Genomic DNA, 55098 nt, shown 5'->3' with positions numbered 1-55098 from the left:
GCTCGCCGGAGTCGGGGGTGAGCCACTCCCCCGCCGGTTCGCCCGCGGGCAGGCGGCGGTACCGCAGCAGGGTCCAGTTCGGGAGGTTGACGAGGTCCTCGTTCTCGACCGCCCGGCCGTCGACGATCGAGGTGCGCCGGTCGTAGCAGCCCGCGAGATAGGTGCCCGGGTAGTGCGTGGCGCCGGCGGCGCATTCGGGTGTGGAGCCCCGGGTGGCGAACCGGCCGTTCCCGAGGGTGCAGAGGGCTTCCACCAGCCGCTCGCGCTCCGGCTCGTAGGCGTCGTACCGCCAGGTCCAGCCCGGCTCCGCGGTCACGGCCCCGCTCCCCACACCGCCTCCACGAACTCCACGAGGCCGGCGACGACGAGGTGGGCGCCGTGTGCGCGCAGCGCGTCGCTGGTGTGCCGGTCCGGGGTGCGGTCGACACCGACGACGAGGCCGAAGCGTCCCCGGCTGCCCGCCAGGACACCGGCGAGGGCGTCCTCGACGACAGCGCAGTCGCGGGGGCGGACGCCGAGGGCGTGCGCCGCGTGGAGGAAGAGCGCGGGGTCCGGCTTGCCCGGGAGCCCGACCCGGTCCGCTTCCTCACCGTCCACGACCGTGCGCAGGAGGCCGTCGACCCCGCCGGCGGCGAGGAGCTCACGGGCGTGCCGGGAGGCGGACACCGCGGCGCACGGCACGCGGAGGCCTCGGAGAAGGGTCAGTGCCCGTACGGCGTCCTCGAAGGCGACGACCGGCCGGGTGCGCAGGGCACCACGGAACGCCTGCTCCTTGCGCGCCGCCACGGCCCGGACCGTGTCGCGGCCCGGGCGGTCGTCGGCCGTCCCGGGCGGCAGGCGGATGCCTCGGGCGGCCAGGAACGCCTCGGCACCGTCGTACCGGGACCTGCCGTCGACGTACCGCCGGTAGTCCGCGTCCGCGTCGAACGGCTCCTGCCGCTCCGTACCGGGTGCCCACTCCGCGAGGCAGGCGTCGAACGCGGTCTTCCACGCCGCCGCGTGGACGGCGGCGGAGTCGATCAGCACGCCGTCGGTGTCGAGGACGACGGCGTGCGGCGGTGCGGCGCCGGTGCGGATTCGACCGTTCATGCGGCTCCCGCGGCCTGGACGGCCGTGTGCTGCGGACTGCCGAGAGCGACCTTGATCGCACCGGTCTCGGCGGCGCGGGCGAAGACGTCGTACGCCTCTTCCATCTGCCCGAGTGCGAAGCGGTGGGTGACCAGTCCGGCGGTGGGGAGCCGGCCGGCGGCCGTCATGCGCAGCAGCATGGGGGTCGACGAGGTGTCGACGAGGCCGGTGGTGAGGGTGACGTCCTTGATCCACAGGTCTTCGAGGTGGAGGGCGGCGGGCTTGCCGTGGACGCCGATGTTGGCGACGTGACCTCCGGGGCGGACCATGCGGGTGCACATCTCGAAGGTCTCGGGTACTCCCACGGCCTCCATGACGACGTCGGCGCCGAGGCCGTCGGTGAGGTCGGCGACGAGCTGTTCCGGTCCTTCGGCGGCCGTGGCGGTGGCATCGGCGCCGAGCCGGCGCGCGGCGGCGAGGCGGGAGTCGGCGAGGTCGACGGCGATGATCCGGCCCGGGCTGTAGAGGCATGCGGTGATGATCGCGGCGAGGCCGATGGGGCCCGAGCCGACCACGACGACGGTGTCGCCCGGGCGGACGCGGCCGTTGAGGACGCCCACCTCGTAGGCGGTGGGGAAGATGTCCGCGAGGAGCACGGCGTCGAAGCTGTCGACCGTGTTCGGCAGCGGGTGGACGGAGAGATCGGCGAAGGGCACCCGGACGTACTCGGCCTGCGTCCCGTCGATCAGGTGGCCGAGGACCCATCCGCCTCCGCCCCGGCACTGACCGTAGCGCCGCTCGCGGCAGAAGGCGCAGCGTCCGCAGGAGGAGATGCAGGAGACGAGGACCCGGTCGCCGGGCCGCACCGTCCGCACGTCGCCGCCCGTCTCGACCACGGTGCCCACCGCCTCGTGGCCGAGGACGCGGCCGGGTTCGACCTCGGGCACGTCCCCCTTGACGATGTGCAGATCGGTGCCGCAGAGGGTGACGGCGTCGACGCGGACGATCGCGTCGGCGGCGTCCTCGACCTTGGGATCGGACACCTCCTCCCACGCCACCTCGCCCGTCCCCTGGAACACGAGAGCCTTCATGACGACCGCCTTCCCACCGGGTCCGCGGATCTCGTCCCACGGATCCCACCGTCAGGCTGGCCCGTGGGCGTGACCGTCCGCATGGGCCGACCGGTCCCCGGTCGGGCCCCCTCGGTCCCCTGGCACGCCGCACCGGACGGCGCCAGGGTGGAACTGGACCGGTGCGACCGGCTCCTCTCGCGAGGAAGGGCCTTCCCATGTCCGAGACAGCGGCGCAGACCACCCCGCCGGCACCGCGCCCCGCCCTGCTCAGCTTCCTGGGCGGCGTGGGGACGGTCACCGGCAGCAAGTTCCTCGTCGAGAGCGACCATGCCCGGATCCTTGTCGACTGCGGTCTCTTCCAGGGTTTCGCGAAGCTGCGCCGGCGCAACTGGGACCGGTTCGCCCGCGACGCGGCGGACGTCCGCGCCGTGGTCGTCACCCACGCCCACCTGGACCACTGCGGCTACCTGCCGCGCCTGGTCCGGCAGGGATTCCGCGGGCCGATCCTCGCCACCCCGCACACGGCGCGCCTCGCCGGGATCGTCCTGCGGGACAGTGCGCGCCTGCAGACGGAGGCGGCCCGGCACGCCGACGAGCACGGCTGGTCCAAGCACCGCCCGGCCAAGCCCCTCTACGACGACACCGACGTCGACAAGACGCTGTCGTTCTTCGACCCCGTCCCCGTCGGGGCGGAGGTGGAGATCATGTCCGGCACCCGGCTGGCGCTCCACCACGGCGGCCACATCCTCGGCTCGGCCTGGGCCCACCTCACGCTGGAGGACGGGCACACGCTGGCCGTCTCCGGCGACCTGGGGCGGCCCGGGCACCCGCTGCTTCTGCCGCCGGAGCCGTTCTCCGGGGCCGACACGCTGCTGATCGAGTCGACGTACGGCGACCGCCGCCACGACCAGGATTCGGCTCGTGCGGAGTTCGCGGCGGTGATCGCACGGACCGTCGCCCGGGGCGGGACGGTGGTGATCCCGGCCTTCGCGATCGACCGGACCGAGGTCGTCCTGCACGAACTGACCCGGCTGCGCGAGTCGGGCGTGCTGCCCCGTTCGGTGCCCGTCTACGTGGACAGTCCCATGGCCCTGGCCGCGCTCGACGTCTACCGCGACGCCGTGCGCGAGCGCTCCCCCGAGCTGCGGCCCGAGATCCTCGCCCAGGGCGACGCCGCGCTGAGCCCGGCCCCGTTCCTCGCCGCGCGGACCGTGCAGGAGTCCATCGACATCAACAGCACGCACGGCCCCGCCGTCATCGTCTCCTCCGCGGGCATGGCCACCGGCGGCCGCGTTCTGCACCACCTGCACCGCCTTCTGCCCGACCCGCGCAACGCCGTCGTCGTGGTCGGTTTCGCCGCGGCCGGCACCCGGGCCCGGGACCTGGTGGACGGGGCCCGCACGCTGAAGATGTTCGGCGAGTACGTGCCCGTACGCGCCGAGGTCGCCGACGTACCGCACTTCTCCGCCCACGCCGACGCGGCACAGATCGTCGACTGGCTCCGGGGCGCCCCCGCCCCGCACACCACCTACGTCGTGCACGGCGAACCCGCCGCCTCCGAGGCGCTGCGCGACCGCATCGACCACGAACTGGGCTGGACGGCCGTCGTGCCCCGCTCCGGCGAGACCGTCCTGATCCGCTGACGCGGGCCCTTCGGCCCCGCGGCGGGACCCGCGAGGCCCTCCCGCCCGCCCCGCGCCGCGCGGGAACCTGGGAGAGAAGGGCTGGAGGACACCATGACCACCACGCGGACCCGGGAGAGCGACATGACCGGACGGCCGTTCACCGTCGCCGACGTGATGACCACCAAGATCGTCGCCGTCCGGCCCGACACCTCCTTCAAGGAGATCGCCACCGCCATGGAGCGCTGGAAGGTGACCGCCCTCCCCGTCCTGGAGGGCGAGGGCCGGGTCGTCGGCGTCGTGTCCGAGGCGGACCTGCTGCTCAAGGAGGAGTTCCACGACCACCGGCTCGGCATGGTGGAACAGCTGCGGCGACGCGACGCCTCCGCCAAGGCCGGCTCCGACCGCGCGGCGGATCTGATGACCGCCCCCGCCGTCACCGTACGCCCCGAGGCGTCGCTGTCGCGGGCGGCCCGGATCATGGCCACCCGACGGGTGAAGCGGCTGCCGGTCGTCGACGCGGACGGGCTGATCCAGGGCGTCGTCAGCCGGTCCGACCTGCTGAAGGTCTTCCTCCGCCCCGACGAGGAGCTCGCCGCCGAGGTGCGCCGTGACGTCGTCGCGCACCTCTTCCCGCTCTCCCGGGACCGGATCGACGTCCGCGTCGAGGCCGGAGTCGTCACCCTGACCGGCGACGTGCGCGACAGCACGCTCATCCCGGTCGCGGAGCGCCTGGCCCGGTCCGTCGAGGGCGTGGTGGACGTGCGGTGCGGCCTCACCCTCGCCGCCGGGGCGTGACCCCGGCACCCGTCCCCCCGTGCGGGACACCGGCCGGCCGCGCATGCTCGAAGCATGTCCGAGGTGACGACCACCGACCTGTACGAGATCACCATGGCGCTCTCGTACCTGCGGGAGGACATGCGGGCACCGGCCACGTTCAGTCTGTTCGTGCGGGATCTTCCTCCGGGGCGGGGTTTCCTGGTCGCCGCCGGTCTGGAACCGGCCCTCGACCACCTCGCGCGGTTCCGGGTGGGCCGTGCGGACGCCGAGGAGTTCGCGAAGGCGCTGCGGCGGCCCGTCGCGGACCTCGAACCGCTGGTGGGGCTCTCCTTCGACGGGGAGGTGCGGGCCGTTCCGGAAGGCCGGATCGTCTTCGCCGGCGAGCCCCTCCTGGAGGTGACCGCGGCGCTTCCGCAGGCACAACTGGTGGAGACGTCCCTGCTGTCGCTGCTCTGCCACCAGACGGCCGTCGCGTCCAAGGCGGCCCGATGCGTGCTGGCGGCCGCCGGACGCCCGCTGGTCGACTTCTCCCTCCGCAGGACCCACGGGCCCGGAGCCGGCATGCAGGCGGCCCGGCTGTGCGCCCTGGTCGGATTCGCGGGCACCAGCAACGTCGCCGCCGCCTGCCGGTACGGCATCCCGGCGGCCGGAACGATGGCCCACTCGTACATCGAGTGCTTCTCCTCGGAGGAGCAGGCGTTCCGCGCCTTCACCCGCACCCATCCCGGACCGGTGACGTTCCTGGTCGACACCTACGACACCGGGCGCGGGGTGGCCACGGCGGCACGTGTGTTCGCGGACCTCGGACTCGCCGAGGGATGCGCGATCCGGCTCGACAGCGGAGACCTGGGGGCGCTGGCCCGCCGGGCCCGCGCCACGCTCGACGCCGCGGGCCTTGCGGACGTCCGGATCATCGCGAGCGGCGGCCTGGACGAGTACGGGGTGGACCGGCTGGTGCGGGAGGGTGCGCCGATCGACGCGTACGCCGTCGGGACGAAGGTCGGGACGGCCGCCGACGCGCCGTATCTGGACGCGGCCTACAAGCTGGTCGAGTACTCCGGCAGGCCCGTCATGAAGCTGTCGTCCGCCAAGGTCACCGCACCCGGCCCGAAGCAGGTCTTCCGGGGGCCGGGGCTGCACGATGTGATCGGCCTGGCGAACGAGGAACCGCCCGAGGGCACGGAGCCGCTGCTGCGGACCGTGATGCGCGGCGGACTGCGCACCACCGGGCCTCCGGAGACCCTCGCGGCGGCCCGGGCCCGCTTCGAGGCGGATCTCGCGGCGCTTCCGGAGCCGGCACGCCGCATCGACGGGCCGGTCGCTCCGGTTCCCCCGATGTCGACCCGTCTGTCGGCGCTGACGGCCGTCGTCCGGCACCGGGTCGCCGCCCCCGGGGCTGCCTCGTAGCGGAAGGGACGTACGGATGGCCTGGATCGTGACGCCGTTGGGTGCTCTCCTGGTCCTCGTCATCCTCCGGGACGTCTTCCACACGCTGTGGCATCCGACCCGCCACGGCGGTCTGAGCAGGCTCGTCATGCGGACCGTCTGGCGCGTGTCGGCCCATCGCGGCTCCCGCGGCCGGCCGGCCGGGCTCGCCGGCCCCCTCGGCATGGTCGTGGTCGTGGCCGTGTGGGCCCTGACCGTGGCCGTCGGCTGGGGGCTCGTCTACTGGCCCCACATGCCGGACGACTTCTCCTACGCCTCCGGTCTCACCCCCGCCCAGCACGCCGGCCCCTTGGACGCGCTGTACGTCTCCCTCGTCACCCTGGCCACGCTCGGCCTCGGTGACATCGCGCCCACCGCGGGATGGCTGCGCGTACTGGCCCCCATGGAGGCCCTGGTGGGGTTCGTCCTGCTGTCCGCGACCGTCGCGTGGATCCTCGGCATCTACCCCGCTCTCGCCCGCCGCAGGACCCTCGCCCTGCGGCTCTCGCACCTGCGCCGCAGCAGGGTCACCAACCGCTCGCTCGACTCCGGCGGCGGCGCGGCGATCCTCGACGGACTCGCCGCCGCCCTCGCCACCGTCACCGTCGACTTCCTGCAGTACGCCGAGTCGTACTACTTCCACGACGCCGACGAGAACACCGCCCTGCCCCGCCGGCTCGGTTACGCGCTGGGCCTCGCCGAGCGTGGGGCGGAGGCGGAGCATCCGGACGTGCGGCTCTCCGCATCGGTGCTGAACCAGGCGCTGGACGACCTCGCCGGCGTGCTCGACGAGCGTTTCCTGCGCACGGGCGGAGGACCGGAGGAGGTCTTCGCGGCCTACGCCCACGACCACGGCCGGCCGAGGGGACCGGACGGTCCTCCCCCCGCCCCGACCGGCGGACACGAGGGACCCTGAGAAGGGGGCGCACGAAAGGTGACCGAAGACGAGACACCGCGACGAAGCCGCGCCGGCGACACCCACCGCCGTCGGCGCGGGGCCCCGGACGACGGTGGCGGGGCAGGACGGCCGCGTCATGGTGAGCGGCACGGTCCCTCGCCCCCGGCCCGTACCGGTTCCGCCCAGACTCTGCGACGGCGTCGACGGGGTCACGGAAGCCGCCGACCGGCTTCCGTGCACCGACCGGACGGCGCGGGAAGGTGGACCACGATGGACGCAGGACCGATGTCCCCCCGGCCGGTCCGGGTGACGGCCGAACTCGACGACCCGCTCTCCCGCTGGCTGTGGCTGGTCAAGTGGATCCTGGTGATCCCGCACTGGATCGTGCTGCTCTTCCTGTGGATCGCCTTCCTGGTCGTGACGGTGATCGCCTTCTTCGCGATCCTGTTCACCGAGCGCTACCCGCGGAGCCTGTTCGACTTCAGCCTCGGCGTGCTCCGCTGGTCCTGGCGGGTCTCGTACTACTCCTACGGCGCGCTCGGCACCGACCGCTACCCGCCCTTCAGCCTGGGTCCCGAACCCGGCTATCCCGCCCGGCTCGACATCGCCTACCCGGAGCGGCTCTCGCGCTCGCAGGTGCTGGTCAAATGGTGGCTGCTCGCCATCCCGCACTACCTGATCCTGGCGTTCTTCACCGGCGGTTCGCGCGCCGGGTGGTGGAGCGGCGGCCTGATCACGCTGCTCGCGGTCATCGCGGTCATCGCCCTGGCCTTCACCGCACGGTATCCGCGTGATCTGTTCGACCTGGTCGTCGGGCTGAACCGGTGGGTGCTGCGCGTGGCCGCCTACGCGAGCCTCATGACGGACGCCTACCCGCCCTTCCGTCTCGACCAGGGCGGCGACGAACCGTCGATCCTGCACAAGTCCCTCTGACGGCGGCGCGCGGACGAGCACGGGGCCCCTCCTGCCGATCTGCCGCTGTCAGATGTCGTCCGCGCCGCTGCCGTTCCCCTTCCGGAGCCGGCCGGACCAGACGGGTTCGACCTGCTCCCACTCGCGCTCCACCGCGGCGAGGGCGCGGCCGTCGACCCTCCGCCGAAGGAGTACGAGGACGCCCGCTCCGGTCGCGGCGACCGCGCCGGCCGTCGCGGTGCCGCCGGCGGCGGACATCAGCAGCCGGTCGGACGTGCCTCCGGGCCGCCCGACAGGGGCTCCCGAGTCGTCCACCGAGACCGTCACGGTTCGTCCCTGAGGCGTCCCGGCCGGTACGTCGACGCTGCCGGAGCGGCGCACGCCGTCCGGATACTCCCAGACCGCGGGTGCGACGGCTCGGTCGGACGCACCGCTCCGCGCCAGAAGGGACTGGCCCTGGGCCGGGCCCGTCGTGGTCGCCGTCACCTGGTGCAGATGGGCGGCGCGGACGCGGTCCGACCGGGCCGCGAAGCTCCACAGGTATCCGGCGGCGATCGCGCCGCAGACCAGGGCGAGGATCAGCACGACGATCACGGCCGCGCGGCGGCCCGGGCCGCCGTCCGACGGCCGTGTCCCCGGATGGGGCGGTTCACGGTCGGTCATGGCACGCCTCCGGGCGTCGGTCCCCCTCGGGGCGGGAGGACGAAGGGTTCAGCCGGCTCCTCCGAGTGCGGCTCCGATGTGGTGGGCCCAGGCCCGGATGCGGGCCGGGTCACGGAAGTCGCCGCCCTTGCCGTGACGGACCAGGGTGCGGGCGACCAGATCAGGGTTGTCGGCGGTGAGGGCGCCCCCGAAGGTGACGTGCTCCCTCGCGCCGAGCTGCTTCATCCGGCGGGCGACCCCGCGGACGGGCGGGATGTCGTGCTGTTCGGCGGACCTGTCGACGGGGCCGCTGCTGAACAGCCAGACGGGCCGGTGGCGGAGCTGCTCGGCGTTGCGCCGGGCGCACCGGCGGGCCTTGCCGTTCCAGCGTCCGGCGTACAGCGCTCCGCCGAGGACGACGCCGTCGTAGGCGCTGACGTCGGTGACGGTGTCGGCGGGCCGGACGTCGGCGTCGAACCCGTCGTCCCGCAGGGCCCTGCCGATCTCGTCGGCGATGCCGCCGGTGGAGCCGTGCTTGCTGCCGTAGGCGACGAGGACGCGCTTGGGGGTCATGACCGGTCCTCCTCCTCGCTGAGGGCCCGCTTGACGCGGACGGTCCGTGCCGTGCGGGTGTCCTGGGCGGGCATCGGGACGCGGACGGTCAGGATCCCGTCCGCGTACGAGGCGTCGACGTCGTCCGCGGGAATGGTGTCCGGGAGGCGTACGGTCCTGCGGAACGCGCCGTAGCGGAACTCCGAGTGGTCCTTGTCCTCGGTGCCCTCCCGGTGCTCGGCGCTCACGGTGATGAGGTTGTCGTCGACGGTGATGGTGATGTCGTCCGGGTCCATCCCGGGGAGTTCGGCCCTCAGGGTGCAGACACCGTCGGCACCGCTGGAGACCTCGACCGGGATGGCGTGGGCGGCCGTGGCGGGGCGCCATCCGGGGAGCCCCGGGAACTCCCGGCCGAACCAGGTGTCGAGGTCGGGGAAGAAGGTGTGCCCGCGTTCCTGCTTGGGTCCGGTCATCGTTCTGCTCCTCTCCCATGGTGCGCGTGCCGTCCCGGGGGCGCCCGTCTGCGCGGTCCGGTCCGGCCCCGCGGTTCCATCGTTCCGCCCGTACACCCAGCGGCGCAGTGTCGAAGGGGGTTGTCCGGGAGGGCCGAACGGTCCCGTTGCCGTGGGGACCGACCGGCCCTCGAAGCGCCCTCATCCCGACGTCCTGGCGGCCGCCGTTGGGCGCGGCGTGCGCGGCTCCCGGTGCCGGAACGGGTCAGCACGACGGAGGCAGGTCGCACTCCGGGCCAGGGGAACGTCCGGCCCGGCCCCTGACGCGGCCCCCGCGTCCCTCCGGCGTGTCGGAGGGGACGGCGACCACGGGGCAGTCGGCGTGGTGCAGGAGGCCGTGGACCGTCGATCCGAGGCGCATGCCCGAGTAGCCGCCGCGGCCGGTCCGGCCCACGACGACCGCGAGGGATGCGCTCGCGGCCAGCGCGAGTTGCTCCACCGGATGTCCGCGGACGACGTCCTGGACGATGTCCACCTCGGGGTGGTGCACCGCCCAGCCGGCCACGGACTCCGCGAGAAGACGGCGGCGCTCGGACAGTCCGGCGGCGGTGTCCTCGTGCACGAGGAGCGGGCGGGGCCAGACCCAGACGGCTCGCAGTCGTGCCGCGCGCAGGCTCGCCTCCCGCACGGCGAACGCCACGGCGGCCTGGCTCTGTTCGCTGCCGTCCACGCCGACCACGAGCGTCGGCGGATGGACCTCGGTGTGTTCCGGTGCCCGGACCACGACGACGGGGCAGGGAGCGCGCGCGGTGAGCGGGACGACCACCGAGCGCTCACTGAGCAGTTCGGCGGCCCTGCCGAGCCGACGCGACCCGATCACCACCAGTGCGGCATCGGCCGCCCGTGCGAGCAGTACCGTGGCCGGCGCCCCGTCCACGAGGTCCTCGGTCGTCCGCAGATCGTCATGGAGCCTCCGGACGAGTTCCCGGACGTCGGAGAGGGCGGACTCCGCGCGGATCCGCAAGGCGGTGCGGTGTCCCAGGGCGTCGTACCTCAACCGGTCGTGGACAGGGGGTACGGCGACGACGAGGCGCAGCCGCAGCCGTCTGCGGTCGGCCTCGTCCGCGGCCCACACCAGGGCGGGTACGGAGAGCTCCGCGGGGTCCACTCCGTACAGGAGGTCGTTCACGGCGTGTCGCCGCCCCGTGTCGCGAAGTCGACGGGGACGATCTCCACCGGGCACTGGGCGTGGTGGATGAGAGCGTGGGCGACGCGTCCGAGCGAGGGTCCCACCCCGAGGGGCCGGTGTCCCCGGCCCATCACGATCAGGTCGGTGTGAGCACCGGCCTCGACGAGCATCCCGGGCGTCGAGGTGCCGGTCTCCACGTGGTGGGTCACGGTCAGGTCCGGGTACCACGCGCGGACGCGGTCGGCGAGGGCCTTCACCTCGTGCACCCGCCGGTGGGCGGCGGCGTCGAGGTCGTCGAGCATGGTCGCCACGTCGCCGACGTGCGTGAGGAGGTTCCACACGCTCAGGAGGCGCAGCGGGGCCTTGCGGACGTCCGCCTCGGCCGCGGCGAGGAGGAGCCAGCCCAGGTCCGCGGAGTCACGGACCGCCGCGGTCACGGAACCCGCCTCGGGACGCTCCGCCTCGCCGCGCACCACGATCACCGGCACGTCCGCGCGGGCGGCCACTCCGAGTCCCACGGACCCGAGGAGGAGCGCGGCGAAGCCTCCGAGGCCCCTGCTGCCGACCACGATCGTCTTGTCTTCGCCCGCGGCCTCCCGGAGTCCGTCGAGCGGTTCCCGCCGGCCGAGCAGCCGGGTGACGACGAGGTCCGGGAAGCGTTCCCGGACCGCCTCCTCGGTGTCGGACAGCAGGTCGCGCCCGGTTTCCCGGACGGCCTGGATCGTCGCGGCGTCGCTCCAGTAGGCGCGCCGGTCGGTGTCGGCGGCGTGGACGAGGTGCAGGGGACGCGACCGGCGGTCCGCCTCCGCGGCGGCCCACAAGGCGGCCGTCCGGGCCGAGGGGGATCCGTCGATCCCCGCGACGACGTCGGTCAGCTCGGGCCGGACGAGGGTCTCGCTGCTCATGGCTCCTCCTCGGGTGTGCGCCCGGGGCTCGTACCGCGCCCGGAAGGACGTCACTCCTCACGCTGGCACCGCGGGGCACCGACCGCGAGGGCCGTTCGGCCCCGATGGCGACCTGCCCGGCCCTCACCGCACGGGCGGGCGCCGGACGAGCCTGGTGTCATCGACGGCGACGGCCGAGGAGGCAGTGATGACAGCACAGGTCACCGTGGGACTGGACGGCTCGGACGAGAGCCTCGCCGCGGCCCGCTGGGCTGCGGGGGAAGCGGCCCTCCGCCAGGTTCCGCTCCGCCTCGTGCACGTGGAGGAGTGGCCGAACACCCCGGAGATCCCGGCCCCTTACTTCCGGACGCTGTACGAGCGGGCCGAGACCCTGCTGCGGGACGAGGCGGACCGGGCCCGGAAGGAGCACCCGGACATGGAGGTCACCACGGAGCGGACGCGCGGGCGAGCGGCGGACGAGCTGGTCGCCGCCGCGGGCGAGGCGGACCTCCTGGTGCTCGGCTCACGCGGGCTGGGCGGCGTCCTCGGTTTCGTCATGGGCTCGGTCTCCCTCGCTGTCGTGGGCACGGCCCGGCAGCCGGTCGTGCTCGTGCGCGCGGAGCGCCCGGACCCGGCGGCCTCCGCCCACGGGATCCTGGTGGGTGTCGACCTGCGTCACCCGTGCGAGCCGCTGCTGGCCTTCGCCTTCGCGGAGGCGGCCCGGCGGCACGCTCCGCTTCGGTTCCTCAGCACCTGGACGGTGCCCGCCTCCTACGGCTACGCGGCCGTCGTGGACCCGGGAATCAATGAGGAGATGGGGGCCGGCGTGCGCGTGGGTCTCGAAAAGCTGCTGTCGCCGTGGCGCGCGCGGTATCCGGGTGCCGACGTCACGGCCGAGGCGGTCACGGGTCCGGCCGCTCATCACATGGCCGAGGCGTCGCGGGAGGCGGAACTGGCCGTCGTGGGACGCCGCGCCCGTCGGCTGCCGGTCGGTCCGCACATCGGTCACGTGGCGCACGCGGTCGTCCACCACAGCCCTGCGCCGGTGGCGGTCGTCCCACTGGGCTGAGCCCGTGAGTGCCCACCGCCCCCGCTGGTTCACGCCCCCGGCACGGCAGGCTCTCCAGGCCCACCAGGGACGGGGATCCGCCGTCCCGTGACGCGTCGCGGTCCTCCTCGCTCGCGGGACGGGACGAGCTGCCGGCCGCCGCATCATGACGCGGCGGCCGAGGTCGCTCCGGTGGCTCAGGGCGCCGGTCGTGTAGGTCATTCACCCCCTTCCGCGGCTGTCGTGTACGTCATTCATCCCCTTCCGCGGCTGCGGGTGGCGGCTGTGGCACGACGGCGACCGGACACAGGGCGTGGTGCAGCGCCCTGTGGGCGACCCTGCCCAGTTGGAGGCCGACGATTCCGTCCCGCCGGCGGGCACCCAGGACGAGGAGGTCGGCGGCGGCGGAGCGCTCGGTCAGCACCCGGTGCGCGGCCCCCTCGACGCAGCTCCGGCGCACCCGGACCCCCGGGTGCGCCCGGGAATGGGCGGCGAGGGCCTTGTCCAGGGTCCCGGACGCCTCCTCCGCGAGGTACGCCCCGGCCTCCCCGCGCGGGAGCGGGTGGTCGAGCGTGTCGAGGAGGGGCCGGCGCCAGGTGCGCACCGCGTCCAGTTCCGCGTCGCGGAGCTCCGCCTCGCGGAAGGCGAACGCGACGGACGGGCCGTCGGCGTCCTGGTCGCCGACCCCGAGGAGGATCCGCTCATGGCGCGCTTCCAGGGCCTGCCGGTCCCCCCGGACGACGACGACGGGACACGACGCCCGGGCGGCCACGACGAGACCGACCGACCCCAGCAGGAGGTCGCCGAGTTCGCTGCGCCCCCGTGCGCCGACGACGACGCCCCACGCTCCCCGCCCTTCCCTGAGCAGGGCGCCGGGGGCGTCCTCGGCGGCGACGTGGGTGGTGAAGGAAAGCCCGACCGCCCGTCGCCGGGCGCGTTCCGCGGCCTGGCCGATGACGTTGTCGGCGAGGACCTGGCCCCATGGCCGGTCGGTGGCCCAGGGCGGCACGGCCCCCTCGTACCGCTCCCACAGCGAGGCGTACACGATCCGCAGGGGACGCCCCTGCCGTACGGCCTCGTCGACGGCCCAGTCCAGGGCCGTCAGACCGGGATCGGAACCGTCGATGCCGACTACCAGAGGGGATTCCATGCTGCCCACCGCCTTTCGGCCGCGTGAGGGTCTGTTGTCGCGCTCGCCCCCTGGAGAAGACAGCGACAGGACCGATCGGTCCGTCCGTGCCCCGCCCGCCCGGGGGCAGGGGCTGAAGGTCCGTCTCCTGCCGGCCCGAACGGTGCCGATGTCGCGGACGCCTCGGCGGCCGTCACCTCTGTGGAGCCGCAGCCCGGCCGGATCGGGAGAAATGCTGGACACGCGCGTCCGGACCGGGGAAGACGAGGGTGACTCGTCCCGTGTCCGACCAGCGGACGCCGAAGGGCGGAGTCCCGTCCTCGTGGTGCAGTGCCACGATCTCGCCGTCGCGTCCCTCGTCCCCGACGGTGGCACCGCCGACGATCAGCCGGTCGCCGACCCGTGCCCACAGGCCGGCACGCGACCCCTCGGTGCTGTGCCGTTCTCCGGTGCGGTTCATGGCTTCCTCCTCCCGGCACGGCGGCTTCGGGAAGGTGTCCCCGCGGCCGGGCCGCCTTCCTTCCACCTTGCGTGCGCACCGTTGACGGCCCATAGGGGCCATTGGTCCCGGAAGGGCCCCGTTCGGCACTCCTGGTGGCGGCGTCGGCTCAGCAGGGTGGGATCCGCGGGGCAGTCCGCCCGCCGAAGGAGGAGCGTGGAGGTGCCGGCGGCCGGCGGGGTCGTCCGTCTCCCTCACAGGGCTCAGGTACGAGGACGATCCACCAGGAGGTGGACGGTCATGACGCAGGACATCGTGGTCGGTGTCGACGGTACGGAGGAGGCGCACGCCGCGGCGCACTGGGCGGCGTCCGAGGCACGGCTTCGCGGTGATGGGGTCCTCCTGGTGTACGCGCGGGAGGTGTGGCCGGGGCCGGCCGCCCTGCTCAAGGCACAGGAGTCCGAGGCGGCTTGGGCGCGGGACATGCTCGCTCGGACCGCGGACGAGCTGCGCGGACGCGGTCCCGGCATCAGGGTGACCACCCGGGTGGAGTCGTCGGGCGCCGTGGCGGCGCTCGTCGCTGCGGCCGGGACGGCTGATCTGGTCGTCCTCGGTTCGCGCGCGCTGATCGGCGGCGCGGGCCATGTGGTCGGCTCGGTCGGTCTCGCCGTGGCCGGCAACGCCGGCTCCCCTGTCGTCCTCGTACGCGGTTCGGTCGGTGAAGCCGGCCCGGTCGGCCCGGTCACGGTGGGAGTCGACGTGCGGGAAGCGTCCGGCGACGCCGTGGTGGGGTTCGCCTTCGAGGAGGCCGCCCGGCGGCGTACCGGCGTGAACGCCGTCCACGTCCTGCGGCTCCCCTTCTACGCGACGCTCGGGCCGGCCATGGTGCCGGATGTCCGGCCGGCCGTGGCCCCTGAGTTCGAGCGCTCGCTGAAGGACCTCCTTGCCCCTTGGCATGCCAAGTACCCCGACGTGAAGGTCACGGCGAGCGTCGTGCTCGGATCGGCAGGACATGAGCTGGTGCGCATGACCGACGGAACCGGCCTCGTCGTCGTGGGACGGCGGACGCGCCGCTCGGCCCTGGGCGCGCACCTCGGCAGCGTCGCCCAGGCCGTCCTGCACCACAGCCGTGTGCCGGTCGCCGTCGTGCCCCACGACTGACCGCGGGGCCAGTGCGCCGGACCGGCGGGGGTTCAGCCGTCCGTCCGCGCGGCAGGGGTCCGGCGCCCGCGACGCGCGCGGTCGAGCAAAGTCGTCACTCCGACCGGCAGTTCGAGCGAGTCGGTGCCGACGGGACGGAGCCCCCTCTGCCGGCGCATGCCGGCGCCGTGGCTTCCCGCATCCTGGCGCCTCCCACACCCTGGCCTACGACTCCCCGCTCCGCAGAGCGCTCAGCCGCCTTCGGTACTCCTCCTCGTCGATCTCGCCGCGGGCCAGCCGCTCGCCGAGGATCCGCTCGGACTCCTTGGTACCACCCCGACGCACGGGGCGTTCAGTGGATCGGTCCAGCGTGCGGAAGATCAACACGACGGCGGTGATCAGAAGGCCCCAGAAGAGGATCATCCCTGCCGACATGGCGAACCAGCCCCATCCGTTCATGCCGTCGCCGTACCAGAACATCATGGCCACTCACACTCCCGACGGTCGGACCGGTCCCGGCACGACGAGTCCGCGACCGCTCCGGCCTCCTCTCCCTCACCGTGCCCCGGTCCGCGCCCCGCGCACAGGGCCGGTCGGTCCCCCGTGAGGGCCGAGCGGGCACGGAAGAGGACGACCGGTCTCCGGGCCGTGCCGGCCACCGGTCCTCCGACCGCGGGAACACCGCCGCGACCGGTACCAGGAGGCCGTGCCCCGCAGGCTCGCCCCCTGAAGACCCGATCCCTCGGGGGCCGGTCGGCCCCTCACGCGGTCCCGGACGGCCGTCGTGGTGGCTCGGTTCCGGGGTTTCTCATGGAAGGCATGAACAGCGACCAGCCTCTTCTGGTCGCCAGGGGAGTCCGCAAGATCTACCGGACGGGCTCGGTGGCGGTGACCGCCCTGGACGACCTGGATCTCGTCGTGCGCCACGGGGAGCTCGTGGGGGTCATGGGCCCTTCCGGCTCCGGCAAGACGACCTTGCTGAACTGTCTGTCCGGTCTCGACGACATCGACGGCGGCCGGATCGAGATCGAGGGCCACGACCTCTTCGCCATGTCGGACGCCGCGCGCACGGAGCACCGGGCCCGCGCCATGGGCTTCGTCTTCCAGTCGTTCAACCTCATTCCCGTCTTCTCCGCGGTGGAGAACGTGGAACTCCCCCTGCTGCTCGTCGGCACCCGGCCGCGCGAGGCGCGGCAGCGGGCGCTGGCCACGCTCGGACGGGTCGGTCTGGGCCACCGGGTCGAGCACCGGCCCAGCGAACTGTCCGGCGGTGAGCAGCAGCGGGTGACCATCGCACGGGCCCTGGTCGGCCGACCGGCCATCGTGTGGGCGGACGAGCCGACCGGCAACCTCGACAGCGCGATGGCCGGCCAGGTGATGGACCTGTTGTGCGAGCTGAACCGGGACGAGGGCCAGACGATCGTCCTCGTCACTCATGACAGCGCCATCGGGGCGCGCGTGCCGCGGCTCATCCGGATGCGTGACGGCAGGCTGGTCGACGACGTACGCCGGTCCGCGTACCGCGAAGTCACGCGGGGCTGATCATGTATCCGAACCTCCTCCTGCCCCTGGTCGTCGCATCGGCGCTCGCCCTCGCGGCCCTGGTGCTGATCGCCGTCCGGCAGCCGGTGTCGCGCCGGCTGGCCTTCCGGCAGGTCGCCCGGCGGCGTACCGAGGCCGCGCTGGTGATCGGCGGGTCGATGCTCGGCACGGCCATCGTCATCGGGGCCCTGGTCGTGGGTGACACCCTGAACTTCTCCGTCCGGCAGGAGGCGTACCGGACCCTGGGCCCGGTGGACGAGCGCGTCGTCGCACCGCCCGGCGCGGCCGGCCGCGCCGTGGACGAACGGCTGGCGGCCCTGGCCGGTGATCCCGACGTGGACGGCGTGCTGAACGCCCGGGTCGCGCAGGCGTCCGCGCTCGGCTCCGACGGCGGCCGTCCCGTCGCCGAACCGCGCGTCCTCGCCTGGCAGATGGACTTCGCCGACGCGTCGCGCTTCGGCGCCGCGGGAGGCGACTCCGGTCTCGGCGGACGGGCCCCCGGGCCCGGAGAGGTCGTGCTCAACGAGCCGCTGGCCCGGTCGCTCGGCGCACGAGCCGGAGATCCGATCACGCTGTACCTGTTCGGAACGTCCGGGACCTACCGGGTGGAGCGGGTGGTGCCGGAGCGGGGCCTCTCCGGTGTGGGCCTCGGGGGGCGGCTGAACCACAACGCGTTCCTGGCTCCGGGGACCCTGGACGCCGCGGCCCGGGCCGCGGGGGCGGAGCCCCGGTCGGTCACCTTCTTGTCGAACCGGGGAGGGGTGGAGGGCGGGGACGCGCTGACCCCGCGGGTCACGGCGGACATCCGGGACGCCTTGGGCCCGCTGGCCGGGCAGGCCACGATCGACACGCCGAAGCAGACGGTGCTGCGGGACGCCCGGCAGGCCGGGGACTCACTCGGCGCACTGTTCCTGATGATCGGCAGCTTCAGCATCATCGCGGGCGCCCTGCTCCTGGTGAACATCTTCGTGATGCTCGGCGAGGAACGGAAGAGCCAGATGGGCATGGTGCGGGCGATCGGCATGAAACGCTCGCGGCTCGTCGGGTCCTTCACCCTGGAAGGGGCGGCGTACGCCCTGATGTCGGCCCCGCCGGGCGTCGGCATCGGGATCGCCGTGGGCTGGGGCGTCGCCGTGGTGGCCGCGGAGATCTTCCAGGGCTGGTCGGTCGGCGGAAGCAGCATCCGCATCGCCTTCGACGTCACGCCCACGAGCGTTCTCAACGGACTCGCCATCGGGCTGCTCATCGCTTTCGCCGCGATCCTGGCGACGAGCGCGCGCATCAGCAGGTTCAACATCATCGCCGCTCTCCGCGACCTCCCCGCCGCCCCCGGCCGGCGCCCGCGCCGCGGGCGGCTGGTCCTCTCCAGCGTCCTGGCCGTCCTGTGCGCGGCCGCGGCCTTCCCGGCCCTGGCGCGCAGTCAGCCGGACGCGACCTACCTCATGCCGGCGCTCGCCCTCGTCTTCGCCGCCCCCGCGCTCCTGCTCGCCCTGCCGCGACACACCGTCACCACCCTGATCGCGGGGACGGTTCTGGCCTGGACCCTCCTGGCTCCCGTCGTACGCCCCCGGATCTTCGACACGCCCTCCATGTCGGTCTACGTCATCCAGGGCGCCCTCGCCGCCTTCTCCGCCGTGATCCTCGTCAGCGACAACCAGAAGACCCTGCTCCGTCCCGTGCGGCGGTTCCTGCGACGCCCTTCGGAGTCGGGACTGGCGGCACGTCTCGCGGTCGCCCATCCGCTGGCGAAACGGTTCCGGACGGGGGCGACGCTCGTGATGTACACGCTGATCGTGTTCGTCCTCGTCCTCCTCACGGAGATCTCCGGCATCCTGCGCGCGGGCGTCGACGGAGTCGTCTCCGACGCCACGGCCGGATACTCCCTGCGGCTCGACTACAACCCCCAGGTCGCCGGCGACCACCTGGTCGACGAGCTCCGGAACAGCCCTCCGGCGTACGGCATCTCCGCCGTCACCCCCTTGCTCAACGCCTCCGGCCGGGCCACCGACCCCGGGCACCGCGGCCCGCGGCCGCTGGACGTGGCAGCCGTCGGGGTGCCGGACGACGCGATCACCGGCATCACCTTCCGCGAGCGGCTGCCCGGACTCGCGGACGACCCCGCGGTCTGGCAGGCGCTCGCGGACGACCCGCGCTACGTCGTCCTCGACGGGTTCTTCGGCAGCACGGGCGGCCCGGCCGGCGACTACTACGACCCCGGCGACACACTCGTCGTCACCGACCCTCGGACCGGGCGGGCCGAGCAGAAGGTCATCGCCGGCGTCCTGAGCAACGGCATGGTCTTCTACCCCGGCACCGGAGCCAGTTCGACCACGTACCCCGTGGTGATGAACGAGCGCGCGGCGCGCGAGCTCTTCGGCGCCCAGGCTCAGAACGCGTCCGCACTGGTGCGAACCACCCCCGGCACCTCCCCCGACACCCTCGCGACCCGGCTCCAGGGCGAGCGGCTCTCCTCCAGTCTGGTCGCCACGCCCATCGAGTCGGAGATCCGTCAACAGTTCGAATCCAGCACGGCCTTCTTCCGCCTCATGCAGGGCTTCCTCGCTCTGGGGCTGGGCGTGGGCATCACAGGGCTCGGCGTCGTCATGGTCCGCGCGGTACGCGAACGCCGGCGCACCATCGGCATCCTGCGCGCCCTCGGCTTCCAGGCCCGCACCGTCCAGCGGTCCTTCCTCTGGGAGAGCGCATTCGTCGCGGTGGAGGGAATCGTGCTCGGCTCCCTGCTGGGCGTCCTGACGACGTGGCTGATGTACCAGAACAGCGCCGCGTTCGAGGGCCTCGAAGGAGGCTTCCCCATCGAATGGACGGGGATCGGCGTCCTCGCGACGGCCACCTTCGCGGCATCGCTCCTGGCCACCTGGGGTCCGGCTCGCCGTGCCGCCGCCATACGCCCGGCGCGCGCGGTCCGCGTCACGGACTGACCTCGCCCCCGGCAGGCGCACGTGCCCCGCGCCGTCCGGGACGGCGGCGTACCGAACGGAGGCGGGGAAGCCGGACCCGCACCTTTCGTGGTCCGAATGTCAGGTGGGCGCGCCGTTCCCGCGTCCTCACCTGTGTGACCGTCGCTCTCGAAACCCCTGCCGCCTCCGGCGTACCCGCCCGTCAGGTCTGGCGGGCTCTCTACACTCATTTCCGGCCGCATCGGGCCGCCGTCGCGGTCGGGGCGGTGCTCGCGCTGATCGGGGCGGCCAGTGGGCTCGCTCAGCCGCTGGCGGCGAAGGCGCTGGTGGACCGGCTCGGCCACGACGAGCCGATCGCCTCGATCCTGCTGGTCCTGACGGCGCTGGTCGTGTTCGGGACGGCCGTCGACGCGCTCGGGTCGTACATCCTGGAGCGGACCGCCGAGTCCGTGGTGCTCGCGGCCCGGCGTTCGCTGATCGGGAGGCTGCTGCGGTTGCGGCTGCCGGAGGTCGAGAAGACCCAGCCGGGCGATCTGATGTCGCGGATCACCTCCGACACCACCCTGCTCCGGGCGGTCACCACGCAGTCCGTCGTGTCGGCGGCGACCGGCGGACTCTCGTTCGTGGCGACGCTGGTCCTCATGGGCTTCATGGACCCCGTGCTGCTGGGGGTCACGGTCGGCGTGATCGTGCTGATCGGCGGGGCCGTCGCCGTGCTGATGCCGCGGATCGCGGCGGCGACCCGGCGCTCGCAGGAGGCGGTCGGCCGGATCTCCACCGTCCTGGAGCGCGCTTTCGGCGCCTTCCGGACGATCAAGGCGTCGGGCGCGGAGGAGCGCGAGACGGCTGTCGTGGACGAGGCGGCCCGGGACGCCTGGCGGCACGGCGTGAAGTCGGCCAAGTGGCAGTCGCTCGCCGGTTCCTCGATCGGGCTCGCCGTACAGGTGTCGTTCCTGGCCGTCCTCGGCATCGGCGGCGCGCGGGTCGCGTCCGGGGCGACGACGGTCTCGTCCCTGATCGCCTTCCTGCTCTTCCTCTTCTATCTGATCGAGCCGATCTCCAAGCTGGTGGAGGCGGCGACGCAGTTCCAGGTGGGTTCGGCGGCGGTGTCGCGGATCCTGGAGGCGGAGGCGCTGGAGACCGAGGAGCTGCGGGTCGAGACGCCCACCGGCGGGCCGGCGGCCCCGGCGGAGGGCGGCGGGCCGGCGTCCGTGGTCTTCGAGGACGTCGCCTTCCGGTACCGCGACGACCTCCCGGCCGTGCACCGGGGCGTGTCCTTCGAGGTTCCCGGGCGGGGCATGACGGCTTTCGTGGGACCGTCGGGTGCCGGAAAGACGACGTTGTTCGGGCTGATCGAGCGCTTCTACGAGCCGGCCGGCGGCCGGGTCCTGGTCGACGGCCGGGACGTGAGGGAGTGGCCGCTGGCCGAGCTGCGGGCGTCGATCGGCTACGTGGAGCAGGACGCGCCCGTCCTGTCCGGCACCCTGCGCGAGAACCTCACCTTCGCCGCGCCGGACGCGGGTGAGGAGGAGATCCGCCGGGTGCTCGTACGGGCCCGGCTCGACGCGCTCGTGGAGCGGCTGCCGGACGGCCTGGACACCATGGTCGGTCACCGCGGCTCCAAGCTGTCGGGCGGCGAGCGGCAGCGGGTCGCCATCGCGCGGGCGCTGCTCCGCAGGCCGCGCCTGCTGCTGCTCGACGAGGCGACGTCGCAGCTGGACGCGGTGAACGAGCTGGCCCTGCGGGACGTGGTGGCGGAGGTGGCCCGGGAGACGACGGTGCTCGTCGTGGCGCACCGGCTGTCGACGGTGACCCTCGCGGACCGGATCGTCGTCATGGAGGCGGGCCGGGTCCGCGCGGTGGGAACGCACGCGGAGCTGGTGGAGGGCGACGCCCTGTACGGGGAGCTGGCGGCGACGCAGTTCCTGGCGACGACGTGACACCGCCCGCGGCGGGGCGGGGCGGTGGCTGGGCCACCGCCTCACGACGGCGCGGTGGGCGAAGGGATAATGCGCTGAGCAGTCGCCGAAGCGGCCGGTGCCGGACGTGCGCCGCGGCGCTCGATCCGCGGCGGGCGTCGGCGGCGAGGCGCTGAACCGCCTCGCGCCGGCCCGGCGCTCCGGCCCGAACGTCCATCGGTGTGGGGGAAGGAACGATGTGTCCGCGAGAGATCACCGGCTCATCCGGACCGCCGTGATCGGCGGCCGGAAGGCGGACCGCCCGGTCGTCCTGCCCGAGGAACCCCACAACCTGGACGAGTTCCGCAGTCGGTACGGCACGGACGACTTCTGGTGCGGAGAGCTGCTCGGCGGCTGCGGCGAGCGGCTGATGACGAAGCGGTACGAGACGAAGGTCTGTCACTTCTCGCACTATCCGGATCGGGACGGCACCGGCGCGCCGTGCCATCGACCGGCCGACGGCACGGACAGCGCCGACCATCTGTTCATCAAGCGGCACGTGAGTGCGTGGCTGTCCGGTCAGGGGCATGCCGCGCGGTCGGAGCTGCGCAGCCTGGGCCGTGGCCCGGGAGACGCGGTCGATTTCTGGCTCCGGGCCACGCGGCAGCACCTTCGTTTCGAGCTCCGTCCGATGGAGTACCGCGGCTGGCGCAGAGCGGCGGAGAGTCTCGCGGCCCGCGAAGGTCACGTCGTATGGGTCTTCGGCCCCGACGGACCCGTTCCCCAGGACGTGGTCGGCCGTCAGGGCTACGCGCTGCGGGTCCGTTGCGAGTCGGACGGCGCGGACCGCCGCGTGGCGGCACACGCGACCGTCCGCTTCGCCCTTCCGCCACGGCTCGTGCCCAGGGCCCCCGGCACGGGTGGGACGGGCGCGGGCGAGGAGGACTCCGCCGGGTAGCGACGCGTCCGACGGCCAAGGCACGTGCGGGAGTCCTGGCTTCCGGGGGCCGGCGGAGTGTACCGACCGGGCGGTGGTGTTCGTCTTCCGTTCACCGGCAGCCCAGGGGCCCGACTTCACGATCTCCTATACGTAACGGGTCTGGACCAAAGAGGTCCCGATGCGAAAGATCCAAGGAGTCCCCCGTCATGTCTCCCTCCCCCGATGTCTCCCGTCGCGCGCTGCTCGGCGGTGCCGCCGGTGCCGCCGTGCTCGCCTCGCTGCCGTTCAGCGTGCGCGAGGCCCTTGCCGCGCCTGCCCGTCCCGGCCGGCTGGAGGACATCGAGCATGTCGTCGTCCTGATGCAGGAGAACCGTTCCTTCGACCATTACTTCGGAACTCTGCCCGGCGTCCGCGGCCTCGGGGACCGCGCCGCCGTCCGCGGGGTGAACGGCAGGTCGGTCTTCCATCAGCCCGACCCCTCGCGCCCCGAGGGGCACCTCGTCCCGTTCGCGATGAACGCGGCCCACACCAACGCCTACCGGAACGGCGCCCCCGCCTTCGGCTTCGTCGACTCCTTCCCGCTCTGGAACGACGGGCGGGCCGACGGCTACGTGACCGGGCGCGGCAGCGGCTGGCTCGGGCACGGCTTCTACGAGCCCGCCGACATGCCGTTCTACAACGCGCTCGCCAGCACCTTCACGGTCTGCGACCAGTACCACGCGTCGGTCCAGTGCAACACGAACACCAACCGCGACCACTTCATGACCGGCACGAGCGGGGGCACGGTCAGCGACACCGTCGTCTACAACAACAGCTACATACCAGGTGGTTACACCTGGACGACGTACGCCGAGCGGCTCCAGAGCGCCGGGATCAGCTGGAAGACGTACCAGGCCCGGGACAACTACGACGACAACGCCCTCGCCTGGTTCCGGCCGTTCCAGCAGGCCGAGCCCGGCGAGCCGCTCCACGACCGGGGCATGGCGATGGTCGGCGCCGCGGTCGACCAGGGCGACGGCCACAAGATGGGCGACGCGCTCGTCGAGGCGTTCCGCGCCGACGTGGCCGCCGACCGCCTGCCGCAGGTGTCGTGGATCGTCGCCCCGGAGGCGCTCTCCGAGCACGCCAGCTGGCCGCCGCCGTTCGGCGAGCACCTCACCGCGCGGCTGATCGAGGCGCTCGCGGACCATCCCGAGGTCTGGGCCAAGACCGTCTTCATCCTCAACTACGACGAGCACGGCGGCTTCTTCGACCACTGCATGCCGCCCGTGCCGCCGCTCTCCGCCGACCGGGGCAGGGCCACCATGTCCGTGGACGGCGAGGTCGTCGTCCGGGTGAAGCGGGCCGACGGTTCCGTCGCGATGAGGGTCGTCTCCCAGGACGGCCGCTACCGGGTCCGCGCCGCCGACGGTGCCCTCTCCTGGTCGGACACCCTGCCCGCCGGGGAGACCCTGGTCTCGGGGCCGCACGCCATGGGCCTCGGCCTGCGGGTGCCGATGCTCGTCGTGTCCCCGTGGACCCGCGGCGGCGTCGTCGACTCCACCGTCCTCGACCACACCTCCGTCATCCGCTTCCTGGAGCGTCGCTTCGGCGTGCGCGAGCCCAACATCAGCCCCTGGCGCCGCTCCGTCTGCGGCGACCTGACGTCCGTCTTCGACTTCTCCGGCGAGGACGTCGTCTGGCCCGAGCTGCCCGACACCAGCGGCAACGTCGCGAAGGGCGACGCGGCCGCCGGGAAGCCGTCGATCGCCGTCCCCTCGCCGCAGTTCTTCCCGCGCCAGCAGCGCGGCACCCGGCCCGCCCGCCCCGTCCCGTACGCCCTGTCGCTGCGCTCCACGGTCCGCGACGGCGAGGTCGGACTCGACCTGCGCAACCAGGGCCGCCAGGCCGCCGTCTTCCAGGTGTACGCGGAGCCCGGCAGCGCTCCCGACTTCTACACCGTCGGCGCGGGCGAGCGGCTCGGCGGAGCCCGCAAGCTCCAGGGTGACGGCTACGACCTGCGGATCCACGGCCCCAACGGCTCACTGTGGGTCCTGCGCGGCCACACCGGCGACGCCCTGGAGGCCCGTCTCAAGGAGGAGTCCGACGGCGACCGCGCGTACGTGGAGATCGAGATCGAGAACCGCGGACGGCGCTCCCGTACCGTGCTCGTCGGCGACGTGGCGTACGGCGGCGGGGTCCGCGAGGTCCGGGTCGGCGCGCGCGACGAGCGCACCGTGAAGCTGCGGGTGCCGGCCGAGCGCTGGTACGACGTCGCGGTGAGCGCCGCCGACGACCCGCGGTTCCTGCGCCGCTTCGCCGGCCGCTTCGCCGACCGTCACCAGGACCGGCACCCCGGCCACGGCAAGGGCGGCCACGGAGGCCAGGAGAGTGGCTGGAGCGGGGCCCGTACCCGTGGCGTCACCGACCCGGCGATGGGCCTCGCCGACGCGCTCACCACCGAGATGACCACGGCCGCCGGTGACGAGCCGGTCGTCGCCGGCGGGACCACGGCCCGGTTCACCGCCACCGTGACCAACCGCGGTCCGGTCGAACTCCGCGACGTCACCGTCGCACTCACCGTGCCGTCCGGATGGACGGCGAAGCCCGCCGCGGACACGCCGCCCCGCACGCTGGCCCCCGGCTCCTCGTATGCCGTCGGCTGGGACGTAACGGCGCCCGCCGACGCCCCCGCGTACGGCTCCGCCCGGCTGCTCGCGGTCGCCCGCGGCCGCGCGTCGGACGGCCTGCGCCTCGCCGACGGCGAGATCCAGGCCCGGATCGCCCCCTCCATGAGCGGGCATCTGCTCGCCGAGGACTTCCAGTCCCTCGCCGGGAAGCTGGTCAAGCGCGGCCAGGTGCTGGGCTGGACGGCGACGGCACCGGACGGCTGGTCGGTCGTCAACGCGCCCGCGATGCCGCAGGGCACGCCCATGTTCCAGGGCTGGACCTTCCACACCCGGCGCGCCTGGTCGGCCGGCGCCCAGAACCGGCCGAACTTCACCCGGGGCCTCGGCATCGTCGCCGTCGCCGACCCGGACGACTGGGACGACACGGGCGCGCCCGCGAGCAAGGGCCGCTTCGACTCGACCCTGGTCTCCCCCGCGGTCCCGATCCCGGCCGGACGCACGACCCTCCGGGTGGACCTCGACTCCCACTACCGGCAGGAGGGCAACCAGAAGGCCGAGGTCCGCGCCGTGTTCGACACCGGCGCGGAGCAGCTCGTGCTCCAGTACGGCCCCGGCTCACCGGACGCCGAGAACACGGCCGTCGGCAAGGACCTCACGGTCCCGGCGGGCGCGCGCACGGTGACCCTCCGCTTCCGCATGTACGACGCCGGGAACAACTGGTACTGGGCGGTCGACCACATCCGCCTGAGCTGACGCGCGGGGGCCTGCCGCCCCGGTTCCGGTCCCGGCCACGGGCATCGCGCCGCGGACCGGCGAGGGTGCCCGTGGCCGGGCCGGTGAGAGCGGGAGCGAGGTCGACTGCGTGGCGTGCGCCGGTGCGGGCCGGCCCCGAGGGGGCCGGCGGCCGTCAGTTCCGGGCGTTCAGCTCCGCCACGATCGAGGCCGGGGTGTGGCCGCTGCCGTCGGACACACGGTGGAAGTCCACCGCCACGAAGTTCGGATCGCGGCCGCCGGCCGCCGGCCGGCACTTCTGGTCGACGCGGTCCCGCAGCTTCGCACCGTTGTCGAGGGCGGCGTTGATGGCGGTGGGGACGTTCCGGTGGTGGCTCATGGTGAAGAGCCGCCGGAAGCCGGGCTCCTGGCGGTCCAGCGGCACGTCGGCCCAGCGGGTGACGCAGGAGACGTCGTCGCCGAGGTCGCCGAGGCTCCAGTAGTTGCTGACGGTCCAGGCCCTGTCGTACATGACGCCCAGGTGCTCCCGGTCGCCCTCGTCGCTGAAGATCAGCAGGCGCTTCCCGGCGCCGACGAGGTCGGTCATCCTCGGCCAGCCCTGCTGGCGCACGTTCCACGCGTCGGGACGGAAGAGCACCTGGTCGAGACCGCGTACGCGGCCGAGCGCGTTCCCCAGCTGCTGCGCGCTGACGTAGTCCTCCAGGAAGACGGACACCACTTCCTGGGGGTTCGCGGCGAGGAAGTCCACCACGGTCTGCATGCTGCTCTGGAAGGACTGCCGGGGCAGCGCGTAGGTGACCCCGGCGAAGGTCTTGCACTCGCCGTGGCAGAGGTGGACGTCGCTCGGGTAGCAGTCGCTGCCGAAGCTGATGACGCACAGCCACTGGCTTCGCTCGTACCAGTGGGTGTCCAGGCTCAGGCCGCGTACGCCGTTGTCGAGCTGGTGGCGCAGGGACTCGGACTGGGCCACCGAGGTCCAGCGGGAGTCCTCGTAGTTGGTGAAGGCGTTGTGCGTGGCGAGGAAGGAGACCTCGTCGAGCCGCCGGTCACCCCAGCGCGCCCGCGCCTGGGCCACGGCGATGCTGTTCCCGGGCCCGGCCGCCGCGGCGGCCGTCGCGGCGCGGTCGGACGCGGGCGGCGGCGCGGCACTCGCCGGGGACGGTGTCACCAGAAGGCTGAGCAGGAGCAGCAGGAGGACGACGGAGAGCCGTTGGGGCCTCTGCCGGGCTGCGCCCGGACCGCGTTGACTTGACATGCCCATGATTGTCATGCGGGGAAGGGTAGTGGCCTTCCCGAGGGATTCACCCATGTATCGCGACAGATGCCTGGACTGCCGCGGCATGTCCACCCGGAATCAGCCGCTACTGAACTACCGATCAGTCACTTGTCTTGTGTACCCACTCGCCCGACGCGGCGCAAGGTCTCCGGCACGGACGCGCACGGGGGCGACCCCCTGGAGGACTTCCGCTCCAGGGGGCCGCCGCATGCGGGGTGAGTTCGGGTCAGGGGGTGATCTTCAGGAGCTTGTTGGGGGTGTTGGCGGAAGGGTTCTTGATGGCGTCCGCCGTGGCCGCTCCGGTGAGCGCGGCGGCCGTGTCGGTCGGGGTGGCCGTCGGGTTCGCCGCCAGGTAGAGGGCCGCGGCGCCCGCGACGTGGGGCGCGGCCATGGACGTGCCGGAGATCGTCTTGACTCCGGTGTCGCTGTCGTTCCAGGCCGAGGTGATCTCCGAGCCGGGGGCGTAGAGGTCCACCGTCGCACCGAAGTTCGAGAAGTCCGACTGCTCGTCGGCGCTGGTGCTGGAGGCGACCGTGAGGGCCTCGGGGACCCGGGAGGGCGAGCCCTGGCCCGCGTCCGAGGACTCGTTGCCGGCGGCGACCGAGAAGGTGATGCCGGCGGCGATGGCGCGCTGGACCGCCGCGTCGAGCGCCTCGTCGGCGCCGCCGCCGAGGCTCATGTTGGCGACGGAGGGACCGGAGTGGTTCTTCGTCACCCAGTCGATGCCCGCGACGACCTGCTCGGTGGTGCCGGAGCCGTTGTCGTCCAGGACCCGCACGGCCACGATCTTGGCCTTCTTCGCGACTCCGTGCGCGGTGCCGGCGACGGTGCCGGCGACGTGTGTGCCGTGGCCGTTGCCGTCGTCGGCCGAGTCGTCGTTGTCGATGGCGTCGAACCCGTGCGACGCCCGGCCGCCGAAGTCCTGGTGCGAGACGCGGACCCCGGTGTCGATCACGTACGCGGTCACCCCCTCACCCCCGCCGTCCGGGTAGGTGTACTTCTCGTCCCCGGCGGCCTCGGCCTGGTCGATCCGGTCCAGGCCCCAGGACGGGGGCTTCTCCTGCGTCTCGTTGATGGTGAAGCGCTTGTTCTGCACGACCGTTCCGACGGCGGGGTCGGCGGCGAGGCGCTTGGCCTCCTGGACGGTCAGACCGGACGCGGAGAAGCCGTTGACCTCCGAGCCGTAGGCGCGGTCGAGCGTGCCGCCGTACTTCTTCGCCAGGGCTTCCTTGTTCGCGGATGCGTCGAGGATGACGACGAAGCTGCCGTCCACGGCGCCGGCCGCGCCGAGTCCGTGGACGGTCCCCTCGGCCGGCGCGGCCGCGCCGGCGAGGTTGGCCGCGAGCAGGGCCGCGGCTGCGGAACCCGCCACGCCTGCGGCGATGACCGTGTTGCGAAGTGCGCGGGATCGCTTGTGAGTTGCCATGAAAAGGGTCTCTCCTCGTGTTGACGTGTGGGGCGTCAAACGTTCGAGAGAACCCTGTGCGGATTGGCAGCCGCAAATCAAGACCTGATCATGACAACTGCTTTATTCAACAAGGTTTCTTAAAGACCTCTCCGCATCGCCTCCACGCCGTTCACGCCTCCCCCAGAGCCCCTCCCCCGAACACGCACACCTCGCGGGGCCCGCCGGACGGGCCGTCAGGGGGCGTGGTGACGCCAGGGTTCCGCGCGGGGGAGGTGAAGACGCGCGATGACCGGAACGCCTGGCGGGGCGAGTGGCAGTCGGTCCGTCAGCCGAGCTGTTCGGCCAGGGCGACGATGATGCCCGAGGGGCCGCGGAGGTAGCAGAGGCGGTAGACGTCCTCGTACCGGGCCACCTCGCCGAGGAGTTCGGCGCCGTGGGTGCGCAGCCGGGCGATCGTGTCGTCGATGTCGTCGACGGCGAACATGACCCTGTGCAGGCCGAGCGTGTGGGGCGGCGGGTCGTGCGGCACGGAGGGAATCGCCACGGGGTGGTGGTACCGCGCGAGTTCCAGCTTGCCGTGGCCGTCCGGGGTCCGCATCATCGCGATGTCGCTGCGGACTCCGTCGAGTCCGACGGCCTGATCAGCGAAGAGCCCCTCGATCGGTGCCCTGGCCTCGACCTCCATGCCCAGTTCGGTGAAGAAGGCGACGGCCGCGTCGAGGTCCTCGACGACGATGCCGACGTTGTCCATCCGCTGAAGCGCCACGACGGTTCTCCCTGTGCTGTACCCGGTCCTTGTGGCCACCGGTATATCGAGGACGGAGCCGACGAGGCGCTCTCGACACCCTTGAAGGGGCTGGGTTCGTGACGTCGGGTGGCTCCGCGGACGAGCCCGTGCCGATCGCGGCGGCTGGGCGGTGGCCGCGGCCCGATGCCTCGCGCAGGGCGCCATGGACCGCGTACGGCTACGGCTCCCCGACAAGCCGGGGGGGGCGCCGTGGTGGCGGTTCGCCGGACCCCATCAGGGTGACCGTGTCGAATCCTGTGACTCCGCCCTCGCGGACGACCATGGCCGCGTCCCGGGCGAGGTCCGTCAGGAACAGGCTCACGACGCCGTCCGGGTCGCGGACCACGTGTCCCCCACCTCGATCTCGACGTTCCGATCGAGGGTCTGACGGGCACCACCCGACAGGTCGTGACGGCAGCAGGGACGGCTCAGCCGCCGACGACGTCGCCTGTGGCGCCCTCGGCCCCGGCGCACTTCGCCCAGGCGGCCTGGAATTCGGGCGTGTGGTACTGCGCCTTCTGCTCGTTCGTCAGATTCGCTTCCCCCGTCGCGGGGTCGGGGTCCGGGTACTCGGGGTAGCCGTTCTCGCGCACGCAGGCGCTCAGCTTCTGGGACTTGGCCAGAAAGGCGGCCGGAACCGTCGCGGTCGACCGGGGAGCGCCGGTGGGGAGCTTGTCCCGGCACTTCGCCTCGGCTTCCGTCATGGCCGCGAGTTCGTTCGCGTCCTTGTCCACGCGGAGCTGGCCGTCGTCACGCTTCTCCAGGACGAGGCCGTTCGCTTCGAGGCACCGGTAGTAGCCCTCCTCCTCCGTACCGACGGCTTCGGCGGGGGCACCACCGGAACAACCGGTGAGGAGCGCGGCGGCACACAGCGCCATCGCGGCGAGTCCGGACACGGCGGGACGAACGAGCATGGGGACTCCGATGAGAACGCGCGATGAGAGGGACGCAGGTCCCGCGAACCCGTCCGACGGATGGGAGCCAGAAGAGGCCCGGATGGGTCCCTGCCTGATCATTCCGGGGACGAAGCAGCGAGGATAGAGCCGCCGGAAAGATCTTGTCCACCGGTCCCGGCCCCTGGGAAACAGGTGCCGGTGGTCCGCCCTGGCCGTGCGCGGAATTCCGGTGGCCGCCCGCTCCAGCCGGCCAGGTGCCGTCCGGGGCGAGGGAGCGAGGCGCGCCGGTGTGGCACCGGGCCGGGCGTGCCCTGCCGGCATGTCCGTCAGAGGCGCCGGATGCGTGTCCGGCCGCGTGCGTGGCCGGACGGATTCGGGGTACTCGCGGTGTTCGGGAAAGCACCACATCGCCGGCCGGCGTTTCGAGGTGAAGGCCATCGGCCGGCGGCGAGAAGGCCGAAGACACCCTCAGGCACTGAGCCACGTCTTCCGGCCCCGTGGAAAGGGGTCCCCGTGAAGCGTCGGGCACGCGTCCCCCTGGACCTGCTCACCGGGCGGCGAGACCCGTGAAGACCGCCCTCGGGCAGCGTCTGCGGCGCCGTCGGCGTCGCCGGGCGCTGCACCGCTGGACACCGGCCGCCGTGACCCACCGTGCCGGGGCCCGCATGGCCCTGTGGGGCGCCCGGGCGACCGTGTGGAGCGCGAAGACGCTGATGCGGCATGCGGTTCGTACGGGATTCCGCGCAGTGACGCCCCGCTGGGTCCGGCATCGCGCGTGACCGGGCGGATTCGGGGTACTCGCCGTTATCGGAGAGCACCATCGCACCACTGATGAACGTTCCGAGGTGAAGGACATGGCCGGTGGCAAGAAGGCCAAGAACATGGCCAAGGCCGCGAAGGGCAAAGCCAAGGAGACCACGGGCAAGGCCGTGGGCAACGAATCCCTGGAGATGAAGGGCAAGGCCGAGCAGGTGGCCGCACAGGCCAAGCAGACAGGCGAGAAGGCCAAGGACACCCTCAGGCACTGAGCCGCCCTTCCGAAGTCCGGCCCGGCGGGTTCCCACCCGTCGGGCCGGACCTCGCTCCGTCGGGCCGGGCATCACCCTCGCTCCATCGGGCCGGTCCTCGCTCTCGTCCGCGCCCGGGCCCTCCACGCGCCGGCACCCCCACGTACCAGCCAGGCGCCCGGCACCCGGCGCGCGCGGTGCTCGCCGTCGGGTGTCGGGTGTCGGGTGTCAGGTGTCGGGACGGCGCTTCGTCGCGGGTCTCAGCGCCTGCGGCGTGCGCGGGCGGGTTCCTCCTCGGCGTCTTCCTCCTCCTCCTGCTCCTCGTCCCCCTCGGCCTCTTCGTATCCGCCTTCGTCCTCGTCGACATACTCGTCCTCGTCCCCGCCCTCTCCCTCGCCCTCGGGTTCGTCCTCGTCGGCGTACTCGTCCTCGTAGCCGTCCCCGGTCTCGCTCTGCTCTCCGTCCCCCTCGCCGTCCTCCTCGCCCTCCTCTTCCTCGGCTTCGGCGTCGAGCGCCTCCTCGTGGCTGCGTACGACCTCTCCGTCCCGGATCTCCCCTCGCCAGCCCTCGGGCTCGTCGGTGCTCAGGGCCACGTGGCGGAGGAAGTGCTTCAGGTCCAGGCGCAGCCTGCGGCCCTGGGCCCGCCACAGGTTGCCGGTCTTCTCGAAGAGTCCGGCGGGGTGGTACTCGACGACCACGACGATCCTGGTCAGCGAGGGGGCGAGCTCGTGGAAGCTGACGCAGCCGCGTGAGGTGCCCTTGGCGCCTTCGGAGGTCCATACGATCCGCTCGTCCGGGATCTGTTCCTGGACCGTCGCCTTCCAGCTGCGGGAGGACGGGCCGACCTTCAGCTTCCAGTCGGTCGTCGTGTCGTCGGCGCGCGAGACGTCGCGCACGCCCTTCGCGAAGCCGCTGAACTCCTCGTACTGCGTCCAGTGGTCGTACGTGGTCCGCAGGGGCAGGCCCACGTCGAGCCACTCCACGATGTTGACGACCTTGCCTCCCCCGCTCTTGCGGCCCCCGCCCTTGCCCAGCGCCTTCGAGGCGACGTCGGTGACCTTGTCCTTCACCTTCCCCAGCGCCTGGCCCGCGGCGGCCTTCAGCGGCGAGTCGCCGCCGAGGACGCGGCTGCCGAAACCGGCGAGGTCTCCGCCGTTGTCGGCGACCTCGTTGAGCTGGTCCGTGAGGCCGTTGAGCTTGTCGCCCGCCTTCTCGGCCAGCTGATCGGCCTGGGCCGAGGCGAAGCGGGAGAACTCGCTCAGCAGCTGGTCGAGCCCTGACTCCTTGCCGGAACCGGAGCCGTCGCGGCCCCTGGTGCCCGAGCGGGTGTGTTCTGAGGTGGCCATGACTTACCTCCGCGGCGACGTCTTGCGGGCCGTACTCTTCCTGGCCGCCGGCTTGCGCGGCGACGTGGCCTTCTTGGCGGCCGTCTTGCGGGCCGGAGCGGACTTCTTCGCGGCCGGCCTGCGAGCCGAGTCCGAGGTGCTCGCCTTCTTGGCGGCGGGCCTCGTCGACCCGGCCTTGGAGGACCTGCTCGAACTGGTCCCGGACGCCTGTCCGGCCGTGCTCCTGCGACTCGCCGTCTTCTTGGCCGCGGGCTTCTCGGCGGCCTTCTTGGCGGGAGGCTTCCGCGCCGCGGACGTCTTCGCCGGAGCCTTCTTGGCCGGGGCCTTCTCGGCGGAGGTCTGCTTGGCCGGAGCCTTCTTGGCCGGGGCCCGCTTGGCAGGGGCCTTCTTGGCCGGAGCCTTCTTGGCCGGGGCCTTCTCGGCCGAGGCCCGCTTGGCCGGAGCCTTCTTCGCCGGAGCCTTCCTGGCGGGGGCCTTCTTGGCCGGGGCGCGCTTCGCCGCGGACTTCTTCGCGGCGGGCTCATCGGTGTCGTCCGGCCCTGTCGCGGCGGTCCTGCGGCGGGTCCGGCGCGGGGCCGGCTGCCGCTCGGGCTCCTCCTCGGCCTCCTCGGGCTCCTCCTCGGCCTCCTCCTCGGCCTCCTCCTCCGGCTCTTCCTCCGGCTCTTCCTCCTCCTCGTCCTCGGCCTCACCCCGTGCCTCGTCCTCCGGGTACTCGTCCTCGTACTCCTCGTCCGCCGCCTCCTCCTCTTCCTCGTCCTCGTACGGCTGCTCCTCGTCCTCGTACGGCTCGTCCTCGTCCTCGTACCGCTCCTCCTCGTCCTCCTCGTCCTCCTCGCCGTCCGCGTCCTGAGGCGCGCGCGGGCGGGTCAGTTCGAGGGTCCGGTGGTGGAGGACGTCGGCGAGGTCAGCGAGCTTGCGGTCGGCGGCGGCGCTCAGGGCCTGCCGGCCGGCGTCGAGCGCCTCACCGCGCAGCTGGTCGCCCAGATCGGCGAACTGCGGCATCTCCTTGAGCCGGGAGACTCCTTCCCGCAACAGCTGTCCGGGGTCGAGTCCGACGCGACGGCCGGCCAGATAGGTCGCGGCCGAGAAGGCCAGGCGTCCCTTCTTGGCCCGGCCGAGCACATAGCCGCCCGCCACGGCCGCGGCGAGTGCGATCTTGGTCGAGTCTTGCATGACCGGTCCCTTCACCGAAGGCTTTTCCCCGCGACTGCCCAGGGCGTCGGAGTTACGCACACAGAAGCGCGGAGAAGCACGGAGAAGCACCCGGAGAACCCGCCGAAATGAGCGAAGCGAGACGGGGCGGCGAAGGGCAGAGGAGCCCGACGAAGCGCCGAGACGTGCATAGAAGTCGCCTGACGGGACACTCGCCGCTTCAAGTGAGGCCGTCTCCCCGAAGGAGGTGGCTGATGGCCGCCGAATCCGCTCGCTCGCGGCGGCGCATGGGCGCCGCGGAAGCGATGCGCTCCGCCGCCGGGCAGCTGGCACTGCTCCTCGGCAGGGATCCCGACTCCGTCTCCTCGCTCAAGCCGACCGAGGACGGATGGGAAGCACGGGTCGAGGTTGTGGAACTCCCGCGCATTCCGGAGACCACGAGCGTGATGGGCAGCTACAAGGTCGTCCTGGACGCACGGGGAGAGCTGCTCTCCTTCGAGCGCGTCCGCCGCTACAGCCGCGGCACCACCGACCGCCCGAACTGAACGACGGAGGCAGGAGAGAGGAGGCGTCATGACGATGATGCCGCAGAGCGGCAGCGGTGTCGCCCATCAGGGAGCAGGAGGGCCCGGCAGCGGCAACCTCTACGACGTCCTGGAGCTCATTCTCGACCGGGGCATGGTGATCGACGTGTTCGTGCGCGTCTCCCTGGTCGGCATCGAGATCCTCAAGATCGACGCCCGCATCGTGGTCGCGAGCGTCGACACGTATCTGCGCTTCGCCGAGGCGGTCAACCGGCTCGACCTGGAGTCCGGCCGCAAGGCCCCCGCCCAACTGCCCGAGGTCGTCGAGGGCATGACCGAGGGGGGCGCACGGGGCAAGTCGAAGGGGATCCTGGGCGGCGCGGTCGACGCGCTGACCGATTCCCTGGGCGGCGGCTCCCGCGACGACGAGGAGGACGAGGAGGAGCCCGAGGACGCGGATTCCGAGGAAGAAGAGGAAGAGGAGCCGGAGGAGGAGCCCGAGCCCGAGCCCGCACCCCGGCGACGCCGCCCCGCCGCCCGCCGCTCGGCCCGCAGGGAGAGGGAGTGACCCCCCATGACCCTCTACGTGTACGCGATCACCGCCGCGTCCCCTCCTCACCGACTCGACGGTCTGGACGGCGTCGGATCGGACGCGTCCGCTCCCCGCGCGGTCACCGCCGGGCCGGTCGCCGCGGTGGTCAGCGACGTCTCGGAGGAGATCCGGCCCGCGCGCCGGGACCTCCTCGCGCACCAGGCGGTGCAGGAGCGTCTCATGGCCGCCGGAGCCGTGCTGCCCCTGCGTTTCGGGCACGTGGCCGACGACGAGGAGACGGTGCGCGAGGCGCTGGAGGCCGGTGCCGACGCGTATCTCGACGCGCTGGACCGTCTGAAGGACTGCGCCGAGTTCCACATACGGGCCACCCAGGACGACGAGGAGCCCCTGCTGCGCCGCGCCCTGGACGAGGTGCCCGGGGTACGGGACCTCGACGCGCGGATCCGCGCGGGCGATCCCGACCCCCGGCTGCCGCTGGCCCTCGGCGAGCTCGTGACCCGCCAGGTGCAGGCGTGGCAGCAGGCCGCCGCCGACGCGCTGACCCGCGCCCTGGAGCCGTACGCCCGTGATCGCGTCGCCCAGGAACCGACGGGCCGCGACTTCCTCAATCTGTCCCTGCTGGTGCCGGACGACCGCGCGGACGCCCTGCTGGAGGCCCGGGAGAAGCTCGACCGGGAACTCGGCGACGGCGCCGCCCTGCGTTTCTCCGGTCCGCTGCCGCCCTACAGCTTCGTCGGCTGAGGCCCGGCACCCGGGAGAGGAGGAGATCATGGGGCTGCTGAGCCGGCTGCTGACCTTTCCGCTGGAACCGGTGCGGGGCGCGGTCTGGGTCGCGCGACAGGCCCTCGAACAGGCGGAACGCGAGTACTACGACCCCGCCCCCGTCCGGCAGGCGCTCGCCGACCTGAACGAGGCGCTGCGCACCGGAGAGATCGACAGCGAGACGTTCGAGCGGCAGGAGGCCGCGCTCCTCGCCCGGCTGGAGGAGCTGGCGCGTCACCGGCACCGCACGTCCTGAACGACGAAACGAGGCCCGCCGTGTCCGAACCCCTGCCCGGCCGTATCGGCTCCTTCCCCTCGCGCGCCGGCCCCGTGCCGTACGCCTCGGGAGAACCGTCCAGCCTCGCCGACATCCTTGAGCGGGTCCTCGACAAGGGCATCGTGATCGCCGGCGACATCCGCATCAACCTGCTCGACATCGAGCTGCTGACCATCCGGCTCCGCATCCTCGTCGCGTCCGTGGACAAGGCCAAGGAGATGGGCATCGACTGGTGGGAGCACGACCCGTCCCTGTCCTCCCGCCACGCGGGGAGCGCCCTGGAACAGGAGAACCGCCGCCTTCGGGCCGAACTGGACGAGCTGCGGCGCGACCGCGTCACCGGCCGGGAGGCCCCCCGCGAGGTCTTCGGCGAGGACACCCGGCGGACCGGCGCGTCCCGTCGTCGTGAGGAGGAGCGGTGACGAGCCCCGGAGAGCACGTCGTCTACGTCTACGCGGTCACCGTGGCGACGGCGCCGCTGCGGGACCGCCTCGCCGCGCTGCGGGGCGTCGGCGGAGCGCCGGTGGAGCTGCTGTCCGACTCCGGCGGCGGCGTGCAGGAGGGCAGCCCGGGGGCCGGCCCGGGAGCGTCCGGCGGTGGGGCGGCGGGCGGCGGGACGGGTCCGGCGGACGGCTCGGGAGAGTCCGGCCGACCGGCCCTCGTCGTCAGCGCCGTTCCGCGCGTCGACTTCGACGAGGCGGCTCTCACCCGGCATTTCGAGGACCTCGCGTGGCTGGAACGGGTCGCCCGCGCCCACCACGACGTCGTCGGGGCCGTCGCCGCCGTCGGCACCGTCCTGCCCCTGCGGATGGCGACCGTCTACGAGGACGGCGACCGGGCCGGACGGGCGCTCGCCGAGCGCCAGAACACCTTCGCGCGGCGCCTGACCGCGCTCCGCGCCCACGCCGAGTACGGCGTGAAGCTCTCCGTCCCGCCCGCCGCGACCGGTGCGGACGAGCCCGCCCCCGCCGACCCGGACGCCGGGACCGCCGCCTCGGCCGGCTCCGCCGAGGGAGACCCGCCCGGGCCCGGCAGGGCCTACCTGCACCGGCGCCGGGCCCAGCGGCGGGCCCGGGAAACCGTGCACGCACAAGCGCGTCACGCGGCGTCCGCCCTCGCGGAGGCGGCCGCCCTCCACGCCTCGGAGCACGTCCGCCACGCTCCCCAGCGCTCGCCCCTGAGCGGTCCGTACGAGAACGTGCTGAACGACTCCTACCTGGTCGCGGACGAGCGGGTCGACGCCTTCCGGGCGGCCGTCTCCCAGGTCGCCGACCGGTTCCCCACCCTGCGCGTGGACGTCACGGGTCCCTGGGCGCCCTACTCCTTCGCCATGCCGCCCGCCCCGGACCCGGACCCCGACGACGGATCCGCCGCTTCCGGACCACCCGCCGCGAGGGGGCGGCCATGAGCCCGCATCCGCACGGCGCCCCCGACGACTCCCCGTACGACGACCGGTACGCAGGGCGTCACGAGGACCGGTACGAGGGCCGCGGCCAGGTTCGCCACGACGACGGGCGGGACGGCGGCGCGTACGACGGCAGGTACGACGACCGGCTGCCGGAGCGGCAGGTCGCCCTGGTGGACCTGCTGGACCGCCTGCTCAGCGGCGGGGTGGTGCTCGCCGGCGACCTGGTCCTGTCCGTCGCCGGCATCGACCTCGTCCGCATCTCGCTGCGGGCCCTCATCGTCTCGGTCGGCGAGGAGACGGCCGACCGGGGCTCCGGAGGGCGGCCGACGTGACCGGCGACGGCACTCCCGGCCCCCGGCCCCCGGACGACGCGCTGGCCCGGGCGTTCCGGCTGGTCCGAGCGCCCCCGGCGGCCTCCGCGCGCAGCACCGCGCCCGCGCACCGCTTCGTCACCGATCCGGAGTCGGTCGGGGAGGACCTCCTCAAGCTCGTCCTGACGCTCGTCGAACTCCTGCGGCAGCTCATCGAGCGCCAGGCGCTCCGCCGCGTGGACGCCGGCGACCTCACCGACGAGGAGGAGGAAGAGCTGGGGGCGACCCTGATGGCCCTCCACGACGCCCTGGCCGACCTCTGCGCCGAGCACGGCTACGCCCTGGAGGACCTCAACCTCGACCTCGGACCGCTGGGCCCCCTGCTCCCCCGGAACTGAGGCGACCGCTCACAGCCGTCGCTCGATGCGCCCGCCCCTTCGGGAGAGCGACCTCCGTCCCCTCGGGAGGCGCCCCCCCTGCACCTGCGGAGGGCTCCGTGCGCTCGGTCTCAGGCCCGCGCCTTGAACCGCTCCAGCGCGGCCACGCCCGCTGCCGCGAGGCCGATCTGGATGATCCACTCGATCCAGTCGATCCCCTGGGTGTCCGCGACCCCCAGGCCCGCCGCGAGGGCGGTCCCGACGAGGGCCGCGGCGATGCCGACGGCGATGGTCCACAGCACGCCGATCCGCTGCCGGCCGGGCAGGACGAGCCGCCCGAGGGTGCCGATGACGACGCCGATGACGATCGCGCTGATGATGCCCGAGATTTCCATACCTGTTCCCGTTCCTTGTGGCGTACGACGGCGACTCCGGCGCCGACTACAGGTCGAACTCGTGCGGCGGGAGGCCGAGGGTGAAGCACGCCTCGCGCACGACGGCCTGCTCGGTCTTGTCGAAGTCGCCGTCGGCGCCGCCGATGACGATGCCGATCTGGATCACGGCGCGGGCCTCGGCCGGCTTCTTCTTCGCCTTGGCGATCTCCTGGAGGACGCTGACCTTGCCGAAGTCGAAGTCGGTGGTCAGCTTGTCCAGGTTGGCGTCGAAGCGGCGCTGGAGGTCGCTCGCGTCGAAGTTCCGCAGGACCTCGTTGGTGGCGATCAGCTGGGCGACCCGCCGGCGTTCCGACGCGTCGATCGTGCCGTCGGCGGCGGCCACGAGGGCGCACATCGCCATGGAGGCGTCGCGGAACGCGCCGGACGTGAGGTCGTTCTTCTTCGCCACCAGCTGCGTCTGCATCGTCGACGCCGACTCCTTGATGCGGTCCCACAGGGCCATCGCGAACTCCCTCAGAAATCTGGAGGTCCGTCCGGGGCGGATGGAGCGGTGGCCCGGACGGACCTGTCTTCTACAACACTGTAGAAGTTATCAGGTGCGCGTGACCCGGATTCGAGCGGGGCGGGGGCACCCAACCGGCTCGACCGTTCCGGCGAAGGCGCGGCACAGCCCCCCTTCCTCCGGAACGCCTCATCGAGCCGCGCTCACTCCTCGCCGTCCTCCTCGTCCCCTTCGAAGAAGTCGCCCACCTCGTCGACGACTTCGGCGGCCACCATGCCGCCGACGACCCCGACGGCCAGACCCGCGGCACCGACGGCGACGGCCGCCCCCGCACCCGGGCCGGAGTGGTGGCCGCCGTGGCCGTACGAACCGTGTCCGGCGGCGCGGTGCTCGACGAGGGCGCGGATCCAGCCGTCGACCTCGGCGTACCAGTCCGTGTGCTCGACGTCGTGGTGAGCGACCGAGTAGCGGGTCAGCGCGTCGTGCCCCCCGGAGAGGAGACCGCCCCGCTTGTCGGCCTCCAGGACGACGTCCAGCCCGGCGGCGCCGGCGAGGAACGTCACCTCGATCTCGTCGAACTGGTGGGCGTACTGGGGCGCCGGAGCCAGTTCGATCTCCTGGTAGAACGGCAGTTGCTGGGCCGTGCCGCCGATGCGGCCGAGTTCCAGGTCGGCGGACCTGAAGGCGAAGCCGAGCCGGCCCAGCGCCCCCAGGATCGCCTCCTGAGCGGGCAGGGGGCGGACGGCGAGCGGGTCGAGGTCGCCCTTGTCCCTGGCTCCGGCGACGCCGAGTTCGGTGCGTACGCCGAGGGCGATGCCGAGGCCCTGCCCGTACAGCTCGGTGATCGGCGTCTCCCACGGCAGGGTGAAGGAGAACGGCACGCTGCGGTGCTCGTCCTCGGCCAGGCGGAAGCCGCCCGCGACGACGTGCTGGTGGAAGGCGATCACGCCCTCGGCCTCGCCGTCGTCGTGTTCGGCCTCGACCCGGGCGACGAGCTCCAGGGTGATGTGCTCGACCGTGAAGTCGGCGTGGCCGCCCTGGAGTCGGACCTGCCCGGCGACGGCGCCGCCAGGTGCCACCGCACCCGGGTCGAGCACGGTGTCCACCGAGGGACCCCCTACGCCGAGCGAGCCGAGCAGACGCTTGAACACCATCGGGTGTTCACTCCTTCCTTTGGCTTGTGCGGTCGGGCAGTCAGGGTGCGGCCGGGTCGTAGCCGTACCGCAGCGGTCCGGGCGAGCGCCCGTCGCGGCGGTAGACGTAGACGGCCGTCGCCCGCATGCCGTCCCGGGGCTCCTCCACCTCACAGGGGTACGTCACCTGGACGAGGCCCGGCCTGCCCTGGACCCGCACGCGCGTTCCGTCGGCGGGGCCGCCGGAGAGCAGTGCCGTTTCCCAGTCCGGCGTGTGGTCCGTCATGCGAGGTCACCTCGGATTCGCGAGCGGGGCGGGCGAAGACAGGAGGGCGACGGCGTCCGTCCCCGCGCGGGGACGGGATCGAGACACCGGAGGGGCACGGCGGACGTGAAGGCGCACGAAGACATCACGCACCCCCACCGACCGGGAGGCGCGACCACCGCGCCTCTACACGTTTGTAGAGGATAGGTGGGCGCGCGCTCCTGGCGGGACGCGTGAGCGGTTCTCCGCCAACAACGTCCGAAAGTGTGCGCGCGGCGGTCATGCACGCCCCGCCCGGGCGGGTCTCAGGCCGTCTGCGGTCCCATGATCCGGACCAGGAGGTCGTCCAGGCTGACCAGGCCGGTGAGCGTGCCCTCGTCGTCGCGGACGAGAGCGAGGGAGGACCGGCGCCGGCGGAGCTGTTCGATCGCGCCGGCGACGGTCTCCGTACCGGCCAGTTCGGGCACGGGGCGGGCGAGGTCGCGCGCGGTCAGGTCCCGGCCGCGGGTGCGGGCGACGAGGGCGTCACGGGCGTGCACCGAGCCGAGGACGACGTCTCCGTCGCGGACGAGGAGGCGCGAGCGGTCGGCCTCGGACGCCTGGACGAGGAGCGCGTCGAGGCCGGCGTCGGCGGGGACGGCGACGATGTCGGCGGCCGGGGTCTGGAGTGCGGCGACGGGGGTCTGGGGCTCGGTGAGCGAGCGGGTGATGAGCTGGGAGTCGGTCCTGTTGATGAGACCGAGGCGCGCGGACTCCTCGACGAGGTGGGTGAGCTGCTCGCGGTTGTGGACGGCCGCGAGTTCGTCGCGGGGCTGGACGCGGCACATGCGGACGAGTGCGTTGCTGACCTTGTTGAGCAGCCAGATCAGCGGGCGTACGGCCTTGACCAGGGCCCGGAACGGCGGGGTCAGCAGCATGGCGGAGCGCTCGGGGTGGGCGATGGCCCAGGACTTGGGGGCCATCTCGCCGAGGACCATGTGAAGGAAGACCACGACGATCATGGCGACGGCGAACGCGATGCCGTAGCTGAGCCCTTCGGGCAGTCCGAGGTCGACGAGCAGCGGGTCGAGTTCGTGGGAGATGGCCGGCTTGGAGATGGCGCCGAGGCCGAGGGTGCACAGGGTGATGCCGAGCTGGGCGCCGGCGAGCATCAGCGACAGCTCGCGCATGCCGGCGAGGGCGGCCTTCGCGCCGCGCTGCCCGTCGGCGACCGCCTTCTCGATGCGGTGGCGCTTGGCGGCGACGAGGGCGAACTCGGCGGCGACGAAGAAGCCGCTGCCGATGAGCAGCAGGACGGTGATGAAGAGGGCCATGGGGAAGCTCATGCCTGGGTCTCCTCGGCCGGGACGGTCGGCTGGACGCGCTCGATGCGGACGCGTCCGGGTACGTGGCGGTCGAGGCTGAGGACGTCGATGCGGACGCCGTCGACGGTGAGGCCGTCGCCGATGGTGGGGAAGCGGCCGAGGCGGTCGATGACCAGGCCGGCGACGGTGTCGTAGTCGTCGTCGCCCGGCAGCGCGATGCCGGTGGCGTCCTCGATCTCGTCGAGCCGGCGGCCCGCGTCGACGCGCCAGCCGTCCCCGTCCGGGACGGCGAGCGCGACGACGGTGTCGGTCTCGTCGGCGATGTCGCCGACGAGTTCCTCGGCGATGTCCTCGTAGGTGACGATGCCCGCGATGCCGCCGTGCTCGTCCAGGACGACGGCGAACTCGTCGTCCGCCTCCCGCATCCGCGCCACCGCCTGGGGCAGCGGCAGCGTGTCGGGCAGCAGCAGGGGCGCGCGGTCGGCCTCCCCCGCGGTGAGGGTGGAGAACCGGTCGGCGGGCAGGCGGGCGAGGTCGCGCACGCCGAGGACGCCGGCGATGTCGTCGGGGTGGTCGCCGAGGACGGGGTAGTTGGAGTGGCCGTGCTCCGCGATGAGCCCGACCGCCTCGGTGAGCGTGGCGTCCTTGCGGACGAAGACGGCGTCGGCGCGCGGGACCATCACCTCGTCCAGGGTCCGCTCGGAGAACTCCAGCGCGTGGTCGAGGAGTTCGGCGGTGTCGGCGGGGAGCCGGCCCTGCTCGTGGGACTCGCCGATGAGGTGGCTGAGCTCCTCCAGGGTGGCGCCGTGGTGCAGCTCCTCGACGGGCTCGATGCCGACCTTGCGGAGCAGCCTGTTCGCGGCGCCGTCGAAGACGCGGACGATCGGTCCGACGACCTTCAGATAGAGGAGGGTGGAGGGCGCCAGGGACTTGGCGAGCCGTTCGGGGACCGCGAGCGCCAGGTTCTTCGGCGCGAGTTCGCCCAGGACCATCTGGAGGACGGTGGCGACCACGAAGGCGAGGACGACGGAGATCGCCGACACCGCCCCGTCCGACAGGCCCGTCCCGTCCAGCGCGGGCTTCAGCAGGGCGGAGACGGACGGCTCGGCGAGGAAGCCGACGACGAGGCCGGTGACGGTGATGCCGAGCTGGGCGCCGGAGAGCATGAAGGAGAGGCGTTCGAGGACCTTCAGCGCGCGGGCCGCCCGTCTGTCGCCGGCCTCGGCCTCGCGGGCGAGGGCGATCCGGTCGGCGGCGACATAGGCGAACTCCTGGGCCACGAAGTAGCCGGTGCCGGCGGTCAGCACGAGGACGGCCAGCAGGCCGAGAGCGGCGTTCATCGGTGACCGCACCCCTTCGAGGGGACGGGACGCGTCGTTCTGGCGGACAAGCAGGTGCTCCTTCGTGGGGCGTCGGTCAGGGGTGAACGGGTTCGAGTATCGGCGGGTACGCGGCGGACGGAGCGCGAGCGGCGCGCCGTGCGGCCGGACGGGACTGGACTGCGCTGGGCCGGGGCGGGCCGCAAGGACCGGCTCGGTGGACGCCCCGGTCCGGGGACAGCGCGTACCGGGAAGGCGTATCCCGGGAAGGCGCGTCCCGGGAAGGGGCCCGGTGCTCACACGGTGGCGGGCCCCACCAGCTCCTCCAGGACGTCCTCCATCGTCACGTAGCCGAGGACCGTGCCGGACGCGCCGGTGACGGCGGCCAGGTGGCTCCCGGCGGCGCGCAGGGCCGTGAGGGCGTCGTCCAGCGGGGTGTCGGTGGGTATCCGCGTGACGGTGTGGAAGGCGGTCCGCGGGAAGGGCCTGTCGCGGTCCGCCACGCCGAGGGTGTCCTTGATGTGCAGGTAGCCGAGGACGGCGCCGGCGGGGCCGGTGACCGGGAAACGGGAGTAGCCGGCGCGGGCGGCCGTCCGCTCCAGTTCGGCCGGGGTCGTCCGGTGGTCCACGATGACCATCCGCGCGGCGGGGACGGCGATCTCGCCGACCGGTCGTGTGCCGAGTTCCAGGGCGTCGCGCAGCCGTTCGCCGTCGGCGGGCGAGAGCAGGCCGGCGGCGCTGGTGTCCTGGACCATGCGGGCGAGCTGGTCGTCGGTGTAGACGGCGGCGACCTCGTCCCTGGGCTCGACCCTCAACAGGCGCAGGAGGCCGTTGGCGAAGGCGTTGACGCCGAAGACGACCGGCTTGAGCGCGCGGGTGAGGGCGACCAGCGGCGGTCCGAGGAGCAGCGCGGTCCTCACCGGGGCGGCGAGTGCGATGTTCTTCGGGACCATCTCGCCGATCAGCATGTGCGCGTACGTCGCCAGGGCGAGGGCGATGACGAAGGCGATCGGGTGCACGAGGCCGTGCGGCACGTGGGCCGCCTCGAAGAGCGGCTCCAGGAGGTGGGCGATCGCGGGTTCGGCCACGGCGCCGAGCACCAGCGAGGACGCGGTGATGCCGAGCTGGGCGGTGGCGAGGAGCGCGGAGAGGTGTTCCAGGCCCCACAGCGTCATGCGGGCGCGGCGGTCGCCCTCGCCGGCGAGGGGTTCGATCTGGCTGCGGCGGACGGAGATCAGCGAGAACTCGCCGCCGACGAAGAAGGCGTTCGTCAGGAGGGTGAGGAAGCCGATGGTGAGCTGGAGCGCGGTCATCGGGCCGCTCCGGCGCCCTCGGGCTCCGCGGCGCGGGCGGGCTCGGTGAGGTGGACGCGGTCCGCGCGGTGGTGCTCGACGTCGAGGACGTCGAGCCGCCAGCCGTCGAGCTGGACCGCGTCGCCCTGGGCGGGGATGCGGCCGAGGCGGGTGGCGATGAGCCCGGCGATCGTCGCGTACGGGCCTTCCGGAGCGCGCAGGCCCATCCGGGCCAGCTGGTCGATCCGTACGCCTCCGTCCGCCTCCCAGGTGGCCCGGCCGTCGTCGGTGGGCGGCGCGGGGAGCAGATCGGGGACCTCGGCCGGGTCGTGCTCGTCGCGCACGTCGCCGACGACCTCCTCGACGACGTCCTCGACGGTGGCCACGCCGGCCATGCCGCCGTACTCGTCGATCACGACGGCCATGCCCCGGTGGGCGCGCAGGCGTTCCAGGAGCCGGTCGGCGGGCAGCGTCTCGGGGACGAGCAGCGGCGGGGTGGTCAGGGCGGTGACCGGGGTGGCGGACCGCTCCCGCGGCGGCAGGGCGAGGACGTCGCGGATGTGGACGGTCCCGATGACGTCGTCGTGGTGCCCCCGGTAGACCGGGAAGCGGGACAGGCCGGTGGCGTGGGTCAGGTCGGCTGCGTCGGCGGCGGTGGCGCGCGCTTCCAGGGCGCGGACGTCGACGCGGGGTGTCATGACGTTCTCCGCGGTCAGCTCGCCGAGGTGGAGCGTCCGGACGAACAGCTCGGCCGAGTCCGCCTCCAGGGCGCCCTGCGCCGCGCTGTGCCGGGCGAGGGAGGCCAGTTCGGCGGGGGTCCGTACGGTGTGCAGTTCTTCGGCGGGCTCCAGGCCGAGGCGGCGCACGAACCGGTTCGCGGTGCCGTTGAGGTGCCGGATGAACGGGCCGAAGGCGGCGGTGAAGCCGCGCTGCGGGCCGGCGACGACCTTGGCGACGGCGAGCGGGCGGGAGATCGCCCAGTTCTTCGGCACGAGCTCGCCGACGACCATGAGCACGACGGTGGAGACGGCCACCCCGAGGACGGTGGCGACGGACGACGACGCCGCGCCGAGGCCGATCGCCTCCAACGGGCCGCGCAGCAGCGCCGCCAGCGACGGCTCGGCCAGCATGCCGATCACCAGGGAGGTGACGGTGATGCCCAGCTGGGCGCCGGAGAGCTGCACGGTCAGCCGGCGGACGGCCCGCAGGGCGCTCTCGGCCCCCCGCTCCCCGGCTTCGGCGGCCCGCTCCAGCTCACCGCGGTCCACGGTGGTCAGGGAGAACTCGGCCGCGACGAAGACGGCGCACGCGAGGGTGAGGGCGAGCGCGAGCAGGAGGAGCAGGACCTCGGTCACCGCGCCACCCCCGCTCCCCGGCTCGGCGCGTCGGGGCGGGCGGTGGCACGGCTCGTACTGGGAGGCTCACCCATTGCGGGTCGCTCACTCCTTCTCGTCCTGGGGATGGGGATCCGGGCGGGATCGGGCCGGTGGGGGCACGGCCTTCTACACCACTGTAAAGGAAAGGTGATCTCCGATCGAGGGCCTGCCCCTCGATCGGAGATCACGGGGCTCCCCTTCGGTCAGCCCCCTGGGCCGCGTGCCGCCGCGGCACGACGCCGCGCCTCACACCCGCCGCCGCGGACGGCCCCGAGCCGCAGACCGACGACGGCCGCCCCGGCGACGGCCGCCGCGCACAGGGCCGTGAACGCGTCGGGCGTCCAGGTCCACAGCGCCCCGGGGCCGACGAGGACGAGAGCCGCCACCAGGGCGGCCGAGGGAGCGGCACCGGCGAGACACCACAGGACGGCGGGGGCGATGCGGCGGCCGTCCCCGCGCCGCAGCAGGCGGTACGCGTGGAGGACCTCCGCGAGGAGGACGAGGGCCAGGACGGTGAGGCCCCAGACGGTCGCGTGGTAGGGCATAGCGGAGGGGGACTCGGCCGCGGTCCCTCCGGCGAGCATGCGGGCCGCGCCGAAGCCGACGTCCATGACGGCGGCGTCGTGGAGGAGGCCGTGCAGGTTCTGCTGGAGGACGAGGGCGAGGTCCCGGTCCGGCAGGAGGACGACCACGGCGGAGTAGCCCGGGGTGGCGCCCGTGTGCCAGACGGCGGTGTCGAGCGGCGCCTCCAGGCCGCCGACACGCCAGCCGAGTCCGTATCCGGTGGCGGTGCCGGACGGCCGGAGCCGGCCCGGCTGCCGCATGAGACGGACGGATGCGGGAGTCAGCACGGTCGCCCCCTCGGCGGTCCTTCCCGACCGCAGCTGGAGGGAGGCGAAGGCGGCGAGGTCGTCCAGGTCGCCGCCCGTGTAGCCGTAGGCGGCGCCGTCGTCGTCGACACCGTCGACGACCGCGGACGGTACGCCCCACAGGAGTTGATGCCCGGGAGGAAGGTTCCGCTCGCGGGCGGAGGCCCGGTCGGCGATCGCCCCGTCCATGCCGGCGGGGCGCAGGACGGCGTCCCGGAGGTGCTCGGCGAAGGGGCGGCCGGTGACGGCCTCGGCCAGGGCGGCCAGGACGAGGTAGTTGGCGCTGGTGTAGGCGTACGTGGTGCCGGGCGGCCCCAGCGGACGTACACCGTCCAGCTCGGCGATCCGGCCCCTCGCGTCCGGGCAGTCGGCGTCGACGCAGTCGGTGACCGCGAAGGTCGCCGACTCCGGGAGGCCCGCCGTCTGCTGGAGCAGATGACGGACCGTGACCCGGCCGGCGTGGCCGGGGCCGCCGAAGCGGAAGGACGGCAGACGGTCGACGACCCGGTCGTCGAGCCGGAGCCGTCCGTCCTGCACGAGCGTCATCACGGCGCTCGCCGCGATCGGTTTGGCGACCGAGCCCCACAGGAAGGGGGTCGAGGCCGTGACCGGCTCGCCGTTCCCGTCCGTGCCCCAGGCCCGGCTATGGATCGGACCGTCGGGGCCGACGACGGCGTAGGCGAGCCCGGGGGTACGGGTGGCCCGCATGCGCTCGCGCACATGGGCGTCCATCTCCGCGAAGCGGTCCGCCGGAACGGCGGCGCGCGCCGTCGCCGCCCCTCTCGCCACCGCCGGTGTCCCGCACGAGGGGATCAGGACCATCAGGAGGGCGGCCGCCGCCGCGGCGGCGCGTCGTAACAGGACGGGCTGCATGAGGATGACCTCGTTCTTCCGGGGGCGCGAGCGATAACCGTATGGCAATACGGTTATAACCGTACGCTGGTACGGTCATCAAGTGCCGAGAACAGCCGACCACGAGGAACGCCGCCGTCAGATCGCCGACGCCGTCGGCACGTTGATCTCCGATCACGGTCTCGACGCCGTCACCGTCGCGCGCACGGCCGCCGCCGCGGGCATGTCCGTGGGCCTGGTGCAGCACTACTTCCGCACCAAGGACGAGATGCTGCTCCACACCTTCCGCGAGGTCTCCGCCCGCATCCGGGCCCGGGTCGAGGAGCGCATCAGGGACGGCGTCGCCCACAGAAGGCCCCTCGCGCAGGTCATGGCCGACGTGATGACCGAGTACATCCCCCTGGACGGGGCCCGCCGCGCCGAGCACCGCGTGGCGCGCGCGTTCGCCGGCCGCGCCCTCGACGCCCCCGCCCTGGCCGAGGTCGACACCCAGAGCGCCCGCCGGATGCGCGAGGACATCGCCCGCGCCGTCCACAACGGCAAGGAGTGCGGAGAGGTCGACGAACACCTGGACCCCCACGCCGCCGCCGTACGCCTCGCCGCCGTGATGGAAGGGCTCGCGCTCCAGGTCTACCTCGAGCCCGAAGACACCGCGGGAGAGACCGTCACCCGCTACGTGGGGCCCCTGCTCGCCGCCGAGCTCGCCGTCGTCTTCACCGGCGAGTGCCGCCAGTACACGGCGTGAGCGGCGCCGTGACGTCGTCCCGCGGGGGAAACGTGCCGGGTGAGCGGCTCGACGCGGAGTGGCTCCGGTCCTGGTGGGAACGGACCGACGCGGCACTGGCGGAACTGACGCGGACGTTCCTCCCGGCCCACGGCTTCCCGCCCGGCCGCAACGCCGTGACGCTCGCGACCGACGACAGCCACGGGGCGACGGGCGCGCTCGTCGACCTGACGCCGATCCCCTCCGACCTGACCACGCTCTACTGGGTGATCGGCGAGGCGTCCCTCCCCGATGTCGGCAGCGGCTACTTCATCCACCCACCGTCCCTGGTGGCCGAGCACTTCCAGACGTACGGCCCCGCTCCGATCGCCGGCGAGACGGACGCACCGGTGTTCGCGAGCGACGGCGGGGGCCATCTGTTCGCGCTCGGGGACAGCGGACGGGTCTGGAGGTCCACAGGTGCTTCGTGGTCGGCCGACTTCGAGGTCGTCGCGTCCGGTCTGCGGGAGTTCCTGGAACAGCTCGCGCGACGCATCGCGCACCAGCTCTGATCCGCGGCCGAGGGACGTCGTCACCACCCGCGTGCCGGCGGCCGGTCTCCAGGCGTCGGCCGACGGCGAGCCGGTCCACCACCGCCCGGGGTTCCGCGCCCGCGGCCCGTTCACCGAACACGCCGCCCGCTGCCCTACTTCCAGAGGTCCGCACCGTCGCGTCCGCTCGGGTCCCTCGTCAGGAGGTCTTCGTGGAGGCCCGAGAGCGGGCGGCCGGTGGGACGTCCGTCCTCGCCCGTCTCCATGCCCGTCCAGCCGACGTGGACCCCGGACACGTTCACGTCGGCGCCGCAGTCGAGCTCGTCCACCGTGGCGAACACCGCCTCGTAGGCGACGGCCCGCGCCAGCAGCGCGAGATCGTCCCGGTCCGCCCCCGCGTCGAGCAGGCGCCGGGCTGCCGCCACCTGCTCCAGCGCTCCCGGGTCGGCCCAACCGTCGATCGCGCCCAGCCACAGGGAACGGAGCAGCACGAACCGTGCCAGGTGCGGCTGGTTCTCATCGATCTCGGACCGCACCAGCTCCAGTGCGTCAGCCGCGCCGACGGCCTCGAACCGCGTGCGAAGCCACTCCGCCGCAGCCCGCTTCTCGGGCGTCAGTCCGGACGACCACGACTGCCACATCGCCTCGACGTCACTCATCGCACCAGGATGCCGCAGCGGAGAGACCGGCCAGGCGCCGGCCGGCCGACATCGGCGGTCACCCCCTGCGAGCATCGCGCCGCGTCGGGGTCAGAGGAAGCAGAGGTCGACGTCCTTCGCGACGCAGAGCCTGAGGACGACGAGCAGTTGTCGAGCCGCGTCGGTGTGCATCCGGGGGACGTCGTCGTCGGTCTGCCACTGGTCGACGATCGCCTGCAAGCGCGGCACGAGCGCGGCGCACTCGGTGGGCGAGAGCTCGCCTCCGCCGTCGTCGGGCCGATCGAGGAACGGTTCGAGCGAGGTCGAGACGTCGCTCCAGGGCCGCTCTCCGCCGAAGCCGCGCATGTCGTGGAGAGTGAACCCCTCGGCTTCCGCCAGCAGTCGCCGGAACGCGGCGAAGTCCCTGTAGGACCAGGCGACATCGGGACTGCCGAGGTCCTCGTCTCCCGGGAACAGCATCAGTCCCACGTCGTTCTCCCCCTTGACCCTCGCCTCCGCAGAGGATCGGTCCGGACCGGCGGCATCCGCAACCGAGTTCATGGCGAGGGCCGGTGTGATCACGGCAGCGCCGGCCCGGCGATCCCGGTGCGGTCGTGTTCGACCATGCCGCCGGGGTGCGGCCGCACGTGGCAGGCTCTGGTGCGTGGACAGCAACGAGGTCGAGCGGATCGCCGTGACCATGGCCGTGGAGTACGAGCGGGCCCAGGCGGCCGCCAGGTGACAGATGTCGGTCGCGGCTGGCCGCCGGGGCTCATCGCCGAGGTGCGGCAGTGGACATCCAGCCGGCGGGTCACGTGCGATCTGGTCTCCCGGAACCACGACGGTTCGCTCGCCCGGCTCATCGAGGTCAAGGGGCGCGGCGGACCCACGAGCGTGTCGATCCGCGACCGGCAGCACAGCGCCATGACCGGCTGCGGCGAAATCTGGTGGCTGTACGCCGTGCTGGAGTGCCGCACCGATCACCCGAAGCTGGTGGTCGTCCGCGAGCCCGCACGGCTTCCCTGGCGTCGCCTGCCCGGAGCCGTGGGGACGACGCACGGCCGTCCTCGCGTGCGGGACGAAGGGGAGTGGCACGTGAGCCAGGGGGACATCATGGCGCTGGGCCTCACTCACACTCCCGCTTCTCCCCCTCCCGCCGATCAGGGGACCGCGTGAGGAAGAACGCCACTGCTCCGGCCACGGTCGAGACACGGTCCGTGACGTCGCACGTCCGATCAGAACGACCGGTGGATCCCTCGCGGTGATTTCGTCGGGGGGGGGTGCCAGCCGGATTCAGAACGGTTCAAAGGTCGGCTCGACCGGACCGATCTCGCCGAACTCCGCCAGTTGGTTCAGGTCTTCCGGCTCAAGGAACTCCAGGAGTTCAGGGTCGACCCCGTAGTGCGGGTCCACGTCTCGAAGGCGCTTGACGAAGTCGAGCACGAAGTCGGTGAACGGGCCGTCGAAGACCACGGGGTCGGCCCCGTTGATGTTCGTGACGATCTTCCAGCGGGCAGGGTCCGGTTCGCACGGCCAGAAGAAGTGCTCGTCGCCGGAGTAGTCGTATCCCCAGGAGATCAGGCCGCCCGGGGCGGGGTGGAACCGGAAGGGGTACGCGTCCGAGTCGCGTCGCCAGGACTGCCCGAACGACTCGTGGATCTTCCGCATCCGATCCAGCAGCGGGCTCGACCCCACGGGGTGGAAGGCCACCAGCTCTCCGCAGATCACGCCGGCGCCGTAGGCGTCGAGGAATGCCTTGAAGTCGCCTGGCAGCGGAGAGCCGACATAGTTCTCGACCTCTGCCCAGTCGTCCGGGGACGCCTCGCGGGCCAATGGCAGGCCGAACAGTTCCACCAGGTCATGAAGACCCGCCATACGTCCCACCTGCTTGATCGTCGATCGCCGGCGGCAAACCTAGTCAGACTCGGCCGCGGGGATCAAGGGGGAGCGGGGTCGCGGGAGGCGCCACCCTTTCCCGAAGGGTGGCGTTGCACGGTGACGGTCAATAGAGCCGGCACTCCCAGGGCTCGATGTCCGGCTCGCCGCCGCCGTCGGCCGGCTCTGCCGCCTTGACGAGCCGATCCCCGGCATCCTGCGCGCCACCGTCGACGCGCTCGCCACCGACGAACGCGTCCACACCAGGGAAGCACTGCCCTGGATGGACGCGGTCGGCTCGCCCCGCGAGCCCGGCTTGCGGCACCGCATCCGGAAAACGCTCCACCCCGAACGGCCGGACCCCCATGGCTCGACGACCCCTGGGCCCCCCACCACTGACAGCGGGAACGGGCCGTCGGGTCGAGGGGGGTCCGCTCGGAGAGTCGTCAGAAGGTCTCGTCCTTGAACCAGTCAGGCGTGTGGATGCCTTCGCCGCCGTACATCGGAAGCATCACCGACTCGCCGTAGCGGGCCAGCTGGGTCCAGGGGCGGTTGATGCCGGCGGAGCCGTAGGCGCGTACCCGGGTGACCGCGTCCAGCTCGAAGGACGTCGACGAGGACCTCCTCGCCGGGGCCGGCCTGCTGGCGCACGATGTCACCCTGCAGGACCCGCCCCGGCTCCTCGCCGCCAGCTTCGTCGCCATGGAGGACGGCTACCAGATGGAGGTCCTCCCGGGCCGCCGCTCCCGCGCGGAGGTCCTCACCGCCTTGCACGCGTACGCCCGGGCCGTCACGGGCCACGACATCGCCGCACACTCCCGAACCTGGACCCGTGTCGTACGAGGCGTTGCCGGCGCCCGCACCCGACGGGTCGGCGTGCTGCGGCGAGACCCACGGCTCAGACGGTGAAATCCTGCTGGATCGCGAGACGCACGGCCTGGACAGGCCCGAGCCTCGTCATCCTGCCGCCGCCGTGAAGTGGGTGTGCTGGTGCTTCGTATGCAGGGTGTCGGGGTGGTCAGGCCCGAGCACCCGGGTGCGGTCCCGCAGCAGATCGGCGTACAACGCGCTTGCGGCCGGCACGTCACCCGCCTCAGCGGTACACCAGGCATGCCAATCCCGCGTGCGGAGCGTCTCGGGATCGTCGGCGCCCAGGACCCGCGTACGGTCACCCACCAGAGCGGCGTAAGCATCCCGCGCCGCCGCCGCGTCACCCGCCTCGATCGTGCGGCGGGCGTGCTGCTCCTGCACGTCCAGGGTGTCGGGGTGGTCCGGACCGAGCACCCGGCTGCGGTCACGAACCAGATCGGCGAACAGATCCCGCGCGGCCGAGGGATCACCCGTCGCCCCTGTGAAGTAGGCATGTTCACGCCGCGTGAACAGGGTGTCCGGGTGGTCCGCACCGAGCACCCTTGTACGGTCGCGGACCAGATCGGCGAACAGATCCCGCGCGGCCTCCACGTCACCCGAGTCGCCTGCACACCAGGCATGCCAGCCCCGCGTACGGAGCGTCTCGGGATCGTCAGCGCCAAGAGCCCGCGTGCGGTCACCGACCAGGTTCGCGAACAGCTCACGCGCGGCCGCCGCGTCGCCCGCCTCGATCGTGCGGCGGGCGTGCTGCTCCTGCGCGTCCAGGGTGTCAGGGTGGTCCGGGCCGAGCACTCGCCTACGGTCGCGAACCAGATCGGCGAACAGATCCCGGGCGGCTGCGGCGTCACCCGCCTCACCCGCACAGAAAGCGTGCCAGTACCGGGCGTCGAGGGTTTCGGGGGCGTCGGCTCCGAGTACCCGAGCACGGGCACGAGCCAAACCCGCGTACAGATCCCCTGCCGCCGCCGCGTCACCCGCCTCACCCGTGAAGTGAGCATGCTCCCGCTGCACGAACAGCGTGTCGGGGTGGTCCCGGCCGAGCACCCGAGTGCGGTCGCGCAGCAGATCGGCGTACAGATCGCGCGCGGCCGCCGCGTCACCCGCCTCGGCCGAACACCAGGCATGCCAGCCCCGCGTACGGAGCGTCTCCGGATCGTCAGCACCCAGCGCCCGCGTACGGTCACCCACCAGATCCGCGAACAGCTCCCGCGCGGCCGCCGCGTCGCCCGCCTCGATCGTGCGGCGGGCGTGCTGCTCCTGCGCGTCCAGGGTGTCGGGGTGGTCGGGGCCGAGTACCCGGCGGCGGTCGCGGAACACACTGGCGTACAGGTCCCGCGCGGCGGCCGCGTCACCCGCCTCGGCCAGTGCTTGTGCCTCAAGGGCGCGTTCGTGCAGGTCTGTTACCAGGAGACGGGTCGTCGCAGGCGGCGGGAGGGGGGCGGTCGGGGCTGTGGATGCCGGACTGCCGAAGCCTTCGATCACGGCAAGTACGGTGCCGGGCAGCCAGCTTGACGCGGCGTGGGGGGCGGCGGTCCGGTCCCGGTGGTGTCTGAACTCCTCCAGGATCTGGCTCGGGGTGGGCCTCGCCTCCGGCTCCTTGGAGAGACACCGCCCCACCACGTCAGCCAGCTCGTCCGGCAGTCCGTCGAGGGTCGGCGGCTGGTACAGGGTCTGCGCCAGGACGTCGCCCACGCTCGGCCCTTCGAACGGCGCGCGTCCCGTCGCCGCGAACACCATCACGGCACCCAGCGCGAACACGTCACTGGCCGGCTCGGCCGCTCCCCGGATGTGCTCCGGGGCGATGAACCCCGACGTGCCCATCAGGTGCGTGGAAGCCGTGCCCGCCGCGTCCAGCGCCTTGGCGATCCCGAAGTCGATCACCCGCGGCCCACCGGACGTCACCAGCACGTTCGCCGGTTTCAGGTCCCGGTGCACCAGCCCGGCGCCATGGACCGACAACAGAGCCTCCGCGATGCCGGCCGCGACCCACCACACCCCTGCCGGTGGCAGCACCCCGGCTCGCTCGATGAGCACGTCGAGCGACGGCGCCGCGACGAACTCGACGGCCATCCAGAGCAGTTCGGCGTCCGGTGGGGACACCTCGACCACCGGCGCGGTGAACGCTCCGCTCACCGCCCGGGCCGCCGACGCCTCCCGCACGAACCGCGCCCGGAACCCGTCCTCGTCCGCGAGGTGCGGGCGGATCACCTTGACCGCGTACAACCGCGTGGCGAGGCCACGTGCGAGGTAGACACGGCCCATTCCGCCCTGCCCCAGGACCCGCAGCAGCGTGTAGGGACCCACCACCGCAGGGTCTCTGTCGTCCAGCGGACTCCCCCACATCAGATCCGCCACGAAGCTCCCCTCAACGGACTGGACCCTGCGGCTCATCATCGCCGAATCGAAGACGTCGTCGCCACCGCCCTGTGCGGGGAGGTGACTCGTCGCCGCGTCCGGACCGCCTGGCGAGCGAGACGCCGACGAGTTTCGTCTCGCACGGGAACTAGGACCAACGTTGACCTCATTGCGTTCTACGGTGGTCACGTCACGAAGCGCCACAGGAGAGGACGGGACCCATGCGTCACACCGCACCCGAGGGCTACACCAGCGTCGCGCCGTGGGTGGTCACCGACGACACCGGTGCACTGCTCGACTTCATCACCGCCGCGTTCGACGGCGAGGAGGTCGCACGCGTGCCGGTCGAGGACGGCACCATCGGCCACGGCGAGATCCGCGTCGGCGACACGGTGGTGCTCGCCTTCGACCGGCGGCCCGACTGGCCGGCGATGCCGTCGCTCCTGCGGATCTACGTCCCCGACGCGGACGCCGCCATGGCGGCCGCGGTCCGGCACGGGGCGCGGGTCGTCACCGAGGTCACCGACAGCGCGTGGGGGGATCGCGGCGGCCGGGTGCGGGATCCGTTCGGCAACATCTGGTGGGTGGTCAGCCGGGTCGAGGACGTCGCACCGGACCGCGCCTGGGAGCGCATGTCCGAGCCTCAGTACGCCGATGCGATGCGCACGGCCCAGGAGACGCTGGACGTCGCGCTGAGCGGCCGGGAGTCCGGGGTGGCGAGTGCCCCGCAGCGCCCGGCCCCCTGAGCGCCGCGTGCGCCCGGTCGGCGCACAGCCCGGTGGCCGAAGGCCGCCGGCGCGCCCGCCGGGCCGGGCGGCCGGGC

General features: G+C 73.0%; 57 protein-coding genes (1 of these 57 only partly in view). 26 read left to right on the top strand and 31 right to left on the bottom strand.

Annotated elements, in window-relative coordinates:
- The 3 genes in view from ACFVU3_RS32280 to ACFVU3_RS32270 are tightly spaced (each overlapping or abutting the next) and all read right to left on the bottom strand, a layout consistent with a single transcriptional unit that may run on beyond the window.
- A protein-coding gene (locus ACFVU3_RS32280; protein WP_390071846.1) for a glycoside hydrolase family 65 protein crosses the window boundary here: on the bottom strand, window positions 1–316 show its 5' portion. Its footprint begins 2081 nt before the window's first position; only the first 316 of its 2397 coding nucleotides appear in the window; the start codon lies at window positions 314–316; the stop codon falls past the left edge of the window.
- Window positions 313–1089 (bottom strand): HAD family hydrolase, encoded by a 777-nt coding sequence (locus tag ACFVU3_RS32275; protein ID WP_390071844.1) that lies wholly within the window; start codon window positions 1087–1089, stop codon window positions 313–315. The genes ACFVU3_RS32280 and ACFVU3_RS32275 overlap by 4 nt, the downstream gene beginning before the upstream one ends.
- Window positions 1086–2159, bottom strand: a complete 1074-nt coding sequence (locus ACFVU3_RS32270; protein WP_390071842.1) for a zinc-dependent alcohol dehydrogenase family protein — start codon at window positions 2157–2159, stop codon at window positions 1086–1088. The genes ACFVU3_RS32275 and ACFVU3_RS32270 overlap by 4 nt, the downstream gene beginning before the upstream one ends.
- Window positions 2160–2356: 197 nt before the next feature.
- On the opposite strand from ACFVU3_RS32270, the gene ACFVU3_RS32265 reads away from it, so the two are divergent.
- From ACFVU3_RS32265 to ACFVU3_RS32245, 5 genes are all read left to right on the top strand, one after another.
- Window positions 2357–3784 carry an MBL fold metallo-hydrolase RNA specificity domain-containing protein gene (locus ACFVU3_RS32265; protein ID WP_390071840.1) on the top strand — a complete coding sequence of 476 codons (1428 nt, stop codon included), beginning with the start codon at window positions 2357–2359 and terminating at the stop codon, window positions 3782–3784.
- A 123-nt stretch (window positions 3785–3907) separates the two neighbouring features.
- Window positions 3908–4561: a CBS domain-containing protein gene (locus tag ACFVU3_RS32260; protein WP_390071907.1), complete on the top strand. Its 654-nt coding sequence runs from the start codon at window positions 3908–3910 to the stop codon at window positions 4559–4561.
- A gap of 54 nt (window positions 4562–4615) precedes the next feature.
- Complete coding sequence (locus ACFVU3_RS32255) at window positions 4616–5950, top strand: nicotinate phosphoribosyltransferase (protein ID WP_390071838.1); 1335 nt, start codon at window positions 4616–4618, stop codon at window positions 5948–5950.
- A gap of 16 nt (window positions 5951–5966) precedes the next feature.
- Window positions 5967–6884 carry a potassium channel family protein gene (locus tag ACFVU3_RS32250; protein ID WP_390071837.1) on the top strand — a complete coding sequence of 306 codons (918 nt, stop codon included), beginning with the start codon at window positions 5967–5969 and terminating at the stop codon, window positions 6882–6884.
- Between the two features lie 252 nt (window positions 6885–7136).
- Entirely contained in the window at window positions 7137–7799 is a 663-nt protein-coding gene (locus ACFVU3_RS32245) for a DUF4389 domain-containing protein (RefSeq protein ID WP_390071836.1), read from the top strand.
- Between the two features lie 48 nt (window positions 7800–7847).
- On the opposite strand, the gene ACFVU3_RS32240 is transcribed toward ACFVU3_RS32245, so the two are convergent.
- The 5 genes from ACFVU3_RS32240 to ACFVU3_RS32220 form a co-directional block, all read right to left on the bottom strand.
- Entirely contained in the window at window positions 7848–8441 is a 594-nt protein-coding gene (locus ACFVU3_RS32240; RefSeq protein WP_390071834.1) for a hypothetical protein, read from the bottom strand.
- Between the two features lie 48 nt (window positions 8442–8489).
- The gene (locus tag ACFVU3_RS32235; RefSeq protein ID WP_390071832.1) at window positions 8490–8993 is read right to left on the bottom strand and encodes a flavodoxin domain-containing protein; all 504 of its coding nucleotides are present in this window, start codon (window positions 8991–8993) and stop codon (window positions 8490–8492) included.
- A complete protein-coding gene (locus tag ACFVU3_RS32230; protein ID WP_390071830.1) occupies window positions 8990–9445 on the bottom strand; it encodes an Hsp20/alpha crystallin family protein in 456 nt (151 codons plus the stop codon). Before ACFVU3_RS32230 ends, ACFVU3_RS32235 begins: the two co-directional genes overlap by 4 nt.
- Window positions 9446–9689: 244 nt before the next feature.
- Window positions 9690–10613 (bottom strand): universal stress protein, encoded by a 924-nt coding sequence (locus ACFVU3_RS32225; RefSeq protein ID WP_390071828.1) that lies wholly within the window; start codon window positions 10611–10613, stop codon window positions 9690–9692.
- Window positions 10610–11518, bottom strand: coding sequence for a universal stress protein (locus ACFVU3_RS32220; protein WP_390071826.1), 909 nt, complete (start codon window positions 11516–11518; stop codon window positions 10610–10612). Before ACFVU3_RS32220 ends, ACFVU3_RS32225 begins: the two co-directional genes overlap by 4 nt.
- Before the next feature lie 187 nt (window positions 11519–11705).
- On the opposite strand from ACFVU3_RS32220, the gene ACFVU3_RS32215 reads away from it, so the two are divergent.
- Window positions 11706–12566, top strand: a complete 861-nt coding sequence (locus tag ACFVU3_RS32215; protein WP_390071824.1) for a universal stress protein — start codon at window positions 11706–11708, stop codon at window positions 12564–12566.
- Between the two features lie 229 nt (window positions 12567–12795).
- Here ACFVU3_RS32215 and ACFVU3_RS32210 read toward each other — a convergent pair whose 3' ends face one another.
- Together ACFVU3_RS32210 and ACFVU3_RS32205 are read right to left on the bottom strand one after the other, a co-directional pair.
- Entirely contained in the window at window positions 12796–13695 is a 900-nt protein-coding gene (locus tag ACFVU3_RS32210) for a universal stress protein (protein ID WP_390071822.1), read from the bottom strand.
- Between the two features lie 172 nt (window positions 13696–13867).
- Window positions 13868–14134, bottom strand: a complete 267-nt coding sequence (locus ACFVU3_RS32205) for a DUF1918 domain-containing protein (protein ID WP_390071820.1) — start codon at window positions 14132–14134, stop codon at window positions 13868–13870.
- A gap of 279 nt (window positions 14135–14413) precedes the next feature.
- On the opposite strand from ACFVU3_RS32205, the gene ACFVU3_RS32200 reads away from it, so the two are divergent.
- Window positions 14414–15274, top strand: a complete 861-nt coding sequence (locus ACFVU3_RS32200; RefSeq protein ID WP_390071818.1) for a universal stress protein — start codon at window positions 14414–14416, stop codon at window positions 15272–15274.
- 204 nt (window positions 15275–15478) lie between these two features.
- Here the strand turns inward: ACFVU3_RS32200 and ACFVU3_RS32195 are convergent, their stop codons facing one another.
- A complete protein-coding gene (locus tag ACFVU3_RS32195; RefSeq protein ID WP_390071906.1) occupies window positions 15479–15736 on the bottom strand; it encodes an SHOCT domain-containing protein in 258 nt (85 codons plus the stop codon).
- Window positions 15737–16072: 336 nt separating this feature from the next.
- Here ACFVU3_RS32195 and ACFVU3_RS32190 point away from each other — a divergent pair, with 336 nt between their 5' ends.
- The 5 genes from ACFVU3_RS32190 (at window position 16073) to ACFVU3_RS32170 (ending at window position 25913) form a co-directional block, all read left to right on the top strand.
- Window positions 16073–16795 carry an ABC transporter ATP-binding protein gene (locus ACFVU3_RS32190; RefSeq protein ID WP_390071816.1) on the top strand — a complete coding sequence of 241 codons (723 nt, stop codon included), beginning with the start codon at window positions 16073–16075 and terminating at the stop codon, window positions 16793–16795.
- A 2-nt stretch (window positions 16796–16797) separates the two neighbouring features.
- Complete coding sequence (locus ACFVU3_RS32185) at window positions 16798–19734, top strand: ABC transporter permease (RefSeq protein WP_390071814.1); 2937 nt, start codon at window positions 16798–16800, stop codon at window positions 19732–19734.
- A 134-nt stretch (window positions 19735–19868) separates the two neighbouring features.
- The gene (locus ACFVU3_RS32180; RefSeq protein WP_390071812.1) at window positions 19869–21653 is read left to right on the top strand and encodes an ABC transporter ATP-binding protein; all 1785 of its coding nucleotides are present in this window, start codon (window positions 19869–19871) and stop codon (window positions 21651–21653) included.
- Window positions 21654–21870: 217 nt separating this feature from the next.
- Window positions 21871–22569, top strand: a complete 699-nt coding sequence (locus tag ACFVU3_RS32175; RefSeq protein ID WP_390071811.1) for a hypothetical protein — start codon at window positions 21871–21873, stop codon at window positions 22567–22569.
- 188 nt (window positions 22570–22757) lie between these two features.
- Window positions 22758–25913: a phosphocholine-specific phospholipase C gene (locus ACFVU3_RS32170; protein WP_390071809.1), complete on the top strand. Its 3156-nt coding sequence runs from the start codon at window positions 22758–22760 to the stop codon at window positions 25911–25913.
- Between the two features lie 154 nt (window positions 25914–26067).
- On the opposite strand, the gene ACFVU3_RS32165 is transcribed toward ACFVU3_RS32170, so the two are convergent.
- The 4 genes from ACFVU3_RS32165 to ACFVU3_RS32150 all read right to left on the bottom strand — a co-directional run bounded on the left by ACFVU3_RS32165 (window position 26068) and on the right by ACFVU3_RS32150 (window position 30277).
- Window positions 26068–27147 (bottom strand): PI-PLC domain-containing protein, encoded by a 1080-nt coding sequence (locus ACFVU3_RS32165; RefSeq protein ID WP_390071807.1) that lies wholly within the window; start codon window positions 27145–27147, stop codon window positions 26068–26070.
- A gap of 247 nt (window positions 27148–27394) precedes the next feature.
- On the bottom strand, window positions 27395–28594 hold the full coding sequence (locus ACFVU3_RS32160) for a S8 family peptidase (RefSeq protein ID WP_390071805.1): 1200 nt from the start codon (window positions 28592–28594) through the stop codon (window positions 27395–27397).
- A 307-nt stretch (window positions 28595–28901) separates the two neighbouring features.
- Window positions 28902–29342 (bottom strand): VOC family protein, encoded by a 441-nt coding sequence (locus ACFVU3_RS32155; RefSeq protein ID WP_390071803.1) that lies wholly within the window; start codon window positions 29340–29342, stop codon window positions 28902–28904.
- A gap of 449 nt (window positions 29343–29791) precedes the next feature.
- On the bottom strand, window positions 29792–30277 hold the full coding sequence (locus ACFVU3_RS32150) for a hypothetical protein (protein ID WP_390071801.1): 486 nt from the start codon (window positions 30275–30277) through the stop codon (window positions 29792–29794).
- Between the two features lie 836 nt (window positions 30278–31113).
- On the opposite strand from ACFVU3_RS32150, the gene ACFVU3_RS32145 reads away from it, so the two are divergent.
- Window positions 31114–31287, top strand: a complete 174-nt coding sequence (locus ACFVU3_RS32145; RefSeq protein WP_390071799.1) for a CsbD family protein — start codon at window positions 31114–31116, stop codon at window positions 31285–31287.
- A gap of 239 nt (window positions 31288–31526) precedes the next feature.
- On the opposite strand, the gene ACFVU3_RS32140 is transcribed toward ACFVU3_RS32145, so the two are convergent.
- Both ACFVU3_RS32140 and ACFVU3_RS32135 read right to left on the bottom strand, forming a co-directional pair.
- Complete coding sequence (locus tag ACFVU3_RS32140; RefSeq protein WP_390071797.1) at window positions 31527–32612, bottom strand: SRPBCC family protein; 1086 nt, start codon at window positions 32610–32612, stop codon at window positions 31527–31529.
- A gap of 3 nt (window positions 32613–32615) precedes the next feature.
- On the bottom strand, window positions 32616–33785 hold the full coding sequence (locus ACFVU3_RS32135; RefSeq protein ID WP_390071796.1) for a histone H1-like repetitive region-containing protein: 1170 nt from the start codon (window positions 33783–33785) through the stop codon (window positions 32616–32618).
- A 233-nt stretch (window positions 33786–34018) separates the two neighbouring features.
- On the opposite strand from ACFVU3_RS32135, the gene ACFVU3_RS32130 reads away from it, so the two are divergent.
- The 8 genes from ACFVU3_RS32130 to ACFVU3_RS32095 are packed head-to-tail and all read left to right on the top strand — an operon-like array spanning window position 34019 to window position 37997.
- The gene (locus ACFVU3_RS32130; protein ID WP_390071794.1) at window positions 34019–34309 is read left to right on the top strand and encodes a gas vesicle protein; all 291 of its coding nucleotides are present in this window, start codon (window positions 34019–34021) and stop codon (window positions 34307–34309) included.
- 28 nt (window positions 34310–34337) lie between these two features.
- A complete protein-coding gene (locus ACFVU3_RS32125; RefSeq protein ID WP_390071792.1) occupies window positions 34338–34856 on the top strand; it encodes a gas vesicle structural protein GvpA in 519 nt (172 codons plus the stop codon).
- A gap of 6 nt (window positions 34857–34862) precedes the next feature.
- Window positions 34863–35582, top strand: a complete 720-nt coding sequence (locus tag ACFVU3_RS32120) for a GvpL/GvpF family gas vesicle protein (RefSeq protein WP_390071791.1) — start codon at window positions 34863–34865, stop codon at window positions 35580–35582.
- 28 nt (window positions 35583–35610) lie between these two features.
- On the top strand, window positions 35611–35859 hold the full coding sequence (locus tag ACFVU3_RS32115) for a gas vesicle protein GvpG (protein WP_390071790.1): 249 nt from the start codon (window positions 35611–35613) through the stop codon (window positions 35857–35859).
- 20 nt (window positions 35860–35879) lie between these two features.
- On the top strand, window positions 35880–36302 hold the full coding sequence (locus ACFVU3_RS32110; protein ID WP_390071788.1) for a gas vesicle protein: 423 nt from the start codon (window positions 35880–35882) through the stop codon (window positions 36300–36302).
- Window positions 36299–37288 (top strand): GvpL/GvpF family gas vesicle protein, encoded by a 990-nt coding sequence (locus ACFVU3_RS32105; RefSeq protein WP_390071786.1) that lies wholly within the window; start codon window positions 36299–36301, stop codon window positions 37286–37288. Before ACFVU3_RS32110 ends, ACFVU3_RS32105 begins: the two co-directional genes overlap by 4 nt.
- Window positions 37285–37620 (top strand): gas vesicle protein, encoded by a 336-nt coding sequence (locus tag ACFVU3_RS32100; protein ID WP_390071784.1) that lies wholly within the window; start codon window positions 37285–37287, stop codon window positions 37618–37620. Before ACFVU3_RS32105 ends, ACFVU3_RS32100 begins: the two co-directional genes overlap by 4 nt.
- Complete coding sequence (locus ACFVU3_RS32095) at window positions 37617–37997, top strand: gas vesicle protein K (protein ID WP_390071782.1); 381 nt, start codon at window positions 37617–37619, stop codon at window positions 37995–37997. The genes ACFVU3_RS32100 and ACFVU3_RS32095 overlap by 4 nt, the downstream gene beginning before the upstream one ends.
- Before the next feature lie 110 nt (window positions 37998–38107).
- On the opposite strand, the gene ACFVU3_RS32090 is transcribed toward ACFVU3_RS32095, so the two are convergent.
- From ACFVU3_RS32090 to ACFVU3_RS32050, 9 genes are all read right to left on the bottom strand, one after another.
- Window positions 38108–38371: a GlsB/YeaQ/YmgE family stress response membrane protein gene (locus ACFVU3_RS32090; RefSeq protein ID WP_390071780.1), complete on the bottom strand. Its 264-nt coding sequence runs from the start codon at window positions 38369–38371 to the stop codon at window positions 38108–38110.
- Window positions 38372–38417: 46 nt separating this feature from the next.
- Window positions 38418–38873, bottom strand: a complete 456-nt coding sequence (locus ACFVU3_RS32085) for a tellurite resistance TerB family protein (protein WP_390071779.1) — start codon at window positions 38871–38873, stop codon at window positions 38418–38420.
- Between the two features lie 203 nt (window positions 38874–39076).
- The gene (locus ACFVU3_RS32080; RefSeq protein ID WP_390071777.1) at window positions 39077–40027 is read right to left on the bottom strand and encodes a sporulation protein; all 951 of its coding nucleotides are present in this window, start codon (window positions 40025–40027) and stop codon (window positions 39077–39079) included.
- Between the two features lie 40 nt (window positions 40028–40067).
- Window positions 40068–40292 (bottom strand): hypothetical protein, encoded by a 225-nt coding sequence (locus ACFVU3_RS32075; RefSeq protein WP_390071776.1) that lies wholly within the window; start codon window positions 40290–40292, stop codon window positions 40068–40070.
- Between the two features lie 284 nt (window positions 40293–40576).
- Window positions 40577–41596 (bottom strand): hemolysin family protein, encoded by a 1020-nt coding sequence (locus tag ACFVU3_RS32070; protein ID WP_390071774.1) that lies wholly within the window; start codon window positions 41594–41596, stop codon window positions 40577–40579.
- Window positions 41593–42915, bottom strand: coding sequence for a hemolysin family protein (locus ACFVU3_RS32065; protein ID WP_390071772.1), 1323 nt, complete (start codon window positions 42913–42915; stop codon window positions 41593–41595). Before ACFVU3_RS32065 ends, ACFVU3_RS32070 begins: the two co-directional genes overlap by 4 nt.
- Window positions 42916–43190: 275 nt before the next feature.
- The gene (locus tag ACFVU3_RS32060) at window positions 43191–44207 is read right to left on the bottom strand and encodes a hemolysin family protein (protein ID WP_390071770.1); all 1017 of its coding nucleotides are present in this window, start codon (window positions 44205–44207) and stop codon (window positions 43191–43193) included.
- The gene (locus ACFVU3_RS32055) at window positions 44204–45541 is read right to left on the bottom strand and encodes a hemolysin family protein (protein ID WP_390071768.1); all 1338 of its coding nucleotides are present in this window, start codon (window positions 45539–45541) and stop codon (window positions 44204–44206) included. The genes ACFVU3_RS32060 and ACFVU3_RS32055 overlap by 4 nt, the downstream gene beginning before the upstream one ends.
- A gap of 224 nt (window positions 45542–45765) precedes the next feature.
- Window positions 45766–47304: a serine hydrolase domain-containing protein gene (locus tag ACFVU3_RS32050; RefSeq protein ID WP_390071766.1), complete on the bottom strand. Its 1539-nt coding sequence runs from the start codon at window positions 47302–47304 to the stop codon at window positions 45766–45768.
- Window positions 47305–47386: 82 nt separating this feature from the next.
- Here ACFVU3_RS32050 and ACFVU3_RS32045 point away from each other — a divergent pair, with 82 nt between their 5' ends.
- Both ACFVU3_RS32045 and ACFVU3_RS32040 read left to right on the top strand, forming a co-directional pair.
- Window positions 47387–48028, top strand: a complete 642-nt coding sequence (locus ACFVU3_RS32045; protein ID WP_390071765.1) for a TetR/AcrR family transcriptional regulator — start codon at window positions 47387–47389, stop codon at window positions 48026–48028.
- Window positions 48029–48060: 32 nt separating this feature from the next.
- Entirely contained in the window at window positions 48061–48558 is a 498-nt protein-coding gene (locus ACFVU3_RS32040; RefSeq protein WP_390071764.1) for a hypothetical protein, read from the top strand.
- Window positions 48559–48692: 134 nt separating this feature from the next.
- Here ACFVU3_RS32040 and ACFVU3_RS32035 read toward each other — a convergent pair whose 3' ends face one another.
- Both ACFVU3_RS32035 and ACFVU3_RS32030 read right to left on the bottom strand, forming a co-directional pair.
- Window positions 48693–49196, bottom strand: a complete 504-nt coding sequence (locus ACFVU3_RS32035; RefSeq protein ID WP_390071762.1) for a hypothetical protein — start codon at window positions 49194–49196, stop codon at window positions 48693–48695.
- Between the two features lie 90 nt (window positions 49197–49286).
- Window positions 49287–49655, bottom strand: a complete 369-nt coding sequence (locus tag ACFVU3_RS32030; RefSeq protein ID WP_390071904.1) for a hypothetical protein — start codon at window positions 49653–49655, stop codon at window positions 49287–49289.
- 258 nt (window positions 49656–49913) lie between these two features.
- Here ACFVU3_RS32030 and ACFVU3_RS32025 point away from each other — a divergent pair, with 258 nt between their 5' ends.
- Window positions 49914–50351, top strand: a complete 438-nt coding sequence (locus ACFVU3_RS32025) for a protein NO VEIN domain-containing protein (protein ID WP_390071761.1) — start codon at window positions 49914–49916, stop codon at window positions 50349–50351.
- A gap of 117 nt (window positions 50352–50468) precedes the next feature.
- Here the strand turns inward: ACFVU3_RS32025 and ACFVU3_RS32020 are convergent, their stop codons facing one another.
- Window positions 50469–51050 (bottom strand): hypothetical protein, encoded by a 582-nt coding sequence (locus ACFVU3_RS32020; RefSeq protein ID WP_390071759.1) that lies wholly within the window; start codon window positions 51048–51050, stop codon window positions 50469–50471.
- Window positions 51051–51177: 127 nt separating this feature from the next.
- Window positions 51178–51417 carry a hypothetical protein gene (locus ACFVU3_RS32015; protein ID WP_390071758.1) on the bottom strand — a complete coding sequence of 80 codons (240 nt, stop codon included), beginning with the start codon at window positions 51415–51417 and terminating at the stop codon, window positions 51178–51180.
- Window positions 51418–51635: 218 nt separating this feature from the next.
- On the opposite strand from ACFVU3_RS32015, the gene ACFVU3_RS32010 reads away from it, so the two are divergent.
- The gene (locus ACFVU3_RS32010) at window positions 51636–51959 is read left to right on the top strand and encodes a hypothetical protein (protein WP_390071757.1); all 324 of its coding nucleotides are present in this window, start codon (window positions 51636–51638) and stop codon (window positions 51957–51959) included.
- 48 nt (window positions 51960–52007) lie between these two features.
- Here the strand turns inward: ACFVU3_RS32010 and ACFVU3_RS32005 are convergent, their stop codons facing one another.
- Entirely contained in the window at window positions 52008–54275 is a 2268-nt protein-coding gene (locus ACFVU3_RS32005; protein WP_390071756.1) for a tetratricopeptide repeat protein, read from the bottom strand.
- A 221-nt stretch (window positions 54276–54496) separates the two neighbouring features.
- On the opposite strand from ACFVU3_RS32005, the gene ACFVU3_RS32000 reads away from it, so the two are divergent.
- Window positions 54497–55021: a VOC family protein gene (locus ACFVU3_RS32000; protein ID WP_390071755.1), complete on the top strand. Its 525-nt coding sequence runs from the start codon at window positions 54497–54499 to the stop codon at window positions 55019–55021.
- Window positions 55022–55098 lie beyond the last annotated feature (77 nt).

The organism is Streptomyces sp. NPDC058052 (assembly GCF_042885515.1).
In the GTDB taxonomy this organism is placed as follows: Bacteria; Actinomycetota; Actinomycetes; order Streptomycetales; family Streptomycetaceae; genus Streptomyces.
The sequence above is the reverse complement of the archived record's forward strand: the minus strand, read 5'-3'. Positions and strand labels throughout refer to the sequence as shown.

Coding starts and splice junctions, on each gene's coding strand:
- ACFVU3_RS32275 (WP_390071844.1), bottom strand. CDS start 1,089: ATGAACGGTCGAATCCGCACCGGCGCCGCACCGCCGCACGCCGTCGTC.
- ACFVU3_RS32270 (WP_390071842.1), bottom strand. CDS start 2,159: ATGAAGGCTCTCGTGTTCCAGGGGACGGGCGAGGTGGCGTGGGAGGAG.
- ACFVU3_RS32265 (WP_390071840.1), top strand. CDS start 2,357: ATGTCCGAGACAGCGGCGCAGACCACCCCGCCGGCACCGCGCCCCGCC.
- ACFVU3_RS32260 (WP_390071907.1), top strand. CDS start 3,908: ATGACCGGACGGCCGTTCACCGTCGCCGACGTGATGACCACCAAGATC.
- ACFVU3_RS32255 (WP_390071838.1), top strand. CDS start 4,616: ATGTCCGAGGTGACGACCACCGACCTGTACGAGATCACCATGGCGCTC.
- ACFVU3_RS32250 (WP_390071837.1), top strand. CDS start 5,967: ATGGCCTGGATCGTGACGCCGTTGGGTGCTCTCCTGGTCCTCGTCATC.
- ACFVU3_RS32245 (WP_390071836.1), top strand. CDS start 7,137: ATGGACGCAGGACCGATGTCCCCCCGGCCGGTCCGGGTGACGGCCGAA.
- ACFVU3_RS32240 (WP_390071834.1), bottom strand. CDS start 8,441: ATGACCGACCGTGAACCGCCCCATCCGGGGACACGGCCGTCGGACGGC.
- ACFVU3_RS32235 (WP_390071832.1), bottom strand. CDS start 8,993: ATGACCCCCAAGCGCGTCCTCGTCGCCTACGGCAGCAAGCACGGCTCC.
- ACFVU3_RS32230 (WP_390071830.1), bottom strand. CDS start 9,445: ATGACCGGACCCAAGCAGGAACGCGGGCACACCTTCTTCCCCGACCTC.
- ACFVU3_RS32220 (WP_390071826.1), bottom strand. CDS start 11,518: ATGAGCAGCGAGACCCTCGTCCGGCCCGAGCTGACCGACGTCGTCGCG.
- ACFVU3_RS32215 (WP_390071824.1), top strand. CDS start 11,706: ATGACAGCACAGGTCACCGTGGGACTGGACGGCTCGGACGAGAGCCTC.
- ACFVU3_RS32210 (WP_390071822.1), bottom strand. CDS start 13,695: ATGGAATCCCCTCTGGTAGTCGGCATCGACGGTTCCGATCCCGGTCTG.
- ACFVU3_RS32205 (WP_390071820.1), bottom strand. CDS start 14,134: ATGAACCGCACCGGAGAACGGCACAGCACCGAGGGGTCGCGTGCCGGC.
- ACFVU3_RS32200 (WP_390071818.1), top strand. CDS start 14,414: ATGACGCAGGACATCGTGGTCGGTGTCGACGGTACGGAGGAGGCGCAC.
- ACFVU3_RS32195 (WP_390071906.1), bottom strand. CDS start 15,736: ATGATGTTCTGGTACGGCGACGGCATGAACGGATGGGGCTGGTTCGCC.
- ACFVU3_RS32190 (WP_390071816.1), top strand. CDS start 16,073: ATGAACAGCGACCAGCCTCTTCTGGTCGCCAGGGGAGTCCGCAAGATC.
- ACFVU3_RS32185 (WP_390071814.1), top strand. CDS start 16,798: ATGTATCCGAACCTCCTCCTGCCCCTGGTCGTCGCATCGGCGCTCGCC.
- ACFVU3_RS32170 (WP_390071809.1), top strand. CDS start 22,758: ATGTCTCCCTCCCCCGATGTCTCCCGTCGCGCGCTGCTCGGCGGTGCC.
- ACFVU3_RS32165 (WP_390071807.1), bottom strand. CDS start 27,147: ATGTCAAGTCAACGCGGTCCGGGCGCAGCCCGGCAGAGGCCCCAACGG.
- ACFVU3_RS32160 (WP_390071805.1), bottom strand. CDS start 28,594: ATGGCAACTCACAAGCGATCCCGCGCACTTCGCAACACGGTCATCGCC.
- ACFVU3_RS32150 (WP_390071801.1), bottom strand. CDS start 30,277: ATGCTCGTTCGTCCCGCCGTGTCCGGACTCGCCGCGATGGCGCTGTGT.
- ACFVU3_RS32145 (WP_390071799.1), top strand. CDS start 31,114: ATGGCCGGTGGCAAGAAGGCCAAGAACATGGCCAAGGCCGCGAAGGGC.
- ACFVU3_RS32140 (WP_390071797.1), bottom strand. CDS start 32,612: ATGGCCACCTCAGAACACACCCGCTCGGGCACCAGGGGCCGCGACGGC.
- ACFVU3_RS32135 (WP_390071796.1), bottom strand. CDS start 33,785: ATGCAAGACTCGACCAAGATCGCACTCGCCGCGGCCGTGGCGGGCGGC.
- ACFVU3_RS32130 (WP_390071794.1), top strand. CDS start 34,019: ATGGCCGCCGAATCCGCTCGCTCGCGGCGGCGCATGGGCGCCGCGGAA.
- ACFVU3_RS32125 (WP_390071792.1), top strand. CDS start 34,338: ATGACGATGATGCCGCAGAGCGGCAGCGGTGTCGCCCATCAGGGAGCA.
- ACFVU3_RS32120 (WP_390071791.1), top strand. CDS start 34,863: ATGACCCTCTACGTGTACGCGATCACCGCCGCGTCCCCTCCTCACCGA.
- ACFVU3_RS32115 (WP_390071790.1), top strand. CDS start 35,611: ATGGGGCTGCTGAGCCGGCTGCTGACCTTTCCGCTGGAACCGGTGCGG.
- ACFVU3_RS32100 (WP_390071784.1), top strand. CDS start 37,285: ATGAGCCCGCATCCGCACGGCGCCCCCGACGACTCCCCGTACGACGAC.
- ACFVU3_RS32090 (WP_390071780.1), bottom strand. CDS start 38,371: ATGGAAATCTCGGGCATCATCAGCGCGATCGTCATCGGCGTCGTCATC.
- ACFVU3_RS32085 (WP_390071779.1), bottom strand. CDS start 38,873: ATGGCCCTGTGGGACCGCATCAAGGAGTCGGCGTCGACGATGCAGACG.
- ACFVU3_RS32080 (WP_390071777.1), bottom strand. CDS start 40,027: ATGGTGTTCAAGCGTCTGCTCGGCTCGCTCGGCGTAGGGGGTCCCTCG.
- ACFVU3_RS32075 (WP_390071776.1), bottom strand. CDS start 40,292: ATGACGGACCACACGCCGGACTGGGAAACGGCACTGCTCTCCGGCGGC.
- ACFVU3_RS32070 (WP_390071774.1), bottom strand. CDS start 41,596: ATGAGCTTCCCCATGGCCCTCTTCATCACCGTCCTGCTGCTCATCGGC.
- ACFVU3_RS32065 (WP_390071772.1), bottom strand. CDS start 42,915: ATGAACGCCGCTCTCGGCCTGCTGGCCGTCCTCGTGCTGACCGCCGGC.
- ACFVU3_RS32060 (WP_390071770.1), bottom strand. CDS start 44,207: ATGACCGCGCTCCAGCTCACCATCGGCTTCCTCACCCTCCTGACGAAC.
- ACFVU3_RS32050 (WP_390071766.1), bottom strand. CDS start 47,304: ATGCAGCCCGTCCTGTTACGACGCGCCGCCGCGGCGGCGGCCGCCCTC.
- ACFVU3_RS32035 (WP_390071762.1), bottom strand. CDS start 49,196: ATGAGTGACGTCGAGGCGATGTGGCAGTCGTGGTCGTCCGGACTGACG.
- ACFVU3_RS32030 (WP_390071904.1), bottom strand. CDS start 49,655: ATGCTGTTCCCGGGAGACGAGGACCTCGGCAGTCCCGATGTCGCCTGG.
- ACFVU3_RS32020 (WP_390071759.1), bottom strand. CDS start 51,050: ATGGCGGGTCTTCATGACCTGGTGGAACTGTTCGGCCTGCCATTGGCC.
- ACFVU3_RS32015 (WP_390071758.1), bottom strand. CDS start 51,417: ATGGGGGTCCGGCCGTTCGGGGTGGAGCGTTTTCCGGATGCGGTGCCG.
- ACFVU3_RS32000 (WP_390071755.1), top strand. CDS start 54,497: ATGCGTCACACCGCACCCGAGGGCTACACCAGCGTCGCGCCGTGGGTG.